Raw genomic sequence first — 57,671 nt, 5'->3', positions numbered from 1 at the left:
GGTCTCCCTGCTGGCCGCGCCGATCGCCTCCTGGTCGTCGTCCACCTCGCTCCTGCGGGTCTACATGGCCTTGCTGTCCGGCCTCGGTCTCTTCCTGGCGCTGCGCGTCTGGCGCGGGCTCTTCCCGCAGCGGGTGGTGGCCCTGGCCGGCGTCCTGTTCGCGACGCTCTGGGTGAGCGTCTTCTACGGACCCGAGGTCATGCCCAACTACTGGGTCGCGATCGGCGCCCTGGCCGTGGTCGGCTGCTTCCTGCGGGCCCAGGCCGACCGCCAGGACCGGGCCGCGCTGTGGGGAGCGGGCGTGAGCGCGGCGCTGCTTGCCTGGATGCGGCCCACCGACGCCGTCTGGGTGGTCCTCCCGCTGTTCGTGCTGCTGCTGTGCGTACGCCGGTGGCGGCGACCGCGGCTCCTCGCGGCGCTCGTCGCGGGTCTCGGGTCGGGCGCCGTCGGATGGGTGGCCGAGGCGTACGTCAGCTTCGGCGGGCTCGACGCGCGCCTGGCCGACGCCTCCCGCATCCAGGGCGGCCTCGGCTGGAACATCGCCGTCCTGGACCAGCTGCGCGGCCTGGGCGGCCAGACCCTGTGCCGCCCGTGCGACAGCCCGGTTCCGGCCCCGGAGCTGATCGCGTGGTGGTTCGCCCTGCCGGTGCTCGCCGCACTGGGCCTCGCCGTCGCGGTCAGGCACCGGCGCACCGCGGGCACGCTGCTGCCGCTGGCCTGCGCCACGACGGCGGGCATCCCGTACCTCTTCATGATCGGATACGCCGCGCCGCGCTTCCTGCTGCCGTTCTACGCACTGCTCGCCCTCCCGGTCGCCGACGCCCTCGTTCACCTGGTCACCACTCCGCGCCGGACATGGCGGCCGGTGGCGGTGACGGTGGTGGCGCTGGCCTTTGCCGGGCATCTGGCCATGCAGTACGTGGTCCTTGAGGACACCGTGGCCCGCTCGACCGCCGGTCGCCAGGAGTGGGCCCGCACGGCGGCCGAGCTGCACCGGCTCGGCGTACGGCCGCCCTGCGTGGTGAACGGTCACGAGGCGCTCCCGATCGGCTTCTACGCCGGGTGCTCCTCCGCCCAGACCCAGGGGCACAACGCGAGCACCACCCAGGCGGACCTCCTCCGGACGGCGCAGCGGACGCCGACGGCCACTCTCGTCCCGGAGAGGGACCGGCCGCCGGGCTACGCACGCGACTGGCCGTCCCGTCGCTTCGGTGACCTGCGCATTCATCTGGGTCCCGCGGTAGGGGCGGACAGCCGGGGATGACACGGGCAGGAAGCCCGCCTCTCACCGCGGGCATATGCGCCGTTTTTGGCATATGAACTGTTTGCGTCTCGTGGTGACGGGTACCCCGGGATGGGGCCGGAACGCGGAGTTCCGCCCCATGCCCTCACTCGTCGCTCTGGAGAGTTCATGTCGGATCAGCGCAAAAGTTCGTTCGCGACCGTGAGCCCGTACACGGGGGAGACCCTCGTGGAGTTCCCGGTCATCGAGGGCGAGGAAGTCGATTCAACGCTGGAGACCGCGGGCCACGCCTTCGACGCGTGGCGCGAGCGCCCCATTGCGGAGCGCGCGGCCGTCGTCGCACGCGCGGCCGACCTGATGAAGGAACGCAAGGAAGAGCTGGCCCAGCTCATCACCCTGGAGATGGGCAAGCTCATCTCCGAGGCGCGCGGAGAGGTCGACCTCGCCGCGTCGATTCTGGAGTACTACGCGCGGCACGGGCCGGACTTCGCCGCCGCGGAGCCGCTGGACTTCGAGGGCGAGGGAGAGGCGTACCTCGTCAGCGAGCCGCTCGGCGTGCTCCTCGGCGTCATGCCGTGGAACTTCCCGCTCTACCAGGTGGTCCGCTTCGCGGGCCCGAACCTGGTGCTCGGCAACACCGTGCTGGTCAAGCACGCCGGCATTTGCCCGCAGTCCGCGCTCGCCCTGGAGGAGCTCTTCCGCGACGCGCAGGCCCCCGAGGGTGTCTACACGAACCTCTTCGTGAGCCACGAGGAGATCTCCCGCATCATCGACAGCCCGGTGGTCCGCGGGGCCTCCCTGACCGGCAGCGAGGGAGCGGGGGCCAAGGTCGCCGAGCGGGCCGGGCGGAACATGAAGCCCAGCCTCCTCGAACTCGGCGGCAGCGACGTCTTCATCGTCCTCGACGGCGAGAACCTCGAGCGCACGATCGGGGCGGCGGTGGCGGGCCGCATGGCGAACACGGGCCAGAGCTGCGTCGCCTCGAAGCGGTTCATCGTCCTTGAGGACGTGTACGACGGCTTCGTCGAGGGGATGCGCCGCAAGTTCGAGGAGCTGCGGCCGGGCGACCCCGCGGACGAGACGACCACCCTGGGCCCGCTCTCCTCCGAGCAGGCGGCCTCGGACCTGGCCGACCAGATCCGCGAGACGGTGGAGCAGGGCGCGGAACTGGTCACCGGCGGCCACCGGATCGACCGTCCGGGTGCCTTCGTCGAACCGACGATCATCACCGGCGTCAAGCCGGGCATGCGCGCCTATGCCGAGGAGCTGTTCGGTCCCGCAGCGGTCATCTACCGCGTCGCCGACGAGGACGAGGCGATCGCCCTCGCCAACGACAGCCAGTACGGCCTCGGTGGTTCCGTGTTCTGTGCGGACGTGGAGCGGGGCCGCAGGGTGGCGGAGCGCGTGGAGACCGGCATGGTCTGGGTGAACCACCCGACCTCGACCCAGCCCGACCTGCCGTTCGGCGGCATCAAGCGCTCCGGCTACGGGCGAGAGCTCTCGAAGCTCGGCATGCGGGAATTCGTGAACCGCAAGCTCGTCCGGGTCCTGCCGCCCGACGCGGAGCTGCACGGCATCGCCGGCTGAGCGAGCCGACCGCCCGTACCGATCGCACCGCCCGCCCATCTTGCGGCGGGACAAAAGCTGACCATACGTGTGTTTTGCGGCCGAGTGAACGGCAAGCCGTTCTGACAGACAGCCCATGGCGTCCTCCGCGCCGCGAAACCAGCACAGCAAGGAGCCACCGTGACCGCAGTACCCGCCATCACCCTCAACAACGCCGTGCAGATCCCCCAGCTCGGCTTCGGCACCTTCCAGATCGAGCCGGAGGAGACCCGGGAGACGACGCTGGCCGCCCTGGAGGCCGGCTACCGCCACATCGACACGGCACAGATGTACGGCAACGAGAAGGAGGTCGGCCAGGCGGTCCGTGACTCCGGCATCGACCGCGCCGACATCTTCGTGACCAGCAAGCTCAACAACGACGCCCACGCGCACGACGACGCGCTCAAGGCGTTCGACCGGACGATGGACGAGCTGGGCCTGGAATACCTGGACCTCTTCCTCATCCACTGGCCGCTGCCCGGCAAGGGCGACTTCGTGGAGACCTGGAAGGCCCTGGAGGAGATCTACCGCTCGGGACGTGCCAAGGCCATCGGGGTCTCCAACTTCCAGCCCCACCACCTGCGTCGGCTCCTTGAGGGCAGCGACGTGGTCCCCGCCGTCAACCAGATCGAGGTGCACCCCTACCTCACCCAGGACGACGTCAGGGCCTTCGGCGCCGAGCACGACATCGCCACCGAGGCCTGGTCGCCGATCGCGCAGGGCAAGGTCCTCGACGACCCGACGATCAACCGCATCGCGCAGCGCGTGGGCAAGACGCCCGCCCAGGTGACCCTGCGCTGGCACCTCCAGCGCGGAGACATCGTCTTCCCCAAGTCGGCCACCCAGAAGCGCATCGAGGAGAACTTCGACCTCTTCGACTTCGAGCTCAGCCAGGGCGACATCGGTGAGATCTCCGCCCTGAACCGCGACGAGCGGATCGGCCCCGACCCGGACCGCTTCAACGGCTAGGACGGGCCGCGCTCACACCGTCGTGGGGAAGGCCTGCTCCGTCCAGATGGTCTTGCCGGAGCGGGTGTAGCGCGTACCCCACCTCTGGACGAGCTGCGCGACGATGAACAGGCCGCGCCCGCCTTCGTCCTCCTCGCCGCTGTGGCGCAGGTGGGGCGAGGTGTGGCCCCGGTCCGCGACCTCGCACAACAGGGTGCGGTCACGGATGAGACGCAGCTGGATCGGGCCCTCGGCGTACCTGACCGCGTTGGTGACCAGCTCGCTGACGACGAGTTCGGTCGCGAACGCCAGTTCCTCGAGGCCCCATTGGTGCAGCTGCCGGGTCGCCAGCTCCCGGGCCTCTCCGGGGGCGACGGGCTCCGCGGGCAACTCCCATTCGGTGACCTGCGCGGTGTCGAGCTCGCGGGTCCGCACGAGCAGCAGGGCGGTGTCGTCGGCCGTCGAGCCACTCGGCAGCAATTCCGCCACGGCGCGGTCGCACAGTTCCTCCAGCGAGGCGTGCCGGTCGCTGAGCACCTGGCCCAGGGTGTCGAACCCGTGATCGATGTCGCGGTCGCGCGCCTCGACCAGGCCGTCGGTGAAGAGAGCGAGGAGGCTGCCCACCGGCAGCTCGATCTCCGCCGACTCGAACGGCAGACCGCCGAGGCCGAGCGGCGGTCCTGCCGGCAGGTCGGGAAAGGTCGGCGGGCCCTCCGGGGTGACCACGGCCGGCGGCAGATGCCCGGCCCTGGCCATCACGCAGCGCCGCGACACCGGGTCGTACACCGCGTACAGACAAGTCGCCCCGGTGGTCACATCGGCGTACGTCCCGTCGGGTGTGCCCAGCTCGCTGCGCTGTTCCTCCGCGGTCTGCGCCACCAGATCGTCGAGCCGCGAAAGCAGCTCGACGGGGTCCATGTCCATCTGGGCGAACGCGCGCACGGTCGTACGGAGCCGGCCCATGGTGGCGGCCGCTTGCAGGCCGTGACCCACCACGTCCCCGACCACGAGCCCCACGCGGGTGCCGGACAGCGGGATGACGTCGAACCAGTCGCCGCCGACGCCCGTCACGTCGTCCGTGGGCAGATAGCGGTGCGCGACCTCGACCGCCGACTGCTCGGGAAGGTGCCGCGGCAGCAACTGGCGCTGCAGGGCGAGAGACGCGGTGCGCTCACGGGTGAACCGGCGGGCGTTGTCGATGGATACCGCCGTACGGGCGACCAGTTCGTCGGCCAGGGCCACTTCGCCGCTGTCGAAGGTGGCCGCTCCGGTGTCGCGGACGAAGGTGACGAGTCCCAGCGTGCTGTTCCCGGCCCGCAGCGGCACGACCAGGACTGTGTCGTCGAGCACGAGCCCGCCCGAGGAGAGGCTGCGGTGCTGCGGCGAGCCGGGCGGGTACTCCACCGGCGGGTGGCTCGCGGGGGGAGCGGCGCGCCCGCGATGGGCGGGACCGCGTTCACTGGGCCCGCAGTGCGAAGGATGACCCCCCGGCTCCAGCCGTTCGGCTTCGTCGGCCGAGCAGCGGGCGACCCGCACCAGGGACGACGCCGCCGCGCCGAAGGTGGCGGGCACCTCGCCGTCGAGGACCGCCCGGGCGAGGTCGACCGTCACCGTGGTGGCGAACTCCGGCACCGCCACCTCGGTGATCTTCTCGGCGGTGACCCGCACGTCGAGGGCGGTCCCGATCCCGCGGCCCGCCTCGACGAGCAGCGCCAGACGCCGCTGGGCCTTGTAGCGGTCGGAGATGTCGAAAGCGTCCTCGCAGACCCCGATGACACGGCCGTCGGCGTCCTGGAGCCGGTAGTAGGCACACGACCAGAGGTGGTCCGTTTCCGGGTCGCTGGGCGGCCTGCCCTTGAAGTGCAGGTCCAGGAACGGCTCCCCGGTGTCCAGGACGTGCCGCATGACCGCTTCGAGAGTGGGCGGATGCCCCTTGCTCACGAATGTTCCGCCGGAGTACAGCTGATCGGCCCGAAGGCCCCGGAACTCGGCGAACGGTCGCCCTATCTCGCGCTCGTACGCCACGTTGCACCAGGTCAGACGCAGATCGGTGTCGTAGATGCCCAGACCGACGGGTGACTGGGTGGCGAGGCCCTGCAGCAGGGCGAGACGGGATTCCCACTGCCGCAGATCCTGCAGCTCCGTCGCGACGAGGACGCGTGCGGCCGGGCCCGCGCCGGGCAGGGGGCACACCGCGGTGGCGACGATCAGGTCGCGCCCGTCCTGATGCCGGGCGACGTGCAACTCGTTCCCCCGGAACTCGGTGGGGAGCGGGAGGAAGGAGGGCGTCGGGCCGGGGGACAGGAACGTGGTCAGGGGTTTGCCGACGATCTCCTGCGGCGGGTAACCGAGGAGCCGCTGCGCCGCCGGGCTCCAGCCGATGACCGTGTCCTGGGCATCGACGACCACCGTGGCCGCCCTGGTGACGTCGAGGGGACCACGAAATTCAGCACCCTGCTCCTCGTTCCATGCCTTCATGGCGCCACATCAGCCCCGTTCATCCCCTACAGAATCCGCTGTCCCCGGGGCGGGCACAACTGCGGTGCACCCGCTCGGCGAAACCGCGGGCTCCGCGCACCCGCAGGTTTGTCCTGTGGTTCGCGCAGGAGAGAGGGATCTTGTCCCGTCGGCAGCCGGGTGATTACCTGCTGCACGTCCCTCGCCCGGACGCCCCCGAACGCGGAAGGTGCCCCCTCCCCATGCCCACCCCCCTGCCGATCGGCCTGGTGCAGGCGCCCGCCTTCCACCACGCCGACGACAGCCTCGACACGTTCGCGGACCAGCTGCGCCGCCTGGCCCGCGCCTACCCCGGAGTGCGCCTTTTCGCGTTCCCGGAGCTGCACGTGTGCGGCCACCGGCCGGACGAGGACCCGGAGCGGGTCATGACCGCGGCCGCACAGGACATCGACGGGCCCAGGGGCAGGACGCTGGCAGGACTGGCCCGTGAACTCGGACTGTGGCTCATCCCCGGAAGCGTGTACGAGCGCGCTGCCGACGGCCAGATCTACAACACGGCACCGGTGTACTCGCCCGACGGGCGGCGCGTCGCCGAATACCGCAAGGTGTTCCCCTGGCTTCCCTACGAGACGACGGCGGCGGGCAGCAGCTTCGTCGTCTTCGACCTGGAGGGCCACGGGCGCGTGGGGCTGTCGATCTGCTACGACGCGTGGTTCCCGGAGGTCACGCGCCACCTGGCGTGGCAGGGCACCGACCTCGTGGTGAATCTGGTGCGCACACCGACCGTCGACCGCGCCCAGGAACTCGTCCTCGCCCGCGCCAACGCGATCGTCAACCAGGTGTTCCTCGCGAGCGTGAACGCGGCGCCCCCGGACGGCATCGGCCGCAGCGTCGTCGTGGACCCCGAGGGCCGGGTCCGCGCCGAGTCGGGTCCCGAACCGGAGATCGTCGTGACGGACGTCCTCGATCTCACCGAGGCCCGCCGGGTCCGCACCTACGGCACGGCGGGCCTCACCCGGGTCTGGGACCCGTTCCCCCACGACCGCCCGCCCCTCGAACTCCCGCTGTACGAGGGCCGGATCGACCCGTCGCGCTGGCGCGACGGGCCGCGGGAGACCTGATCGGACGGGCCGCCTCGGTCGCGCGGTCACCGTGTGCGTGGGCGGCGCGTATCTGCTGGTGCTGCTGGTACGGGAGAGCCGCCGGGGGGCCTAGGCCAGGGCATGGTACTCCGCGGTCCGATGGCCGAATTGACCCCCTGTGAGGACACGGCACCTAAGCGACATGTTTGCATGTGTCCATGATCATTAACGCACAGCAAATATCGGGACCGCAGACGTACGTGGACCGCGTCCTGGAGCAGTGGCACACCGACGAGGACGCCGAGGCGCTCGTCCAGGGTGCCGAGCGGCTGACCCGGGCGCAGGCGCGGCGGCGGCTGTTCCGGTTGGGGCACGCGCTGCGTCGCCAAGGGCTCGTAGCGGGCGACGGGGTGGGGCTGTTCCTGGCCAACCGTGTGGACTCCGTCCTGGTCCAGCTCGCGGTCCATCTCATCGGCTGCCGCGTCGTGTTCCTGCCGCCCGAACCCGGGCCCGGGGAGCTCGCCGCGCTGGTCGAGCAGTCCCGGGCGCGCGCCGTGGTCACCGACCCGCTCTTCTCCGAGCGCGCCGCTGACGCGGCGGAACGCAGCGTCCACGCCCCCGTGCTGCTCAGCCTCGGGCCCTGCGAACAGCGGTGCACGGACCTGCTGGCGGTGGCGGCCGAATGCCCCGCGGAGCGCCCCGAGGGGGTGCCCGCCCCGGGTCCCGACGACGCCGTCACCGTCCTCTACACCGGAGGCACCCTGGGCCGCCCCAAGCTCGCCGCACACAGTCACCGGCTGTACGACGCACTGGTGGACCTGGCGGAGGGCCGAGAGGGAACGAGCCCCGCCGTCTTCCCGTCCGCGAACCCGGGCACGGACCGGGTGCTCGCCTCCACACTGCTCACCCACGGCAGCGGCCACCTCACCTCGGTGCAGGCCCTGGTGACAGGTGCCGCCCTCGTCGTGCTGCCCGAGTTCGAGGCGAGCGCGGCCCTGACGGTGCTGCGCGAGGAGCGGATCACCGCCACCATGTTCGTGCCGCCGATGCTGTACGCGCTGCTCGACCACCCGGAGTGCGTGCCGGGCGCCCTCCCCGCGCTGCAGCGGATCGTCGTGGGCGGCGCGGCCTCCTCGCCCAGCCGTCTGCAGCAGGCGGTCGAGGTCTTCGGGCCGGTCCTCAGCCAGGGCTACGGACAGTCGGAGGCGCTCGGCATCGCCGCGTTCGGCGCCGACGACCTCGCCTCTCAGGCGGCTCGCCGGCCCGAGCTCTGGCGCAGCTGCGGGCGCGCGATATCCGACACCGAGATCGAGATCCGCGGTGAGGACAGCACGGCCGCACTGCCCGCCCGGCAGGTCGGCGAGGTGTGTGTCCGGGGCGAGACGGTGATGCTCGGCTACTACGAGGACCCGGAGCGCACCGCGCAGGCGCTGCACGAAGGCTGGCTGCGCACGGGGGACCTGGGCTACCTCGACGCCGACGGGTACCTCTTTCTCGTCGACCGCGCCAAGGACATCATCGTCACCGGCAGCACCAGCGACAACGTCTACTCCAGGGTCCTCGAGGACTTCCTGCTCACCCTGCCCGGGGTGCGCAACGCGGCGGCTCTCGGCGTACCGGACGAGGAGTTCGGGGAGGCCGTGCAGATCTTCCTGGCCACGGCGGAGGGCGCCGACGTCGACCCGGACGCCGTCGGCGCGGCGGTGACCGCCGAGTTGGGGGAGCTCTACACGCCCCGCAAGACGGTCCTCCTCGACCGGCTGCCGACGACCAAGGTCGGCAAGGTGGACAAGAAGGCGCTGCGCGCCGCGTGGACGGGCGAGGCTCTGGCCACGATGTAGACCCCGCCGTCGCCGGGGGCACGGAACGCCCGAACGCGGTGCGGTGCGGTGCTCCCGGCGACCGGACCCCCTTGACCTCGGTGGCTCCGGCCAACTAGTTTGCGGTGGCCATCGACCTGTACCGGACGAAAGGGGGCGACCCGGCGGATGAACACCAGCTCTGATCTCGGTCGCCTCGCCCAGCGCACTGTCTGGGTTCCGGGTCGGATCGCGCACGGCGCCTGAGTACGCCTTCACGGCGCCCGAGTACGCCCTTCTGATGTGCCCGTCCGTGGCACATGCGTGCCTGCTGTCCGCAGCGCGTCAACGTCGGCCCTCTCGGGCGCCGTTCGCGTACCCCATCACCACCTCATCAGCTCACCCCCGCCTTCCGGCACGTCCCTGCCGCGTGCTGTCGTGCGCCCCTCTTGCGTGGCGCGTCTGAACACAGAAAGCTGCCTGAAATTGGCGAACATGATGAATCGGATGAATCAGATGAAACGGATGGATCAACCGATCACGCATCGAAGTGAAGGCCTGTCATGACAGCGGCGCGGATCACCGTCAACGGGAAAGAAACACCGCTCTCCCCGGCTGCGTCCCACACCTCGGCGCTGGACTTCCTGCGCGAACGTGGGCTCACCGGCGCCAAGGAGGGATGCGCCGAGGGCGAATGCGGTGCCTGTTCGGTCCTGGTGGCCCGTCCCGGGGTGAACAAGCCGACCGACTGGGTGGCGATCAACGCCTGCCTGGTCCCGGCCGCCGCCCTGGACGGGCAGGAGATCGTCACCTCCGAGGGTCTGGCCACCGTCGGCGAACCCGGCACACCGCGCACGCTGCACCCGGTGCAGGAGGAGATGGCGGTCCGCGGCGGCTCCCAATGCGGGTACTGCACACCGGGGTTCATCTGCAGCATGGCCGCCGAGTACTACCGCCCTGACCGGTGCGCGCACGCGGCTTCGACGGACTCGGTCGCGAGCGACGGCTCGTTCGGCGACACCGACACCGACACCGACACCGACGCCGACGCCGAGCACGGTCCGAACGGGTTCGACCTCCACGCGCTGAGCGGAAACCTGTGCCGCTGCACCGGCTATCGCCCGATCCGCGATGCCGCGTTCGCCGTCGGCACGCCCACCGACGAGGACCTGCTTGCGCAGCGCCGTGAGCAGTCCCCGCCCCCGCCGGTCGCCACCGAGTACACCCGTGAGGGCAAGGCGTTTCTGCGGCCGGACACTCTGGCGGACGTACTGCGGCTGCTGCGTGAGCGGCCCGACGCGGTGGTGGTCGCCGGTTCCACCGACTGGGGCGTGGAGGTCAACATCCGCTCCCGCAGGGCGGATTGTGTGGTCGCCGTCGACCGGCTGCCCGAACTGCGGGAACTGCGCGTCGCATCCGACCACGTCGAGATCGGGGCGGCACTGACGCTCACCGAGATCGAGCGCCGCCTCGACGGCCAAGTCCCACTGCTGGGAAAGTTGTTCCCGCAGTTCGCGTCCCGGCTCATCCGCAACAGCGCGACCCTCGGCGGCAACCTGGGCACCGGCTCTCCCATCGGCGACAGCCCGCCGGCGCTGCTCGCGCTGGAGGCCTCCGTGGTCCTCGCCGACGCCGACGGCGAGCGCGAGGTCCCGCTGGCGGACTACTTCACCGGATACCGGCAGAGCGTGCGCCGTCCCGGCGAGCTGATCCGCGCGGTGCGCTTTCCCCTGCCCCTGTCGCCGGTCGTGGGCTTCCACAAGATCGCCAAGCGGCGTTTCGACGACATCTCCAGCGTCGCGGTCGCTTTCGCGCTCGACATCGAGGGCGGGCTCGTACGCAAGGCGCGCATCGGCCTGGGCGGCGTGGCGGCCACGCCGATCCGTTCCCTCGCCACCGAGGCGGCCCTTCAGGGCAAGCCGTGGTCGGCGGAGACCGTCGAAGCCGCCGCCCGCGTCCTGCGGGCGGAGGGCACGCCGATGAACGATCACCGCGCAAGTGCCCTTTACCGTTCCGCGATGCTCGGCCAGAGCCTGCTGAAGCTGTACGCACAAACCACCGAGGGTGTGTCGTCATGAGCCATCTGTCCGAGCGCCCCGAGAAGCCCGTCGTCGGCGTTTCCGTGCCGCACGAGAGTGCCGTCCTGCACGTCACCGGCAGCGCGCTCTACACCGACGACCTGATCCACCGCACCAAGGACGTGCTGCACGCCTACCCGGTCCAGGCCACCAAGGCCCACGGCAGGATCACCGCGCTGCGCACCGCACCCGCACTCGACGTGCCGGGCGTGGTGCGCGTCCTGACCGGCGCGGATGTTCCCGGCGTCAACGACGCCGGAATGAAGCACGACGAACCGCTCTTCCCCGACGTGGTGATGTTCCATGGTCACGCGGTCGCCTGGGTGCTCGCCGAGACGTTGGAGGCGGCCCGGCTGGGCGCGGCGGCCGTCGAGGTGGAACTCGACGAACAGCCCTCCCTGATCACTCTTCAGGACGCGATCGCGGCCGACAGTTTTCACGGTGCCCGGCCCATGATGCTGGCCGGCGACATCGAGGCCGGCTTCGCCGACTCCGCGCACGTGTTCACCGGCGAGTTCCAGTTCTCCGACCAGGAACATTTCTACCTGGAGACGCACGCAGCACTGGCCCACGTCGACGAGGCCGAGCAGGTCTTCGTCCAGAGCAGCACCCAGCACCCCTCGGAGACCCAGGAGATCGTCGCGCACGTACTCGGTCTGCACAGCCACGAGGTGACCGTGCAGTGCCTGCGCATGGGCGGCGGCTTCGGCGGCAAGGAGATGCAGCCGCACGGGTTCGCGGCCATCGCCGCACTCGGCGCCAAGCTCACCGGCCGCCCGGTACGGCTGCGGCTCAACCGGACGCAGGACCTGACCATGTCCGGCAAGCGCCACGGTTTCCACGCCCAGTGGAAGATCGGCTTCGACACCGAGGGCCGCATCCAGGCCCTCGACGCCCAGTTGACCGCCGACGGCGGCTGGAGCCTGGACCTGTCCGAGCCGGTGGTGGCTCGTGCGCTGTGCCACATCGACAACACCTACTGGATTCCCCACGCGCGCGTCACCGGCCGCATCGCCAAGACCAACAAGGCGTCCAACACCGCCTTCCGGGGTTTCGGCGGGCCGCAGGGGATGCTGGTGATCGAGGACATCATGGGCCGGTGCGCGCCGCTGCTGGGCCTGGATCCGACGGAGTTGCGCGAACGCAACTTCTACCGGCCGGGCCAGTTGACGCCGTACGGCCAGCCCGTCGCGCAGCCCGAGCGGATCTCCGACGTCTGGGAGCAGGTCAAGCACACCGGCGATCTCGCCGGGCGCAGGCGCGAGATCGCCGCCTTCAACGCCGCGCACCCCCACACCAAACGGGCACTCGCGATCACCGGCGTGAAGTTCGGGATCTCGTTCAACCTCACCGCCTTCAACCAGGGCGGCGCGCTGGTCCTGATCTACAAGGACGGCTCGGTCCTGATCAACCACGGCGGCACCGAGATGGGGCAGGGCCTGCACACCAAGATGCTGCAGGTGGCGGCGACCACCCTGGGCATCCCCCTGCACAAGGTACGGCTCGCTCCCACACGCACCGACAAGGTCCCCAACACCTCCGCCACGGCGGCGAGTTCCGGAGCGGACCTCAACGGCGCGGCGGTGAAGAACGCCTGCCACCAGTTGCGCGAGCGCCTGTTGCAGGTGGCCGCGACCCAGTTGGGGTCGAGCGCCGCGGACGTACGCATCGTCGACGGGGTCGCCCGCAGTCTGGGCAGCGACAAGGAGCTGGCCTGGGACGACCTGGTACGCACCGCGTACTTCCAGCGGGTTCAGCTCTCGGCGGCCGGTTTCTACCGCACCGAGGGTCTGCACTGGGACGCGAAGTCCTTCAGCGGCTCCCCGTTCAAGTACTTCGCCATCGGCGCCGCCGCGGCCGAGGTGGAGGTGGACGGCTTCACCGGCGCGTACCGCGTCCGACGCGTGGACATCGTGCACGACGTCGGCGACAGCCTGTCCCCGATGATCGACATCGGTCAGGCCGAGGGCGGGTTCGTGCAGGGCGCGGGGTGGCTGACGCTCGAGGACCTGCGCTGGGACACCGGTGACGGGCCGGGTCGTGGCCGACTGCTGACCCAGGCCGCCAGCACCTACAAGCTGCCGAGCTTCTCGGAGATGCCCGAGGAGTTCAACGTGGCGCTCATGGAGAACGCCACCGAAGAGGGCGCGGTGTACGGGTCCAAGGCGGTGGGTGAGCCCCCGCTGATGCTGGCGTTCTGCGTACGGGAAGCGTTGCGGCAGGCCGCCGCCGCGTTCGGGCCGAGCGGGATCAGCGTCGAGCTGGCCTCGCCCGCGACGCCGGAGGCGGTGTACTGGGCGATCGAGGCTGCCCGCCGGGCTCGCCGGGATGACGTTGCCCGCGAAGGGCTCGCCCACGACGGCGAGCTCCGGGCCGACGTAAAAACGTTGAGCGGTGCCTGACATGACGTGGATCGCCGCGGTCGCGCGGTTGCGGGCACGCCGGGAGCCCGGCGTCCTTGTGACCGTCGCGTCCGTGCGCGGACATGCCCCGCGCGATGCCGGTGCGAAGCTCGTGGTGGGGGAGAGGGAGGCGTGGGGCTCGATCGGTGGCGGCAATGTCGAGGCCGTCGCGATCGACCGGGCCCGGGAGATGATCGCCACGTCCCTGTCCACTTCCGCGCCCATGTCCGCGCCGGAGCCGGAGCTGATCGATTTCGCGCTGAACGACAAGGTGACCAACCGGCATGGCGTGCAGTGCTGCGGCGGCACGGTCTCGGTGCTGCTCGAACCGCTGGCGGTGGTACGGGCCGTGGCGATCTTCGGCGTAGGACACGTCGGCCTGGAGCTGGCGCGCATCCTGGCACGTCAGGACCTGGACCTGCATCTGATCGACACCCGCTCCGACATCCTCACCGAGGAGCGCCTCGGTGTGCTGGCGGACGCGGTGGCACAGGTACATGTGCACCACACCCCGCTGCTGCCCGAGGAAGTTCTGGAGGAGTTGCCGCGCGGCACCCACGTCCTGATCATGACCCATGATCACGCCGAGGACGCCGCGCTGTGCGACGCCGCCTTGCGCACCTCCCGCCTCGGCTCCATCGGTTTGATCGGGTCGGCGGCCAAGTGGGTGCGCTTCCGCCACCGCCTCACCACCGAGGGCGGTCATGACGAGGCCACCATCGGCCGGATCAAGACCCCGATCGGCCTCGCGGACGTCACCGGCAAGGAACCCGCGACCATCGCGGTGAGTGTCGCGGCGGATCTGCTGCGGACTTTCGAGTCCGAGGGAACTTGACCTGACCTGGTCCTACGGCGACGGGGGCAGCCCGGGGGAGCGCAGCACGAGCAGGGTGATCTCGCTGGGGGCGAAGACGCGGAAGGGCGGGCCCCAGAATCCGGTGCCACGGCTCGTGTAGAGGAGGGTGCGGCTGCCGTGGCGGCTGAGGCCCGCGAGGGCGGGCTGGTCGAGGCGGACCAGGTGGTGGAAGGGCCAGATCTGGCCGCCGTGGGTGTGGCCGGAGAGCTGGAGATCGATGCCGTCGGCTGCCGCCCGGTCGATGAACTTGGGCTGGTGGGCCAGGAGCAGTACGGGCAGTGCGGGGTCGGCGCCGTCCAGTGCTCCGGCGAGGTGGGCGCGGTGCCCGGCCAGGCCGGAGGACTCGGCGGTGACGTCGTCGACGCCGGCGACCACGAGCGTGTCACCGCCGCGTTCGAACAGCAGATGGCGGTTGCGCAGCGGCTCCCACCCCAGCTCGTCCATCAGGTCGACCCAGCCTTGGGCCTCGCTGTAGTACTCGTGGTTGCCGGTGACGTAGACCTTCGCCCGGGTGGCCCGCACGGTGGCGAGCGGTGCGGCCTGGGCGCGACGGCGTTCGGCCGTGCCGTCCGCGATGTCGCCGGTGTGGCAGACGAGATCGGCCTCCAGGGTGTTCACCGTCTCGCAGACCTTCGCCGACCAGCGTGCGCGGTCGAGCGGGCCGTAGTGGGTGTCGGTGATGAGGGCGACGCGGGTGCCGTCCAATCCGGCCCCCAGCCTGGGCAGTTCCACGTCGAGACGGCGCACCCGAGGCACCCGGCGCGCCTCGGCGTACCCCCAGGCGAGGAGCACGGCGGTGACACCGAGGACCGCCCACGTGACGATCCGGGCCCGGTCCTGGCCCTCGCCGACGCCGGTCACGGTCAGGGCGAGGCGCAGCAGGAGGCCGAGCAGGACGGACCAGGTGAACAGGACCCAGGCGGCGCCCAGCAGGGTGTCCCCGACGATCGCCGCCCGGTCCTGCTGGCGTCGCCCGTGGCCGCGCATCATCGCGATCGGCATACCGACCAGGCCGAGGGCGAACAGGGCGGTGCCGCCCAGAGCGACGGGCAGCGGCCAGCGCTGGCCGGTGTGCAACAGCACCCAGCAGGGCACGGCCCACAGCAGGACGGGTGCGACCAAGGGGATGTAGCGCATCAGGCGGCGCAGCGGACTGTGCTGAGCCGTGTGCGCCGCACTGTCGGCGGGTGGGGTTGGGGCGGGTTGGGTTTCGCTGGTGTCGGTCACGCGTGCCCTTCTCAAGCAACCAGGCTGCCGTCGCGCGCACTGTATCCGGTCGGGTCCGGGCCGCTCAGAGGGGCCGGGTCCGGGCAGTGGTGGAGTCGAGGCGAGGGTGCTGATGCGGTGCATGCGGCAGGGGCGGCATCCGAAACGGATGCCGCCCCTCAAGTGACTGACCGGAAGTTACTTGACGTTGACGCCGGTCCAGGCAGCGGCCACGCGCTTGTACTCGGTGGAAGTCGCGCCGTACAGGTCCTTCGCGGCGCGCAGCGTGCCCTTGCGGGCCGCCTTGTAGTCGGTGGTCGACGTGAAGTACGTCGTCAGGGCCTTGTACCAGATCTTCTCGGCCTTGCCGCGTCCGATGCCCAGCACCTTGGAGCCATCAGCGGTGGGCGAGTTGTACTTGACGCCGTTGATCTCCTTCTTGCCGCTGCCCTCGGACAGCAGGTAGAAGAAGTGGTTGGCGATGCCCGAGGAGTAGTGGACGTCGACATTGCCGGCGTTGGCGCTCCACTTGTCCAGGGAGTCGCCGTCCTTGCTGGGCTTGTCCATGTAACGCAGCGGGGTGCCGTTCCCGTTGATGTCGATCTTCTCGCCGATGAGGTAGTCACCGACGTCCTTGGGGTTCTTGGCCTTGAACTCCACGGCAGTGGCGAAGATGTCCGAGGTGGCCTCGTTCAGGCCGCCGGACTCGCCGTTGTACTCCATGTTGCCGGTGGCCGAGGTGACGCCGTGCGTCATCTCGTGCGCCGCGACGTCGATCGAGGTGAGGGGCTTCTTGTTGCCCTCACCGTCGCCGTACGTCATGCAGAAGCAGCTGTCGTCCCAGAAGGCGTTGACGTAGTTGTTGCTGAAGTGGACCCGCGAGCTCGCGCCCTTGCCGTCGCCGTTGATGCCCTTGCGGCCGTGGACGGACTTGTAGTAGTCCCAGGTGAGCTGGGCGCCGTAGGCGGCGTCGACGGCGGCGGTCTGCGCGCTCGTGGGCTTGCCGTTGCCCCAGACGTCGTTGGCGTCCTTGAAGAGCTTGCCGGTGCCGCTCTCCGCGTGCTTCATGTCGTAGGTGCGGTGGTTGCCGCGGGCCTTGTCGGTCAGCTCGTAGCCGCTCGCCACCTTCTTGGAGCCGACCTTGACCTTGCCGCTGTACTGGCTGTTGCCGGTGCCGTTCTCGATGGCCTGGTACTCGTACAGCTTCTTGCCCGTCGCGGCGTCCGTGATGACGTGGAGCCTGCTGGGGGTGCCGTCCTTCTGCACGCCCGTGACGACGGTTTCGTACGCGAGGACGGGCTTGCCTGAGGCGGCCCAGATCACCTTGCGCGGCGACTGCGCGTCGGCCTTGGCGGTCTTCGCCTTCGCGGCGGTCGACTCGGCCGACTTGGCGACGGAGGACTTGCCGAGCTTCGCGTCCGTCGAGGCGACCTTCACCGTGGCCTCGGTGGCCTTGGTGACGCTCTTCACCTCGCCGCTCTTGGCGGTGTGCACGACGAGGTCGCCGCCGAGGACGGGCAGGCCCTCGTAGGTGCGCTCGTAGCGGGTGTGCGTGGTGCCGTCGGCGTCCTTGACGACGTCGCGCACGACCAGCTTCTCCTTCGCGCCGAGGCCGATCCGCTCGGCGGTCGCCGATCTCTCGTCGCTCGCGTCCTGAAGGAGGTCCGCGCGGGCCGACACCGAGAGGGCGACGGGAGAGCCGGACGGCGCGTCGTCCTTGTCCGGCTGGGCGGAGGCGCCGGTGCTCAGTCCGGCGGTGAGCAGCGCCCCGGCGGCAACGGCGGTGGCGATCGCGAGCGTCGAACGCTTACGGGATATATCAGAGGTCACGCGGGCTCCATCTGTGGGGGCCCGGGAGGCATGGAGGGCCGCCCGGAGCAGAAAATGACGCGGTGCGGGCGTGCAGCATGTTGCTGAACGTGCAGCGTGTTGCGGGGAAGAGTGTCATTTAAACCAGGTACATGTCAGCATTTTGGCTGGATGTTGGCCGGATATGATCCGTTGAGCGGTGGTCGACATACGCAATGCGAACATGTCATGAACGCGTGAGGCATCGGCAACGCGCGCTCCACGCCGCGGAGTTGTTCGCGTCGGTCGTGGGCGCGCACGGCGCCGTGAGTGGGTGAGTGAGCGGGTGAGTGGTCAACGCTGATCCAAAAGAGAGTAGTTGACCGTGCTTTATGCTCCTGAGCATGCGAGATGACGAGGGATCCGGTCGCATCACCCTGGCGCAGGTGGCCCAGGAGGCGGGGGTCTCCCTTTCGACTGTGTCGAAGGTGCTCAACGGGCGGCGCGACGTGGCAGCTCCGACCCGCGTGAAGGTGGAGCGCATCCTGGACGAGAACGCCTACCGACGCACCACGAGGGCCGCCCGCGAGGCCCCGCTCATCGAGCTCGTCTTCCACGAGTTGGAGAGTGTGTGGGCGCTGGAGCTCATCCGCGGGGTGGAGAAGGTGGCGAAGGCCGGCGGTGCGAGTGTGGTGCTCACCGAGAGCGGTACTCGGCAGGCGCCGGGGCCCGAATGGATCGAGGGTGTGCTGCAGCGCAGGCCGCTCGGCGTGGTCCTGGTCTTCTCGACCCTCCCCGGCGAGGTGAAGCAGCAATTGCGTTCACGTTCCATCCCGTTCGTCGTCATCGACCCGGCCGGAGACCCCGACCCGGACGTGCCCTCGGTGGGCTCGGCGAACTGGAGCGGTGGCCTGGCCGCCACCCGGCATCTGGTGCAGCTCGGCCACCGGCGCATCGGCATCATCACGGGTCCCGAGGACATGCTCTGCTCGCTGGCCCGGCTCGACGGCTACCGTTCGGCGCTCAGCATGGCCGGACTGCCGGCGGACCCCGAACTCGTCCGGTACGGCGACTTCCATGTCGAGGGCGGCCGTGAGCGGGCGGCCGAACTGCTCGACCTGGACGATCCGCCGACCGCGATCTTCGCAGGCAGCGACCTTCAGGCCCTGGGTGCCTTGGAGGCGGCCCGGCTGCGGGACCTGCGTGTCCCGCACGACCTGTCCGTGGTTGGCTATGACGACGTGCCCCTGGCCCAGTGGTCGAGTCCCCCGCTCACGACGGTCCACCAACCCCTGCGACAGATGGCCGAGGGAGCAGCGCAGATGCTGATGCGCCTGCGGTCGGAGGAGCCGGTGGCGACCAGACTCGAACTGGCGACGAGCCTGGTCGTGCGCGAGAGCACGGCGGAGTGCCGACGGGGCCGATGACGACCACGTCGTAGAACCGGCGGTGGTGACCTCGCACAGGGAGTCCCATGACGCTCCGAAAAACTTTCGTACGGCTCATCGATCTGATATCCGTCAGGCTGGCTGAATTCCGCTCCGCGTCATCAAATCAGCTTCTCATGCGCCCAGTTGAGCCCGTGAACAGGGGCGATGGCGTGCGGCGAGGACGGTCGCGGATCTGAAGTTTCGCTTCTCATGTCGAAACAGTTGACAGTGTTCAGGCCCAGCATCAACCTATCGACGTCGACACGCACCTCAATGGCTGTGCAGCCTCTCGCTGGCCCCACCAGGAGGAAGCATGAACTTGAGCGAGCCGCCCCCCGCACCCCCAATGAGCCGCCGCGCTTTCATCGGCACCGCGGGCGCCCTGGCACTCGGCGCCTCTGCGCTGACGCTGCCGGGCACCGCGTACGCGGACACGACCATCACGACCAACCAGACCGGCACCAACAACGGTTACTACTACTCGTTCTGGACCGACGCCCCCGGAACGGTCTCCATGACCCTGTCCTCCGGCGGCAGGTACAGCACCTCATGGCGCAACACCGGGAACTTCGTGGCCGGCAAAGGCTGGGCCAACGGCTCCCGGCGGACCGTGAACTACTCGGGCACCTTCGCCCCTTCAGGCAACGCCTATCTGACGCTCTACGGTTGGACGGCGAACCCGCTCGTCGAGTACTACATCGTCGACCACTGGGGCACCTACCGGCCCACCGGCGCGTACAAGGGCACCGTCACCAGTGACGGCGGCACCTATGACATCTACAGGACGACGCGGTACAACGCCCCGTCCGTCGAGGGCACACGCACCTTCGACCAGTACTGGAGCGTTCGGCAGTCGAAGCGCACGGGCGGAAGCATCACCACCGGCAACCACTTCGACGCGTGGAGCCGAGCCGGGATGCCCATGGGCAGCTTCAAGTACTACATGATCATGGCGACCGAGGGCTATCAGAGCAGCGGCAGTTCCAACATCACGGTGTACTGAGCGAGTTGGGAAGCCGCCTCGGTAATGGTTGCGGCGGTCGCGCCGCGAGCCTGGCCAGAGGGCCGGCAGCGCGAGTCCGCCGCACTTTCCTCGGCGGGTGCCGTGAACAGACCCACCTCGCGACGGCGCCGACAGCGTCAGCCGAAGGCGCCAGCAGAAAGAGCAGCAAGAGCAGCAACAGCTCCCGACCCAAGGTCACTGCGCCGCCAGTTGACTGTCTCACCCGCCCAAGCCGGAGGACCCCGTATGAGAATGCGCCCACCATGCTCGTCGCGTTCCCTGGTGGCAGGGCTGGCCGTCGCCACGATGGCCGGCGCATGCTCCCTCACCGTCAACACCTCCGCCTCGGCGCAGGGGTCCGCCTGCGCCGGTTACGTCGGCCTCACCTTCGACGACGGCCCGTCCGGCGACACGTCGGCTCTGCTCGACGTGCTGAAGCGGAACGGGTTACGCGCCACGATGTTCAACGAGGGGCAGCGCGCAGCCGGCAACCCGTCCCAGGTCCGCGCGCAGGTCGCCGCCGGCATGTGGGTCGGCAACCACAGCTACACCCACCCTCACCTGACCCGGCTCAGCCCGTCACAGATCGACTCGGAGATCTCCCGCACCCAGCAGGCCGTCGCCAACAGTGGAGGGGGCACACCCCGGCTGTTCCGTCCGCCGTACGGCGAGACCAACGCGACGGTGCAGACCGTCGCGGCCAAGTACGGCCTGACCCAGATCATCTGGGACGTGGATTCACAGGACTGGAACGGCGCCAGTGCTGATGCGATCGTGCAGGCCGCCGCGCGGCTCACCCACGGCCAGATCATCCTGATGCACGACTGGCCCGCCAACACACGCGCCGCCATCCCGCGTATCGCGCAGGGGCTGGCGGCTCGCGGTCTGTGCGCCGGCATGATCTCCCCGCAGACCGGCCGCGCAACGGCTCCGGTCTGAACCGCCGTAAGCCGGAGGTCCTGAACGACGGCGATACCAACGGCTGATCCGCTCGTCTTTCCGCCATAAAGCGGGGAGCCGACCGGGAACCCTTGACACGCTCTGCCCCCGCCAACACCATGCCGCCCATACCCAAGGGCTCCGGACCCACTTGGGGCTGTTTCCGATTGGGAGCGCTCCCATGATTTTCCGGAATCCAACGGTCTGCGTCCCCGGGTCCGGATCCACCGCCGCCCGGGGCCGTCGCACCTCGTACTTCCTCAGCGCGCCGCACACACACGCTCAGACCGAAGGGCGTGCGGTCCGTCCCCGTCAGGAAGAGGTTTCCCGTGTTCAGATACAGACGTGCGCTCCTCGCGCTGCTGCTCGCCTTCCCGCTCGCGCTGGCAGCCCCCGGGCTTGCTCACGCCGACAGTCCGGTGGCGATGACCAGCGGTTTCTACGTCGACCCCAACTCCACCCCGGCGACGTGGGCCGCCGCCCATCCCGGTGACGGCCGCGCCGCCGCGATCAGGGACAACATCGCGGCCAAGCCGATGGCCCGCTGGTTCGGTAACTGGAGCGGCACCATCGGCACGGCCACGGGCGCGTTCGTCGGCGCTGCCGATGCCGTGGACAAGCTGCCGGTCCTGGTCGCCTACAACATCCCCAACCGCGACATCTGCGGTGGGCACTCGGGCGGCGGCGCGGGCTCGGCGGCCGCATACAACATGTGGATCGCCGCCTTCGCCAGCGGCATCGGCAACCGTCCGGCCGTCGTCATCCTGGAGCCGGACGCCCTTGGGGACACGAGCTGCATGACCGCCGCGCAGATCGCCGAGCGCAACACGCTGCTCAACAACGCCATCGACCAGTTCCGTCAGAAGGCCCCCAACACCTGGGTCTACCTGGACGCCGGAAACCCGGCTTGGCTCCCGGCCGCCACGATGGCGCGGCACCTCGCCGACGCGGGAGTGAGCAAGGCCCACGGCTTCTCGCTGAACGTTTCGAACTACCACACCACCGGCGAGAACACCGCGTACGGCAACGCGATCAACGCGAAGCTGAGCGCGTCCTACGGCTACACCAAGCCGTACGCCATCGACACCAGCCGCAACGGAAACGGCTCCAACGGCGCGTGGTGCAACCCGGCAGGCCGCAAGCTCGGCACCCCGTCCCAACTCGGTGGCGGAGCCGAAATGCTGCTGTGGATCAAGACGCCCGGTGAATCCGACGGCAACTGCGGTGTGGGCGCCGGATCGGTGGCAGGTCAGTTCCTTCCCGAGGTCGCCTACAAGATGATCTACGGCTACTGACGTCCTCGTCCGGGCCTCCATCCCTCGAACTCCCGTGACCTGGCCTTTCTCTTCCCCGCCGCCAGGCCACGGGCTCCATGGCACCGCCGCCGGGGCCGGATGCCTTCTCACCGGTCAACCGGTCCTGGCGGCGTGCCCGTCGAGCGCGTTCCCCGTCCCTCCCGACCAGGAGCACACATGAGATCCGGTATCCGGCTCACCAGACGCATGGCCCTGCTCGCCTCGGCTGCCTTGATGACCTGCGCGGCGGTCCCAGCCGCCCAGGCGCAGGAGGCACCCGCGGAACAGGCCGAACAGGCCGAACAGGCCGAACAGAAGGTCATCACCCCGGCCACGCGCTTCTACGTCGACCCGCACAGCAAGGCGGCCGAGCAGGCGAGGACCGACTTCCGCAAGGGCGATCGGGCCAACGCCCTCAACATGGCCAAGCTGGCCCGCCAGCCCCAGGCCGAGTGGTTCACCGAAGGCACACCCGCCCAGGTCAGAAGAGAGGTGCGCAAGCTCGTCCACGCCTCCGCGGTCACCCGGCGTGTGCCGGTCCTCGTCGCGTACAACGTCCCCGGTCGCGACTGCAGCCTCTACTCCGGCGGTGGAGCCGCCTCATCGGCCGCGTACCGGCAGTGGATCGACGCCTTCGCCGACGGCATCGGCCATCGCAAGGCCGCCGTCATCCTGGAGCCCGACGGTCTCGCGGCCCTTCCCAAGGACTGCGCCGGGGACATCGACCCCACCGGCGAACTCACCGCCCACCGCATGGCCGACCTCGCCTACGCAGTTCGCACCCTGAAGAGCAAGCCGAACGCAGCCGTGTATCTCGACGCGGGCAACAGCCAATGGAAGTCGGTCGGTGACATCACGCAGCGGCTTCTGGACGCCGGCCTCGAGCAGAGCGACGGCTTTGCCCTCAATGTGTCCAACTACCAGCCCACCGACCAGACCTCGCGCTACGGGACATGGATAGCGAAGTGCGCGTGGTACGCCACAAAGGGGCCGCAGTCGGCTCGTGGCCACGCCGACTGGTGTGCCAGTCAGTATTACTCGCCCGCCGCGCCCAACGACGGAGCCCCAGGCAACTCCGTTTCCCCCACTGATCCATCGACCTGGCACTGGACCGATGCCTGGTTCGACCAGAACACGGGCGGCGCGTCCACCGGTGAGCTGCCGCGCTTCGTGGTGGACACCAGCCGGAACGGCCTTGGGGCCTGGTCGCCGCCCCCGGGCAAGTACTCCGGCGATCCGGAGACTTGGTGTAACCCGCCGGGCCGTGGCATGGGCCCGCGCCCCACTGCCGACACCAAAGTCCCGCTCGTCGACGCCTACCTGTATGTGAAGACGATCGGCGAATCCGACGGCAGCTGCACACGCAACACGGGCGGGACCATCGACCCCGAGTACGGCATCGTCGACCCGGCCGCGGGCGTCTGGTGGCCCGAACAGGCCCACACCCTCGCCCGCAACGCCGTACCCGATCTGAAATTCCCCCGGTAACTTCCGGGCAACCGCCACCGAGGCCGGCGTCCGGGGCGCCCCGGATGCGCCCCGGCGCCCGTCAAGTCCGTCGAAGGCGAGAAGTGCTCGGCCTTGCGTGCCGTCGGCGGTGGAGGTGCCCAGCACCTCCACCGCCTAGCTGTGCAAACCCGTCAGGTGCGGGTCCAGCGCTGGTTGCCGCCGTTCGAGCAGGAGTAGAGCTGGATCAGCGTGCCGTTGGCGGTGCCGCTTGCGGCGGCGTCGAGACAGAGGCCGGACTGGACGCCGACGATGGATCCGTCGGAATTGAGGCGCCATTTCTGGTTGTCGCCACCCCAGCAGCTGTAGATCTGGACTTTGGTGCCGTTGCCGGTTCCGGCGGCGTCCAGGCACTTGTTGCCGTAGACCCTGAGCTCTCCGGCGGCACTGTACGTCCACTGCTGGTTGGTGCTGTTGTGGCAGTCCCACAGCTGGAGCTGGGTGCCGTCGGTGGTGCCGGCGCCGGGCACGTCCAGGCAGCGGCCTGAAGCGACGCCCTTGATCTGTCCGGCATCCCCAGGAGGCGTGGGAGAGGTGGAGTTGAGCGCGTTGAGGACGGCGGTGTAGGCGGGCTTCTTGCTGCCGTCGCCGTTGAACAGCAGCGGTGTGTGCTCCGGCCGCCACGAGTCGGTGTCGCGCACCCCCCAGACGGTGATGCCGAGGCAGCGCGAGACGGCCAGGCAGTCCTTGGTCACGGCGGCGTACGTCGTGGCCGGGGCGCCCTGGATGTCGAGTTCCGTGATGGCCACGTCGACGCCGAGGGCCGCGAAGTTCTGCAAGGTGGTACGGAAGTTGCTGTTGTAGGGGCTGCCGCTGTTGAAGTGCGACTGGAAGCCGACGCAGTCGATCGGCACACCGCGTTGCTTGAAGTCTTTGACCATGGCGTACATGGCCTGGGTTTTGGCCCAGTTCCAGTTCTCGACGTTGTAGTCGTTGTAGCAGAGCTTGGCGGCCGGGTCGGCGGCGCGCGCGGTGCGGAAGGCGACCTCGATCCAGTCGTTGCCGGTGCGCTGCAGGTTGGAGTCGCGCCGGGCGCCCGAACTACCGTCGGCAAAGGCCTCGTTCACGACGTCCCATTGAGCGATCTTGCCCTTGTAGTGGCCCATCACGCCGTTGATGTGGCCGATCATGGCCTGGCGCAGGGTGCTGCCGCTGAGGCTCTGCATCCAGCCGGGCTGCTGGGAGTGCCAGGCCAGGGTGTGGCCGCGCACCTGCTTGCCGTTCTGCACGGCCCAGTTGTAGACGCGGTCAGCGGCGGTGAAGTTGAACTGGCCCCGCTGGGGCTCGGTGGCGTCGATCTTCATCTCGTTCTCGGCCGTCACCGAGTTGAACTCGCGGCCCGCGATCGTCGTGTACGTCGCGTCGCCCAGCCGGCCCGAGGCGATGGCGGTGCCGAAGTAGCGGCCGCTCTGCGCCGCCGCGGCGCCGAGCGTGCTCTCGGCCGCACTCTCGGCGGCGTGCGCGGCCGGCGACGTGACCGGTGCCGCGACCGCACCGAAGACGCCAACGATCAGCGCTGTCAGCAGACCGCCGAACCTCCGACGGACGGCGGGTGGAGAGATGGCATGCGAAGCCATGTCTGTGCCTCCAGGGTAGAAATCACGGATGGACTGAAGAGCAGCGAAATGCGTCGTCCGCTCCCATTCGGCGGTCGAACGGACGGACGGCCGGGCCGGCCGGAAGGATGGATGAGGTGCAGGATGCCCGTCGAGCGTGAAGGAAGTGGGGGAGGGGCCGCTCCCGCTGTGCGTCCCCTGGACTCCGAAGCTGCTGCCTTTGTACGAGGAGAAGTCGGCCCCTTGGAGGGGCTGCCCGGAGGGGGCGTCCGAGCCGCGGGGCGAGGCGTCTGGGGTGGCGTGACGAAGGGGTGGGGGGCATGAGCGGCTCCTGGGGCGAGGCTGGTCGGGAGCGGGATGGGGTTTGGGGGAGCAGGCCCGTCCGCCAGGGCAGTCGGCGGCAGTCGCCGCCGGTCCATGACCTGATAGGCGTGGTGCAGTTGGCGCGTATTGACGGTCTCTGGGGTGTTCTCGGTGCTCACGGGGCGCCGTGAGTCGGCGTCAGTTTGGGAGCGCTCCCAGTCGAAATATCGAACAACGGTCGGCGCGTCGAAGATTCGAGGCGGACAGTAGTGAGGTGCAGAGCAGCCGTCAACAGATGCGTGCGCATACGGGAGTTGAGGATGGGTCGGTCGGTAACCGATGCCGCCTGGTCAACAGCTCTTCTCTGGCGCACACCTGGGCTGGCGAACTGAGCCGCAAACTTACGAAACTCTTCCGGTCGGCTCGGTGGACTGGTCAAGCCCAAAGAAGGCGCCGTTTACGGACAGATCGGCGACAGGTCTTGACCCGGCAGCCCCACGTTCCTAGCTTGTGGCGTCAAAGAATCCGAGAAGTTTCCGAAAAGTTTTCGGGATTGAATCGCCGTTCCTCACCCCTGGAGGAGTCCCTTGGCCAACACCCCCTGGACGCGCAGTGGTTCCGCCGATGTGACCTCCCGGCCGGGGCCGTCCCAACCGGCCGCCGACCGGGACAGCTGATGGCCTGGGACCTCTCTCGTCACGGCCACGGCGAAGGGCTCCGGCTGAGCGTCCAGAGCGCCAACTCTTCGGCAGGTGTAGCCGCCTTCCCACCCGCCCCGTCCCTGGCCCCCGAAGCAAAAGCTCCGCGCGGTCCATCGGGGCCACCTCACCCCCACCCTCACCCCCCCCACCCCCGTCCCCGCCCAAGGAGTTCTTCTGATGTGGTTACGCCATCCGTCCCTGGTCCACCTGAGACGCTTGCTCGCCGTCCTTGCGCCGCTGCTGCTCGTGGCGACCTTTCTCGGCGCCCCGCCCGCCGCCGCGGCGACCATCGACACCAACGCCTGGTACGTGCTGGTCAACCGCAACAGCGGGAAAGCCCTGGACGTCCACAACCTGGCGACCAATGACGGCGCCCGCATCACCCAGTGGGCCAGGAACGACCAGAACCAACAGCAGTGGCAGTTCGTCGACTCCGGCGGCGGCAACTACCGCATCAAATCCCGCCATTCCGGCAAGGTGCTGGACGTCCACAACCGGTCTACCGCCAACGGCGGCTCGATCGTTCAGTGGGCCGATCAGAACAGCACCAACCAGCAGTGGCGGCTGGCCGACAGCTCGGACGGCTACGTGAGGTTCATATCGCGCCACAGCGACAAGGCCCTCGAAGTTCAGGGCGGCTCCACCGCCGACAACGCGAACATCGTCCAGTACGACGACTGGGGCGGAACCAACCAGCAGTGGCAGCTCGTCAAGGTCGGCGGCGGCAACCCCAGCCCCTGCGAGCTTCCGTCCACCTACCGCTGGAACTCGACGGGCGCACTGGCGCAGCCCAAACCGGGGTGGGTCTCGCTCAAGGACTTCACCGTCGCCCCCTACAACGGCAAGCAACTCGTCTATGCGACGACGCACGACACGGGGACGAGGTGGGGTTCGATGAACTTCAGCCCGTTCACCAACTGGTCGGAGATGGGCGGGGCCAGCCAGAACACGATGTCGACGTCCACCGTCGCGCCCACACTCTTCTACTTCGCGCCGAAGAACATCTGGGTGCTTGCCTACCAGTGGGGTGGGACCGCCTTCTCCTACCGGACGTCGAGCGATCCCACCAATCCGAATGGCTGGTCATCCGAGCAGGTGCTCTTCTCCGGAAGCATCTCCGGCTCCGGAACCGGTCCCATCGACCAGACACTCATCGCCGACGGGTCGAACATGTACCTGTTCTTCGCCGGTGACAACGGCAAGATCTACCGGGCCAGTATGCCGATCGGGAACTTCCCGGGCAGCTTCGGCTCCAACTCGACCGTGGTCATGAGCGATATGACGAACAACCTGTTCGAGGCCCCGCAGGTCTACAAGCTCCAGGGCCAGAACCGCTATCTCATGATCGTCGAGGCGATCGGTTCACAGGGCCGCTACTTCCGCTCGTTCACGGCCACCAGTCTGAACGGCACATGGACACCCCAGGCCGCGACCGAGAGCAATCCCTTCGCCGGCAAGGCCAACAGTGGCGCCACCTGGACCAACGACATCAGCCATGGCGAACTGCTCCGCACCAACGCCGATCAGACCATGACCGTCGATCCCTGCAATCTGCAGATGCTCTACCAGGGCCGCAGCCCCAACTCCGGTGGCGACTACGGTCTCCTGCCCTACCGTCCGGGTCTGCTGACACTGCAGCGCTGACGGCCTGACGCGGGCCCGGCTCCGCCACAGAGCCGCCGATGCGGGCTCGGCGGACGCCCGGGCCCGCCCGGGTCCCGAGCACCGGGACGGCTTCGGCGGCGAGAGTGCGGAAGGAAGGGCGCCTGACCGGGAAACCCCCCTGGTCAGGCTCCCTCCTTCTGCGGCTAGAAGAAGCCCAGCTTCTTCGGCGAGTACGACACCAGAAGGTTCTTCGTCTGCTGGTAGTGCTCCAGCATCATCTTGTGCGTCTCGCGTCCGATGCCGGACTGCTTGTAGCCGCCGAACGCGGCATGCGCGGGGTACGCGTGATAGCAGTTCGTCCAGACGCGGCCCGCCTGGATCGCGCGGCCCGCGCGGTAGGCGGTGTTCATGTCGCGCGTCCACACTCCGGCACCCAGGCCGTACAGCGTGTCGTTGGCGGTCTTGATGGCGTCGTCGAAGTCGCTGAACGACGCAACCGACACGACCGGGCCGAAGATCTCCTCCTGGAAGATCCGCATGCGGTTGTCGCCCTCGAAGATCGTCGGCTGGACGTAGTAGCCGCCTGCCAACTCGCCGTCGTACGTGACGCGCTGACCGCCCGTCAGGACTTTGGCCCCCTCCTGCTGGCCGATGTCCAGGTAGGACAGGATCTTCTCCAGCTGGTCGTTGGAGGCCTGGGCCCCGATCATCGTGTCGGTGTCCAGGGGGTGACCCGGCACGATCTGCTCGGTGCGGGCGACCGCCGCTTCCATGAACTCGCTGTAGTGACCGCGCTGCACGAGAGCGCGCGACGGACAGGTACACACCTCGCCGTTGTTGAGGGCGAACATCGTGAAGCCCTCGAGCGCCTTGTCGCGGAAGTCGTCGTTGGCGGCCCACACGTCGTCGAAGAAGATGTTCGGTGACTTCCCGCCCAGCTCCAGCGTCACCGGCTTGATGTTCTCCGAGGCGTACTGCATGATCAACCGCCCCGTCGTGGTCTCACCGGTGAAGGCGACCTTCGCGACACGCGGGCTGGAGGCGAGGGGCTTGCCCGCCTCGACGCCGAAGCCGTTGACGATGTTCACGACACCCGGCGGCAGCAGATCGGCGACCAGGCTCATCCAGTAGTGGATCGAGGCGGGGGTCTGCTCCGCGGGCTTGAGGACGACCGCGTTGCCCGCCGCCAGAGCGGGCGCGAGCTTCCATGTCGCCATCAGAATGGGGAAGTTCCACGGGATGATCTGCGCGACGACGCCGAGCGGCTCATGGAAGTGATACGCGACGGTGTCGTCGTCCATCTCGCTCAGCGACCCCTCCTGCGCGCGGATGACCCCCGCGAAGTAGCGGAAGTGGTCGATGGCCAGCGGAATGTCGGCAGTCAGCGTCTCGCGCACCGGTTTGCCGTTCTCCCAGCTCTCGGCCACCGCGAGCTGTTCGAGGTTCGCCTCCATGCGGTCGGCGATCTTCCGCAGTACGTCCGCGCGCTCGGTCACGGAGGTACGGCCCCACGCGGGCGCGGCGGCGTGCGCCGCGTCCAGGGCTCGCTCCACGTCCTCGGCCGTGCCGCGGGCGATCTCGGTGAAGGGCTGTCCGTTGACCGGGCTCGGGTTCTCGAAGTACTGGCCACGGGCCGGCGGGACGTACTCGCCGCCGATGAAATGGTCGTAGCGGGACTCGTAGGAGACAACTGCGCCGTCGGTGCCGGGCGCTGCGTAACGGGTCATCTTGGTGGCCTCCCGGGGAAGGCTGCCCGCCGTTGGGCAGCTCTCGCCCGGAGGCTAGGAGCACGGACGTTGCAGGTACGTTGCGGGAGGCCGGCGTGCGGGAGGCCGGCGTGGTGCTCGGTGGGCGCCATGCCTCGCTATCGGGCCTCGATCAACTCCGCGTCCAACTCCTTCAACCGGGCCAGTACCGGCGGCGTCGACCGTACCTGCGCCAGCGCTCGCCACACCGCCAGGTCGCCCTCGCCCCACGGCGTGTGCACCCAGTCCGCCAAGAGATCCGGGTCGCGGCGCGCGATGAGCGCGGCCCGCAGCTGACTGGCGAGCCTGCGCCGCAACCGGGCCACGGCGGGTGCCTGCGAGGCGGGCAGGAGCGGACCCGCGTACTCGGCGGCGGCCGCCGTGACCGCCCCCGAACCGAGCCGTCGCTCGACGGCGTCGACATCCGACTCGACCGGCACCGAGAGCCGGTAAGGACGTGACCTCAGCAAATCCGGCCCCAGAAGTCGGCGCAGCCGCGCCAACTCGGCCCGCAGCGTCACCGGCGTCACCGACTCGTCCTCGTACAGCGAGCACAGCAGCTCGTCACCGGTGAGCCCCTCCGGATGGCGCGCCAGCAGGACCATGATCTCGCTGTGCCTGCGGCTCAGCCGCACCTTGCGGCCGCCGGTCAGCAACAACGCCTCGTCACGCCCGAGCGCGGTGAGACGCACGGAGTCCCTGCTCTCCACCGGCGGTGCCAGCAGAGCCAGTTGTGACTCCGCGGCCCGAGCGACTGCCTGTACGAAGGCGAGGCTGTGCGGATGTGCGAGCCCGTCGCCCCCGGTGATGTCCACCGCTCCGAGCAGCCGCCCGGTCCGCGGATCGTGCACCGGGGCGGCCGCGCACGTCCATGGCTGGACACGCCGGATGAAGTGCTCGGCCGCGAAGACCTGCACCGGCCGGTCCACTGCCACCGCTGTCCCCGGGGCGTTGGTCCCCATCGCGGACTCCGCCCACCGTGCGCCCGGGACGAAGTTCATCCGCCCCGCCTTCTGCCGGGTCGCGGAATGTCCCTCGACCCAGAGCAGCCTGCCGTGCGCGTCGCACACCGCGAGCAGATGTTCGCCGTCCATAGCGAACGTGCCCATCAGCTCACGGAACAGCGGCATCACCCCGGCCAGCGGATGCTCGGCGCGATATGAACCGAGGTCCCCGTCGGTGAGCTCCACCGCCGCGCCGGTGTCCTCCGGGCTGACCCTGGCCCTGGCCGAGCGCCGCCAGGACTCGGCCACCACGGAACGCACCGGTCGCGTGAGCGTCCCCGCCTCGGTGAACGTCTCGTGCGCGCGCCGCAGCATCCGTACCCGCTCGGCCGGATCGGCGCCGGCTTCCAGGGCCACCCATGGTTCGGACAACTCTGCCTCCCGGGACGGCGATGGATGCAGCCATCGTCGCCCCGCGAGCCTGCCCCGACAAGCGCCGCGGCAACCGCCCCGACAGGCGCATCGACAAGCGCATCGACACCTGCCGGGGCGCGAGCCCGGCAGCGGTCAGGCAGAGTTGACCAGACGGATGTAGCGCGTCCAGTCCCAGTGCGGGCCTGGGTCGGTGTGGTCCGATCCGGGCACTTCCACGTGCCCGATGATGTGCTCGCGGTCCTTGGGGATGTCGTACTTCTCGCAGATGGCCGCGGTCAGCAGTGCGGACTGCTCGTACATCGCGTCGGTGAAGTACTCCGGCTGATCCACCCATCCTTCGTGCTCGATGCCGATGCTCTTGGTGTTGTAGTCCCAGTTGCCCGCGTGCCAGCCGACGTTGCGCTCGCGGACGCACTGGGCGATGTGCCCGTCCTTGGAACGCACCACATAGTGGGCCGACACCTTCTTCGCCGAGTTCTGGAAGATGGCGAGTGTGTCGGCGTACGTCTCCTGGGTGACGTGAACGACCACGTAGTCGACGGGGTAGGTGCTGGGGCGGTTGGCGGCCGTGTAGTTGGAACTGCTGGCCGGAACCCACTCGGCGAGGGGATAGTCGACCGCCCGCGGCCGGGCGGTGGCGCGGGTGGCGGGGAGGAGCGCGGCGGGAACGGCCGCCAGGGCCGCGCCCTGCAACAGCCCGCGCCTGCTGGGGAAGCGTCTTGCTCGATCCATGGCTGGCCTGCCTCTCGGTGGGGGGAACAGCTGGACTTCTCAGTGGGGCAGCAGCGCCGCCGTCTCTCGCAGCCGCGCGTGGAGCCCTCGATGAGTCTCGCGCGCGGGCAGCCACTCCTTGCGGAGCTTCGCCACGCACGTGTAGTTGGTGTCGCAGACATTGGCGAGCGGTGACTCGACTGTCTGGGTCGCGAATTGATAGGCGTCGAGCTCGCTGAAGCCGTAGTCGCGCACCAACCACTGCACCAGGTCGAGTTGGGATATTCGGAAGGCGTCCTCCAGCGGGCGTGCCGAGCCGGTGGAGATGATGTGGGTGTCGGATTCCAGGCGTGGCCAGGGCGTGGCGATCCCCTTCAGGAGTTCGACGATCACGACTGTGTTCATCGCACACTCGACGGCGACTCCGCAGGTTTCTCCCTCGCCCTGCCGGGCGTGTCCGTCGCCCAGGCTCAGGAGCGCGCCCTCCACGTTCACCCCGACGTAGCAGGTGACCCCGGCTCGCATCTCGGGGGTGTCCATGTTGCCGCCGTGCGCGTCGGGCACGAGGGCCGAGCGCACCTCCAGATTGGCCGGTGCGACGCCGACCGTGCCGTGCATCGGATCCATCGGCAGCGCTATCTCGAAGTCGCTGTCCCGCGCGCTGAACTGTGCGGTGCGCCGGCTCCGGTCGAGCTGCCATATCCATACGGTCTCGGGCAGCGGAGGCTGGAGTGACGCGGTGGTGTGGGTGGAGGTGAGCGCTCCGAAAAGGGGGACGGTGGTGGACGCCGCCCAGTCGCGGGCCGGTTCGATGGACACGAAATGCACGGCGACGGTGTCGCCCGGTTCCGCTCCCTCGACATGGAAGGGACCGGTCTGCGGGTTCAGGAACGGGAACTGGCAGACCTCGGAGACCAGATCCTTCTCCGAGCGCACCTTCCCCGCGAAGCAGTCCTCCGTGTAGAGATCGAGCACCGTACCCGGAGCGATCCGCGCCACGGGTGGGGCACCGCCGAATGTCCACGCGTACTCGCCGGGTTCCGGCCGCACGGTCAGGATGCGAGGCTCGTTCATGGCTGGACCGCACTCCTCTGTCGCTCCGTGGGGGACTCGTGGGCCTGGTGCGGCCCGACGGCCCCGCGACACAGCCCGCGACGGCTTGCTCCCGACACCTGAATCCCCCGATCCGCGTGAACACGAAACCGCCGCCCAGGCGATGGTGTCCCACGTCAATTACGTTACGGCGCAGGTCGGTTGAGGCGGAAGGGCCGGATCTGAATCTGTGTACGGCACCGTGATTGTGGATAACTCGGTCACTCTTGAGGGTGCCGAGACAGGCGGGCCGATCTCAGCCCCAAGCAGCCGCACCCTCCGCGGCCTGGTCCTCCGCGCGGGTGCGGGCGGACTCCGCCTGAGCCGTGTCGCCCAGCCGGTCCGCCAGCCGGGCGCGGGCGCGCCAGTTGTAGGGGCAGATGGGTCGCAGGTTGATGCGTTCGCTGAGCAAGGTGCGCGCCAGGTCGTGTCGGCCGGAACGGATGGCCGCTTCCACGAGCGTCCGCTGGATGGCGTCGCGCTGCGCGTGGCTGCCGCCGAAGGAATGGAGGTGGTGGCGGATCGGGGCGAGCAATTCGACGACGCGCGCATACCGGTGCTGCCCGTAGGCGATGAGAGCGCGGCACACCGGGAGGCCGATCTCGCGGGTCATGGCGTGGTTCGACACCACGGGGTCGGTCCGTTCGAGCCAGTGCTCGCGCTCCTTCACCAGCCGCTCGGCGTCGGAGAGCCGCCCTGCCCCCACATACGCCATCACCGCGTGGACGTCGTTGAAGGCGTAGTAGGCACCGTCCTTGCGCCCGGCCCACGCCTGGGCGAGCGTCGCCCAACGGGATTCGACGTCGATGCCGACCAGAAGCAGCCGCCACAACAGCGCCGAAGCGTCCAGGAGTTCCATGGCGATGGCCTGCGACGCCTCGTTGTGGAGGGTGTTGTCGTAGACGCCGAGGACACGATCGATGCTGCCCGCCTCCAGGGCGTACAGGGCGTAGTGCCAGGCGTTGTGGACCGAGAGGTAGTTCCCGTCGGCCCAGTCCTCGGTACGGGCGTCCAGGTAGCGGATACCCTGGGCGAACATTCCGCGCATCTCATAGGTGTGCACGACCGCATGGATGCCCCACACATCTAGTGGGTGACGTTCCACCGCTTGAAGCCCGATCTCCTCGGCCTGTCCGTAGTGCCCGGCCTCTTCGAGCCCGAACGCATACATCCCTTGCAGCGGGCCGAAGTGCGGATCGTCGCTGTCCCACGCGGAAAGCGCGCCACCGATCCGGTCGCGCAGCCGGTGCGCGTCTCCGGTGAAGAAGTCGATCTGGTGACCGACGGCCAGGGCGAGCGCGTCGCGAGGAAACTCGGTGCTGATCTCACCGAGGATCTCCCCGGCTCGCACCATGTTCCCGCCCAGCCACGACTCGGCAGCCGCCGCGTGCATCGTCTCGCGCGGCGAGAGTCCGGAGGGATCGACCGCGGCGCGGAAGGCACTGAAGGAACGCCGGGCATCGGCCGCGTCCTTCTCCTCGGTGCCGAGAAGCCCGAGATAGGCGCCGAAGACGTGCGCCATCGCCGAATCCGGAGAGGCCACCACCATCGCCTGCGCCTCGTCGGCGACTTCGGCACGGAAGAACAGCAGCGCGTCGAGCGCTCGCTGGTAGTGGCGCGCGGCTTCGTCACTGGTGCCACTCAGGACGTGGGCATGCCGGTCCGTCTCCATCGCTGTCCCCTCGTCTGCCGACCCCGTCCGGTCCATCCGGTTTCGACTCACTCTGATCCGTCAGTCCAGTTTCGGGGTTCTGCCCACGGGATACGAGGACGACGCTCGGTTCACCGGAACGACACAGGGCCGTGCCGCTTGACGACGGTCCGGCCTGAGTCCCCGTCACAGCGTCCGCGTACGCATGTTCCGGCCGACCGACCAAGCGACCGCAGCGGCCAGCAAAGCGACCCCAGGGATCAGCATCAGCGCCGTGCGGCCCCCATCCTCCGCTGCGATGAGTGCGAACACCGCCGCGCCCGCCGCGCCGCCGACCATGTCGAAGGTGCTCAGCCAGGACATCGTCTCGGTGATGCTCCCTTCTGGCGCGAGGTCGCCGCCGGTCGTGCGCAGCGCCGCGAACGTGCAGCCGATCACCAGCCCTGCCAAGGGGCAGACCAGGAGCACGGCAAGAGGCGACACCCCGGTGGTGAGCGCCAGCCCGCCCGTCCCGGCCGCGAAGACGCAGAGCAATACGGAGACCTTGGAGCCGTGCGCCAGGAGCTTCGGCACGGCGCCCAGCACGAGGCTGCCCAGCACGCTGCCGACGGAAAGGGCCCCGAGGTACAGGCCGGTGAACCCTGCCGCGTGGTGCTTCCGTGCGTAGATCGGCAGCACCACGTCCACCGCGGTCACCGCCATGACGAAGAGGGCGTCAGCGGCCAGCAGGCGCCGCAGAGGAGCGGATGTCAGGGGGCCGAGCCGGCGTCCGGGCCGGGCGGGGCCTGGCGACGGGCCCGGCGTGTTGGTCAGGAGGCCGATGGAAGCGGCCGTCAGCAGCACCACGACCACGAACGGCGCCACCGGCGAGATCGACAGGCTCAGCCAACTGGCGAGCACAGGTCCGGTGACCAGTGCGGCGCCCATCATCGACGAGTCGAGAGCCATCGCCGTGGCCAGCAGAGCGCCCTCCGGTGGACCGCCAGGTGAACTGCCCCGGGAGCCGCGCGTGGAGCGATGCCAGGCCGGGCGCATCATGACGGCGACGGGGGGCGCGCTCGCCCCCAATGCCGCGGCGAGCGCGAGGATCGCGGCGACGGACCCGCCGGCACGCACCACCACGAGCAGCAGGAGAACGGCCGTCAGGTGAGCGGCCAGAAGACCCAGCAGGACCGGGCGCGGTGCATGGCGGTCGATGAGCCGGCCGCGCGGGGGAGCAGTGGACCCCTGGCCGACTGCCAAGGCGCTCACCGCGAGCCCCGCGGCCCCGTAGGAGTGGTCTCGGCCGACCAGGAGCAGCAGGCTCAGGCCGACCATGCTCGGCGGGAGTTTCGACGTCAGGCCGATCACGGCGAGCCGCCAGGAGCCGGGTACGTCCATCAGATCCCGGTAGCCGGCGAGGAAACGCCGGGGTGTTGCGTCGGCTGCCTCGTGTGGGTCGGTGCGGATCGAGCCCGTCCGGCCCACTACCGGGGGAGTCGGGCACGCAGGGCCCGGATGGTCCAGTCGAGTACGGGCGCCAGGCTTTCGGGCGCGGGCCATCCGTTGATGACCGCGAGCAGCAGCAGGTAGCGATCCCGCCGGGGGTCGTCCATGGTCAGCAGGCGGGACACCAGGCGTCGGCGGAGGGCGGTGTCGTCGGGGAGGCCGAGGATGTGGGCGTAGTGCCCGGCGAGCGCCGTGACGATCGGTTCTGCCTCGGGCGAGGCCGGATCGGTGCCTGCCGCCAGGGCCGGCACGACCTGCGAGCGAGCGGCCTCGGCGAGGATGCGCGGCAGACCGGTGAGGTTGTCCGGGGCCCGGTCGGTCGCCAGATCTCTGGCCATGCCCTGCATCGTGGAACGGAAGCCGGGATCCTGGAACAGCTCGGCCAGCTCCACCCAGGCCTCGACCTGCTCGGCATCGGGGTTGTCGGGCAGCTCGGGCGTGAGGGAGCGGGCGACCGCCGCGAAGGCGGGGTGGTCGTCCAGACCGTCGAAGACGGTGCCCAGGAAGTCGTCGATCAGGCGATTGCGTTCTTCCTCGGAGAGCTTGGCCAGCTTGTGCATGAGATCCAACTCCTCAGGGGTTGAGCCGCGCTTGGCCACCGCTCTCAGGACCGCGCGCCGCAGGCGCAGCACTTTGATCTGCACCTCCAGCGCGTCCGCGTGCGCCGCTGCCACCTCGGGGAGCGAGACCTCCCGGTCGACGACCTTCCTGATGGTGGGCAGGTCGAGGCCCAGCTCGCGCAGGGTGCGTACGAGATCGAGGCGGGCGACGGCGTCGGTGCCGTACAGGCGGTAGCCGGCCGGGCTGCGGTCGGCGGGCGGCACGATCCCGGCGTCGGAGTAGAACCGGACGGTCTTGACCGACAGCCCGGTCCGCCGTGCCAGATCACCGATCGAGTGGAGCGTGTCGCCGTTCATGGCCCCACCTTCATGTCTCCCCCTACTGGAGACTCAAGTCCCGCCATCCTCGGGGGCCGGGCCCAGTACTTACTGCGCACGCGTGGCCTCCAAGGCGTCGAGCAGATGACGCGTCGCGAGGGACAGCGGCCCCGGCCGCACGGCAAGGCCGACGGCTGAGCGCGCGCCGAGCAGCGGCCCGAAGGCGATACGCCGGGCCGGGGGAAGAGCGCCCACGAGGTCGAAGACGGTCCAGGAGGGCGCGCCGCTCGCCGAGTCCGCGGCGATCGCCGCCAGAGTCTCCTGCAAGGTGGTGAACGGCGGGCCGAACGGCACGTCGATGCCCGCACGCCTCATCAGCCCCGTCACCAGATCGTGAAACGCCGGGTTGTGGTCCCGTGGCGCCAACCGCAGCGGCAGGCCCGCGAGATCGGCGGGCTCGAAGCGGGGCAAGGCCGCCAGCGGATGCGTGGCGGGCAGTGCGACGATCAGCGGATCGTCCCAGACCGGCGTCACCGAAAGCCCCGGCAGCGGACCGTCGCCTCGGACGAGCGCGGCATCCACCTCCCCGCTCCGTAGCGCCTCGATACGCCGCTCACGAGCCTCCTGAAGCAGCCGGACCCGCAGCCCCGGGACGCGTTCCGCCAACAGATCGAGGGCCGGATGCACGCGACCCGCGAACGCTCGGGCAGTGCCGAGACGCAACACGCCTTCTCCGCCGGAGACGATCTCGTCGGCCACATGGCTCACGCGGGCTGCGGCGGCGAGCGCGACCCTCGCCTCCGGCAGCAATCGCTCCCCGGCCGCTGTGAGCCCCACGCGGCGGGTGGTCCTGTCGAACAGGCGCAGGCCCAACTCGCGCTCCAGACGCCCGACCTGCTGGCTCACCGAGGCCTGTACGACGTGCAGCCGCACGGCCGCCCGGCCAAAACCGCCCTCGTCCGCGACCGCCACGAAGTACTCCAGCTGCCGAAGCTCCATGCGTCCGCGCTCCTCCCGCATCCGGTCCACGCGAGCACATTCATCGGCTCAAGTGATCACTGCCTTCATGAACAGCTTCTTGGACGCGCCGTGTTCCCGCGGTGGACTGGTGCCTCACGAGCAGGCACAGCGCCCGAAGGAGTACGACATGTCCCACGACCCGCACGCCCTGATCGTCCACGCGCGAGACGCGGAGGAAGTGGCCCTGCCCGGCGGGGGCCGGTTCCGGTTGCTGGAGGACAGCCGTGCGACCGGCGGACTACTGGGGGCCAATCGGCTCGCCCTGCCCGCCGGCGCCGACGGGACCCGCCCGCATCACCACCGTTTGTCCACCGAGCTCTTCCATGTGCTCGACGGCACCATGGAGTTTCTGATCGACGGCGTGCTCACCGCGGTCGGCAAGGGTGGTCTCATCGTGGTGCCACCCGGCACGGTGCACGCCTTCGGAGCGACGGCCGAAGGCCCGGCGGAGTTCTTTGCCGTTCTCACCCCAGGGATCGAACGGTTTGAGTATTTCCGGCAGTTGGGTCGCATCGCGAGAGGCGAGGCGGCCTGGGACAGCATGGACGAGCTGCACGACAAGTACGACGTCCACTTCGTAGGGGGAGCGAAGTGGCGCTGACAGGGAGGCGGCCCGCAACAAACGAGATCTACGTAGAGGGGGGTTAGCGGACGGGCGCCCCTACGGTGTCACCCCCGCCGGGTCATCCAGGACCGCACGTACCACCGAGTGCGCCGCCCCCAGCAACGGACCGTCGGAGCCAAGCCCGGAAACCGTGACAGCGCAGGCCGTGCCCGCCGTACGGCGCCCCAACTCACCCTCCAAGGAGGGCAGCAGCCACGGCGCGAGCCGGGACAGGGCACCGCCGAGCACCACCGAACGCGGATCCAGCAGATTCACCGCACCGGTGAGCGCGATGCCCAGTGCGGCCCCCGCACCTCGCAGCGCCTTTCGTACGTTCTCGTCACCCTGCGCGGCGCGCTCCGCCAGCAGGCCGACGCGGTCCGTGCCCGGATCAAGACCCGCCGCACGCCACACCGCTTCCTCGCCCGCGTACTGCTCCAGGCAGCCGCGCCCGCCGCACGGGCACGGCGGGCCGTCCGGCCAGACCGGCACGTGTCCCAACTCACCCGCGAAGCCGCGCGTCCCGCGCAGCAGTCCCCCGTCGACGACCAACGCGGCTCCGATGCCGATCTCCGCCGACACGTGCAGGAAGTCCTGGGGCGCCTCGTCGCCGAGCCACAGCTCGGCCAGCGCTCCGAAGTTGGCCTCGTTGTCCACCGTCAGCGGCAGCCCGCCCGGCAGTAGGGCGCCGAGGTCGACGTCGTGCCAGTCGAGGTTGGGGGCGCGCACCGCCACCCCTGTGCCGCGGGCGACCAGGCCAGGGACGGCGAGGGCCAGTCCCGCAGGGCGCAGCCCTGCCTCACCCGCCTCCTCGGTCACCTGCCGTACCAGCGCGACGAGTTCGTTGATGACGGGTTGCGGGGCGCGTCCCCGATTGTCTCCCTGTCGCACGGCACGCGCGCGTACCTCTCCGCGCAGGTCGACCGCGCACACGGCGAGGTGGTCGACGCCCACCTCGGCGCCGATGCCGGCGGGGCCGCTTCGGCTCACCGCGAGCGCGGAGCCGGGGCGCCCCACCTTCCCGGGGCGCTCGGGGCCCAGCTCGTCCAGGAGCCCGGAGCGGATCAACTCGTCCACCAGGGTGGAGACGGCGGCCCGCGTCAGACCGATCCGGGTGGCCACGGCGGCACGGGACAGCGGCCCGTGCGCCGCGACGGCGTGCAGGACGCGCGAGAGGTTGCGGCGGCGCATCCCCTGCTGGGTGTCGGGCAGCGGAGTTCCGGACGTGCCCCGGCGCGCGTCGTGTGGTGGTGCGGTCATGCCCCCGTCAGTCCCTGTTCTTCCGTCCTCATGGCCGTGCGTCCTGGTGGCCCCCGGCGCCGAGCAGCGGCGCCGCGTCGGAGACTACCCCGGCGATCCGCGCGAGCGCCGATTCGTCCCGCTCCACGGGCGGCAGCACGGGCCCCTCGGCCGTGCCCCATCGGCGGGCGACGGCCGCCGGGTCCTCGCCCGTGAGGAGGCCCGCTGCCTGGGCGGCGGCACCGAGCGCGACCAGCTCCTTGGCCTCGGGCACCTGAACGGCCCGTCCGGACAGTCGCCGCACGGTGTCCTGCCAGGCCCTGCCCCGCGCCCCGCCGCCGATGAGCAGCAACGGAGCCGAGCGGTCCGCGGCCGCGTCCAGGACCAGATCGAGGGCGCCGAGCAGCGAGTGCACGGCCCCGTCGTAGGCGGCCTGCAGCAGCTGTCCCGGAGTCGTGTCGTGGCGAAGGCCGTGCAGCAGCCCCGAGGCGTGCGGCAGGTCGGGGGTGCGCTCGCCGTCGAGATAGGGCAGCAGGGTGACGGCGCCGCCGGGCTCCACCGCCTCACGGTCGAGGCTCAGCAGCGCGGCCACCCGGTCCACGGCCAGGGTGCAGTTGAGGGTGCAGGCCAGCGGCAGCCAGTCGCCGCGCGCGTCGGCGAAGCCGGCCACCGTGCCGGTCGGATCCACCTGGCGGCGCGTGGAGACCGCGTACACGGTGCCCGAGGTCCCCAGGCTCAGCACCGGGGTGCCGGGGCGCAGGCCGAGCCCGAGCGCCGCCGCCGCGTTGTCGCCGGTCCCGGGGGCGACCAGCGTGCCCTTGGAGAAGGGAAGTTCGCCGCTCCCGCGCACGGTGCCCGCGACCTCGCCGGGCCGGACCACGCGCGGCAGCAGCTGGGGATCAAGGCCCACGAGCCCCAGGATCTCCTCGTCGTACGCCTCCGTCGCCGATGCCCACCACCCCGTACCGGAGACGTCGCCGCGGTCGGTCGTGCCGCTCCCCGTGAGGCGTTCGGTGAGGTAGTCGTGGGGGAGCCGCACGGCTGCGGTGGCGCGGGCGGCCTCGGGTTCGTGCTCGGCGAGCCAGGCCCACTTGGTCACCGTGAAGGAGGGCCCCGGCACGCTGCCCACGCGCTCGGCCCACGTCTTGGGGCCGCCCAGGCGGTCGACCAGAGTGCGGGCCTGCGCCGCCGAGCGCACGTCGTTCCACAGCAGTGCCGGCCGTACCGGCCTGGACCGTGCGTCCAGCGTGACGAGTCCGTGCTGCTGGCCGCCGACCGACACCGCGGCGGCTTCGCGTGCCGCGGCGCCGCACTGGTCGAGGGCCGCGCACAGGGCGTTCCACCAGTCCTCGGGGTCGCTCTCGCGGGCGGCGCCGGAGCTGACGCTGTGCGGTGCCTGACCGCTTGCCACCACCCTGCCCGTGGCGGCGTCGACGACCAGGACCTTGGTGGACTGCGTGGAGCTGTCCACGCCGACGACGAGGGGTCCGTCGGCTGCTGGCGCTGATGACATCGGGGGTCTCCGTTCCCGCGGCTCTTTCCGGGTGCGCCCGGACTTCTTTCCGTCCGACCTTCCCAGGGATGCCTTCGGATACTAATTTGTTAAGTGCCATGACGAAATAGTCGCGGCAGCCGCACATGAGCGGGCGCGCAGCCGTGCCCGAATCGGCCTCACCGCCGTGCACCAGTCATCAAGGGAGCCGCACATGACGTACCAGCCCACTCCTGAGGACAAGTTCACCTTCGGCCTGTGGACCGTCGGCTGGCAGGGGAGGGACCCGTTCGGCGACGCGACGAGGGCGGCCATCGACCCGGCCGACTCCGTGCGGCAACTGGCCGAACTGGGCGCCTACGGAGTGACCTTCCACGACGACGACCTGATCCCCTTCGGAGCGTCGGACACCGAGCGCGAGTCGCACATCAAGCGCTTCCAGCAGGCGCTCGACGCGACCGGCCTCGTGGTGCCGATGGCGACCACGAACCTGTTCACGCACCCCGTCTTCAAGGACGGGGGCTTCACCGCCAACGACCGCGACGTACGCCGCTTCGCGCTGCGCAAGACCATCCGCAACATCGACCTCGCGGTGGAACTGGGCGCCCACACCTACGTCGCGTGGGGCGGCCGGGAAGGCGCGGAATCCGGTGGGGCGAAGGACGTGCGCGTCGCTCTCGACCGCATGAAGGAGGCCTTCGACCTGCTCGGCGACTATGTGACGGAGCAGGGGTACGACCTGCGCTTCGCGATCGAGCCCAAGCCGAACGAGCCGCGCGGCGACATCCTGCTGCCCACCGTCGGGCACGCCCTCGCCTTCATCGAGCGCCTGGAGCGTTCCGAACTGTTCGGCGTCAACCCCGAAGTGGGCCACGAGCAGATGGCGGGCCTCAACTTCCCGCACTCCATCGCCCAGGCATTGTGGGCGGGCAAGCTCTTCCACATCGACCTCAACGGCCAGACCGGCATCAAGTACGACCAGGACCTGCGCTTCGGGGCGGGCGACGTGCGCAGCGCCTTCTGGCTGGTCGACCTCCTGGAGAGGGGCGGTTACGAAGGGCCGCGGCACTTCGACTTCAAGCCGCCGCGCACGGAGGACTACAGCGGCGTGTGGGCGTCGGCTGCGGGCTGCATGCGCAACTACCTGATCCTTCGTGAGCGTGCGGCCGCGTTCCGCGCCGACCCGGAGGTCCAGGATGCCTTGCGGGCGTCCCGCCTGGACGAGCTGTCCCTGCCGACCGCCGAGGACGGTCTGGCCGGGCTGCTCGCCGACCGTGGTGCTTTCGAGGACTTCGACGTGACGGCGGCGGCAGACCGTGGCATGGCCTTCGAGTACCTCGACCAGCTGGCCATGGATCACCTGCTGGGGGCGCGGGGCTGAGCGGAGGCTCCAGCTCCGTTCTCACTCGGCAGGTATCAACTCGCGCGCAGGGGTCGCGTCTTGACCCTTTCGAGGCGACTCTTGACGGTATGGCCATGCCGCCCGTACCGCCGCCGCCTCCCCCTCCGCCGGGTGACCCGCCCCCTCCGGGAGATGGGGGCTTCGGACCGCCCGGGGGAGGGTACGGGCCGCCGCCGGGTGCCGGATTCGGCCCGCCCCCGGACGGCGGAGGGTGGCCTCCCGCGGGCGGCGGCGGTGTGCCTCCTGGAGGGGACGGGTGGCCGCCGGCTCCGCCGCCGGGCGGGCCGTCCGGCCGAAGGGGCGGGATGCTCATCCTGCTCGTGGTGATCGTCGCGATCGGAGCCGTCGTGGCGGTGGTCCTGATGGTCACCGGCGGTGACGGCTCGAGCGACAAGAAGGGCCCCTCCGAGAGCAGCGAGAGCTCGGGCGGCAAGCCCAAGCCATCACTGAGCATCCCGTCACAGATCCCCTCGGAGCTGCCGTCGGGAGTGCCGACAGAGGTGCCGACGGAGGCCCCGTCGAACCTGCCGAGCGGCCTGCCGTCGGAGTTGCCCAGCGAACTGCCGAGCGGCCTGGACTCCCTGGTGCCCTCACGCGCGGATCACGAAGTGCCCTACTACTTCCTGAAGGTGAGCGTCATCGAACCGGCGTCCTGAGCAATGCGTCGCACATGAGGCCGGAGCCTCAGATGCCCTTCGGCAGCCGCACGTACGTCACCGTGGTCTCCACACCGCTGTCCACGAGCCGGCCCTCCTCGTCGAACGCCTGCGCCCCGTCCGTCATCCCGAAGTCGTTGTCATTGATCAGGGCGAGCGTGTGGCCGTTCACGCGGGCCACACCTTCGATCTTGTCGGGTACGCCGTCGACGCGGCCCAGGTCGACCAGCAGACGCTTCTTCAGGACGGGCACTCCGGAGGCCGCCGGATCATCGAGCTGCTCCAGGGAGGGCTTCGTGGTGTCGTCGTCCCACCGCTCGCGGAGGATGTCGGACTCGCGGTCGAGCGTCACCGTGTGCAGTCGCGCGGCCTTGTCGGTGCGCTCCTCCACCATGAGCCGGTCACGGCCGACGGCCACCACGGAGGAGATCTTCAGCTCGGACGTGTCGTCCTCGCCCGGGTCGACGACACCCACCGCGTCGAAGCGGTAGGCGTACTCCGCGGTGACCGCCTGCTTCTTCGGCGAGAAGCGCAGCAGCCGCGTCGTCCGCGACGCGTCGCCCGCGTCCTCGTCCGGCAGGGACAGGGGGCTCTGGACCGCCATCACCAGGTCACCGCCCGGGAGTTGCGCGAGCCCCTCGAAGCCACGGTTGCCCTTGCGGTGCAGCAAAATGCCCGGAAGCGCCTCGGCGACCGGGTAATCGGCGCCCGACAACTTGAGACCCTCGGGGACATAGCGCTTGAGCACCTTCCCGCGCGCGGAGACGTGGACCAGCGAAGGGCCGTACTCGTCGACCAGCCAGAAGCTGCCGTCGTGCGCCCGCACGATCCCCTCGGTGTCGAGGCCGTTCGGGTCGTAGGTCAGTGCCGTCTTCGCGTCGTAGGTGTACGGCGCCTCATCGCGGCCCTCCTGGTTGGGCAGGCCGGTGACGGGCTTCCCGGAGGAGGTCGTCAGCGGGAGCGCGTCGATGACCTTCACGGTGTCACCGGAGACGCGGATCTTCACGATCGCCGGATCGAAGCCGGGCACTGGGAAAGTGCGACGCTTCTTGCCGTCCACCTTGATCTGTCCGTTGGGCCCGCGATCGGTGACCGTCCAGAACTCGCCCTTGCGGCCCGCCGGATAGATGTCGCTGCCTATGCCGCCGAGCTTCACACCGCGGTCGTCGCTGACCGTGCCGGGCATCAGGGAGTTGCTGAACGTCTTCAGGGGAACCTCCCCGAGAGTCGCCGTCGAGGTGGTCCGAGGCGCCTTCTCCTTGCCGCCGGTCTGGGCGCCCGTTGCCGTCCCGGTCACCGCGATCGCGGCGAGCACGGCTATCGGCACACCCGCGGCGACGGAACGGTGGACGCGACGCTTTCGGGCGGAGTGCGGGGACATGGGTGCCTCCTGGGGCGCAAGTGTTCGGTGACAGCGATCAGACTTCGCCGTCGCCGCGAACACAGGGAGGCAGAGAGGTGAACGTGAGGGGGCACACTGACGGCGCCTCCCGCGAGGGGCGGGAAGCGCCGTCGTCCTGCACGGGCCGGTCAGCGGCAGTTGGGCACCTGGCCCTGGTCGCCCCCCTTCGCCTGGATCGCGCTGACGTGTTCCGGCACTCCGGGGCCCTGCGGAACGGGGGAGTCCAGTCGCGGTCAGCACCCCCTGAACCGATGTGATTCACCGTCGCGGATGTCATGCCCGCGCTCAATCGCTGGCCAGGGGGAGTGCTCGCGCCGGTGTTCCCGGCGCGCACGCGAGCGGCGTGAATACGCCGGTGGACGCCGCGGTTCATGACGTGGTGGACCGGCGTGCACGCTCGGGTCCGGTGCGGGGTTGCGAAAGGAACGCCCGGTGCGGGCCCGTGAAAGACCCGCACCGAACCTGCCCGGCCTATTCGCCGCCGGTCACCACGGCCAGGGCCGTCGCCGGATCGTGGGCCGCGGGGCCCGCCGGGGTCCAGCGGCCGCGCTCCTTGCGGTAGGGCCACCAGCGGCCGTCGGCGCCGTGCCGCAGCTGGGCATCGCTGCCGACCACCGTCCAGCGATTGCGGGCGGCGCGCAGCTGCGGGCGCTCCTCGTCGTCCCAGGCCGCCTCCAGCGCCGCACGCGCGCGTGCCAGCGCGTCCGCCGCCGGAGTCCACTCCTCCTCCAGAACGGCCAGCGCTGCCGGGCCGCCGTACTCCCAGGCCCGTACGGCCAGCGCGAGGCCGTCCTTGCCGCGGCCGGCGGCGGTCGCGAGGCGCGCGGCCACCGGCGCGGGTGCCGAGAGGGCGAGATGGACGGCGTCCTCGTCCGGCGTCAACTCCTCCTCGACCGGATGGCTCTGGTGACCGGGGGAGAGCGCTTCGGCCAGCATCCGGTGCGCCTCCACGGCCGCCTGCGCCGCCAGGAATTCGAGCGCGGCCACATCGAGGCCGGGCGCGGGCTCCTCCTCGGTGTCGAGCGAAGGCGGCAGGCCCGGCTCAGGCGGCAGCGGAGGCAGTTCGGGCAGCGGGGGCAGGATGGCTCCCTCCGCGTACGCCTCATCGGCGTCCACGCCCTCCTGGGCCCCCTTCTGCTCCTCGCCGGACGCCTCCTCGACCTCCGCGTGCGCCACGCTGCGTACCTGCAACTCGTCCAGCAGCTCGCGTTCGGCACGGCCGCGCATCAGGAAGAGCACGAACGGATCCTGGTCGAGCAGCCGGGCCACCTGGTAGCAGAGCGCGGCGGTGTGCCCGCAGTGGTCCCACGCGTCGCAGTCGCACTCGGGCTCCAGGTCGCCGATGCCGGGCAGGAGTTCGACCCCGGCTGCCGCGGCGTCCTCCACCAGGTGCGGCGGCATCTCACGGTCGAGCAGTGCCGCGATGTGCCCGGCCCGCTCGACGGCCATGCCCAGGAAGCGGTCCCACTCGTCCTCGCTCAGCCGCTGCAGCAGCACGTCGGAGCGGCGCGGGGTGCCGTCGCGGTCCTGGACGACGGCGGTGATCCGGCCGGGGCGCACCGAGACCGCGCCCACGGCCCCCGCGCGCGCGAACCGGCGTCCGGCCTTCAACTGCTGCAGGTCCAGGGCCGTGTCCTCAAGGGACTTGAGCCAGGCCTGACCCCACCAGCTCTGCGCGAACCCCCGGCCGTGTGTGGCCGGCAGGGCGGCGAAGGTGCGCTCGTGTCCGGACGCGCCCTCCCCGTGACCGCTGCCCCCGCGCGTTTCGTCGTTCTGCTCGTCGTACATGTCGTCGCTCATCGAGTCCCCCCTCGCAGCTCCACCAGATCCGACAGCTCGGCGTCGGTGAGTTCCGTCAGCGCCGCCTCGCCGGAACCGAGCACCGCGTCCGCCAACTCCCGCTTGCGCAGCAGCATGTCGGCGATGCGGTCCTCGATCGTCCCCTCCGCGATCAGCCGGTGCACCTGCACCGGCTGCGTCTGCCCGATGCGGTACGCCCGGTCGGTGGCCTGCGCCTCGACGGCGGGGTTCCACCAGCGGTCGTAGTGCACGACATGCTCGGCCCGCGTCAGGTTCAGACCGGTCCCCGCCGCCTTCAACGACAGCAGGAAGACCGGGACTTCACCGCCCTGGAAGCGCTCCACCATCGCCTCGCGTGCCGCGATGGGTGTGCCGCCGTGCAGGAACTGCGACGGGGTGCCCCGGGCAGCCAGGTGCTGCTCGATGAGGCGCGCCATCTGGACGTACTGCGTGAAGATGAGCACGCTCGCGTCTTCGGAGAGGATCGTGTCGAGCAGTTCGTCGAGGAGTTCCAGCTTTCCGGAACGGCCCTCGATCCGCGGCTTGTCCTCCTTGAGGTACTGCGCGGGGTGGTTGCAGATCTGCTTGAGACCGGTGAGCAGCTTGACGATCAGGCCGCGTCGGGTGAAGCCGTCGGCGCCGGAGATCTCGGCGAGAGTCTCGCGCACCACGGCTTCGTAGAGCCCCGTCTGCTCCGTGGTGAGGGACACGGCGCGGTCGGTCTCCGTCTTGGGCGGCAGTTCGGGTGCGATGCCCGGGTCGGACTTGCGCCTGCGCAGCAGGAAGGGGCGTACGAGCTGGCCGAGCCGCTCGGCGGCTGCCGGATCCGTGCCGCTCTCGACGGCCTGGGCGTAGCGGGTGCGGAAGGTGCCGAGCTTGCCGAGCAGGCCCGGTGTCGTCCAGTCGAGGATGGCCCATAGTTCGGAGAGGTTGTTCTCCACGGGCGTGCCGGTGAGCGCCACGCGCGCGCGTGCGCCGATGGTGCGCAGCTGCTTGGCGGTGGCCGAGTAGGGATTCTTGACGTGCTGGGCCTCGTCGGCGACGACCATGCCCCAGGAGGTGTGCGCCAGGCTGTCCGCGTCGAGCCGCATCGTGCCGTACGTGGTGAGCACGAACTCCCCGTCGGCCAGGCCCTCCAGGCTGCGCCGGGAGCCGTGGAAGCGGCGGACGGGAGTACCGGGGGCGAACTTCTCGATCTCGCGCTGCCAGTTGCCCATGAGGGAGGTGGGGCACACGACAAGGGTGGGCCCCGCAGTCTCGTCGTGGGTCTGCCGGTGCAGATGCAGGGAGATGAGTGTGATCGTCTTGCCGAGGCCCATGTCGTCCGCGAGGCAGCCGCCCAGGCCCAGGGACGTCATCCGGGCCAGCCAGTTCAGGCCGCGCAGCTGGTAGTCGCGCAGGTTCGCGGCGAGCGCTTCGGGCTGGCCGACGGGCTCCATGCCCTCGGGGTCCGCGAGGCGTTCGCGCAGCGTGGCGAGCCAGCCGGTCGGCTGGACGTCCACCCGCTGCCCGGCCAGTTCGGTGGTGCCCGTCAGGACGGCGCTCAGGGCGTCGATCGGGGTGACCTTGTGGTCCTGGTGCGCGCGAGCGCGCCGGGCCTCTTCGGGGTCGATGAGCACCCACTGGTCGCGCAGGCGCACCACGGGGCGGTTGGATTCGGCGAGTTGGTCGAGTTCAGCGCGGGAGAGCTGCTGGTCACCCAGCGCGAACCGCCAGTTGAAGGCGAGCAACGCGTCGGCGGAGAGGTACGACGGCGTGTCCGACGAGGGCTTGTCGGGGTCCTTGGCGTCGTCGTCGGGCGGGCCGATGACCGCACGGGCGGTCAGATTGCGCGCCAGCTCCCTGGGCCAGTGCACCTCGACACCCGCGGTGGCGAGCATGCGGGAGCCCTCGCCCAGGAGCGAGGTGACTTCTTCGTCGGCGAGCTCGATCGCATCGGGGACGGTGGCCGAGAGCAGCGGGGCCAGCGGCGGCCACGCGCGCGTGGCGCGTCGCAGCGCGAGCAGGGCGTCCATCCGTGACCGAGCCCCGAAAGCCTGCCCCGACGCGCCGGAGCCGGCCCATGCCTCGGCGGCGTCCGCGACGAGCGAGGGGTCGCTGACACTGTGCAGTTGCAGTACGGCGCGGAAGGGCAACCGGGTTCCGTCGGGGGTGTCGGACATTAGGCCCGGCACTTCGACGCGCAGGGAGATCCGTACGCCGGCGTCGTGCCCGGCGGCGACATCGGCGGCCCAGGGACGCTGTTCGGGGATGTGTTGGGGCTGTGGCGAGGCGAAGGGGGCGGCGCCCGCTGCCAGCGACGCGGCGGGGGTGCGGGGCAGTGTGTCGGCCACCGCGTCCAGGAACTGGCGCAGCAGCCGCTCGGGTTCGGGCAGCCGCAAAGGTTCGGAGCCGCCCTCCAGCGGAAGGGCGTGCGCTTCGGGGGGCATGGCCGCGGCGAGGTCGCGCAGGCGTCGCAGGTCGTCGGCGCCCAGGGGGCCTGAGCGCCATGCGTCGTGATCGCTCGGCGTCAGTCCGGGCAGCAGCAGTCCGCGCGCGGCGAGTTGCAGCGCGAGCAGGCCCGCTGTGCCCCAGAACGCGGCCGTCGGGTGCACGCCCGCCGAGGCACGCGCGCGTGTCAGGACGGGCAGCGCCGCGCGCATCGGAAGCACGGTCGCCGATACGTCGCTGAGCTGGGCTCCCTCATCACCGGGTACCGCGATGGCCAGTTCCTCGACGGTGCCCGCGGAGCAGGCGGGGGGCGCACCCCCCGCGGGGTGCCAGAACGCGACCCGGCCGGCGCGTGCCGGGTCGGCGGAGACGAACAGGACGGAACAGCGGGACAGTTCAGAGATCTCGGAAGGTGACGCGGCAGAGGGCCTGGGCACGGCGATGGCGCATTCCTCAAACTTGACTACTGGGAGTGGAGCGGCCGAGAGTACAACACGTCGGACCTCGCACGTGAGTGATCGCGGGGTGATCCACGTCACGGAGTGTCAAAGGTGTAGCTAGCCCCCCTTCCGGGCGGTGCTGTCCCCCTCCCGAGACGGGTGAAAGCGCCATGGTTGTCGCAGGTCACGGGCTCATACGTTGGGTCACGCCAGCCCGATCCAGTCAGAGACCGGAGACCTCACCATGTCCCAGGCCGCCGCAGCAGTCGCGGAACGTTCCCCAGGCACCACCACGAGGCAGCCCGCCGGGAGCGATTTCGCGCCTCTCCTGCGCACCGTCAAGGAGCAGGGGCTCCTGGGTCGCCGCACCGGCTGGTACGCCCGCACCATCGCGATCAACGCCGGGGCCCTGGCCGCCGTGGCGACGGGCATGTTCCTCGTCGGCGGGTCCTGGTGGGTGCTGCTCCTCGCGCCCGTCCTCGCCGCACTGTGTGCCCGTACAGCGTTCATAGGCCATGACGCCGGGCACTCCCAGATCACCGGCGACCGCGGCGTGAGCCGCGCCATCGGACTCATCCACGGCAACCTCCTTCTCGGCATGAGCTCGGCCTGGTGGAACGACAAACACAACCGCCATCACGCCAACCCCAACCACATCGAGAAGGACCCCGACGTCGCCGCGGACGTCCTCGTCTGGACGAGCAAACAGGCCAAGGTCCGCGTGGGATTCCGGCGCTGGCTCACCCGCAACCAGGCCTGGCTGTTCTTCCCGCTGACGCTGCTCCAGGGCATCGCCATGAAGATCTACGGCTTCCAGGACCTGCGCCGCCAGGCCCCTCGCGAAAGGCTGCTCGAAGGCTTTCTCCTGGTGGCCCACCTCATCGGCTACGTGACGCTGCTGCTCGTCACCATGCCGTTGGGGCACGCCCTCGCCTTCGCCGCCATCCATCAGGCGCTCTTCGGCCTGCACCTCGGTCTGGCCTTCGCGCCCAACCACAAGGGCATGGAGATGCCCGACCCCGACGGGGAACGCTGGGGTCACCTCAGCCGCCAAGTCCTCACCTCGCGCAACATCCGGGGCAGCGCGCTGACCGACTGGTTCCTGGGCGGACTCAACTACCAGATCGAGCACCACCTGTTCCCGAGCATGCCCCGACCCAGCCTGCGGCGCGCCCAGCCCCTGGTCCGAGCCCACTGCGCCGAGCTGGGCATGCCGTACACGGAGGCCGGATTCATCGACTCCTACCGGCAGGTGCTGCGCCACATGTACGAGGTCGGCGAGCCGCTGCGGGTGGAGTAGCCACGCGACACGGCTCAGGGTTACGTCAGGGTCGCTCCTCAGGGGTCTATCAGGGGAGCGGTCTGGAACCGTGAACGGCCCGAGCCCGTTTCTCAAGACAGAGAGCGGCAGCAGCCGCGAAGGAGGCGACACACATGTCGAAGAACGCGAAGATCGCCGCAGGAGGCGTGGCGGCCGGACTCATCCTGCTGATCTGGCTGCCCTGGTGGGCCGCCTTCCTGATCGTGCTCGGAGTCCCGGCCGCGGCCTATCTGACCCTCGACCCCGGACAGCGGCGCAGGCTGCGCCGTGTCTCGCGCAAGGAACTCGGGCGCTGATCCGGCACCCCTCTGCGGGCGACGCACCGGTGAGAAGTCGCCCGGCGAGCAGCGGCTGACGGCTTCTCCGCTCGCGGCCCCGCCCAGCGCGGCACCGCGAGCGGAAAACCCCTTGCGTCCCCGGCAGCCGCCCGGTGATCATGGCGCACATGACTTCCCGAAAGGAGGCCCAGCGATCCCACGGTGATCGCTGATGGCCGCACACGAGGCGTCGCAGACGCCGTTCCTCCCGCCGCAGCCCACTCCCGCGCCGCTGACATCGGCCTGGCTGACGGCTCACTTCGACCCACTGCCCTTCCCGGCCCGCATGAGCGCCCTCGCCCGTTACGCCCGGGCGCTCACCGAAGACGCGTACGCCACACTCCGCGCGGCCCTCGCCGCCGGCACCCCTGACGAACGGCACACCGCCCTCTTCCTGGCCGTGGCCAGGCGCGACCTCACCACCATCGCCGAAGCACTCGCCGATCCCCTTCTGCGCCGCCGTGCACTCTCGGCGTCCATCCGGCTTCCCGTGCCGGAAACGGCCCTGGAACAGCTCGCGTTGAGTGACATCGCGGCGGCACGCCGCGAGACCTACCGCGTCCTGCGCCTGAGCCGCCGGAGCGCCCTCGCCGCACGCCTGCTGCCCGCGGTCCAAGAACGGTTCGGCGCACAGGACGCCGCTCACCTGCTGCCCGCATGCCCCGCCGAGACGGTCGCAGCATGGCTGACCCGCCTCGATCCACCTGTCGGCGTCCTGAGCGCGCTGACCCGCACCGCGCCACTCGCCGTGGCCCAGCTGCTCGTCACCCGTGGCGAGAGCCGCGCCCATCGCGACCGCCATCGCTTCGTGGGCCGCAGCCGAGCGATCGCGAGCGTGGCCGCGCAACGCGATCCGGAGGCCGGACTGCTGCTCCTGGCACACGCCCCCGATCTCCTGACCCCGCGAGCGGCCCGAACGCTGCTGCGTTACCCCTCCAGAGTCCTTGAGATCCTGCGCGCAGCCCCGCCCGAACAGGACGGCTCTCCCCGTGAACTGCGGATCTCCGCCGGAGCACTGCCGCCCGCCACCCGACGAGCCCTGCACGCGCTCCCGCCCGGGGAATTGCTGGAACTCGCCCGCCGCTGCCCCGTAACGCAGCCACGACACCGATGGCCGGAACGCCACGGCACCGAGCCCGACGGCCTGGTGGCCATGCTGCCCGCACCGGAACGCCGCCGCCTCGTCGAGGAACGCACCGCCCGGCCCCGCTCGCTGCGGAGCCTGCCCATGGCCACACTCGCGGCCCTGGAGCCGGCCGACAGGGCGGAGCTCGTCATGCCCTTGGTGGAACGCTTCTCACGTCGCGAGTGGACAGTGAGCCGCCTTGCCGTCGGCCTCCCGCTCGCCCTGGGAGAACCGGTGCTGCGCGAGATGGCCGGGCAGCACCGCGCCCACCAGCGCCAGATGGCCTGGCCCGCGCTGCTCGCCTGCGCGGAACTCCAAGGCGAACCGGAGCAGTTCGCGCGGATCGCGGAAGACTGCGAGCGGGCCTGGCACGACCAAGACGAGGTACGCGGGGCCGCTCTGCGGCAACTCGCCGGGGCGCCCCCACGTCTGCTCGCGGCGCTGCCCGACCGGGTCCTGCGTGACGCGGCACTGACCACCGTCCAGTCCCGCGACTCGACCACCCCCACCCTGGCCGCGGCGGAACAACTGCTCCGCCGCGCCGCCGAGAGCGCCGCGGCGACCGGCAGGTTCCCTCGCGCGGCCTACGCGGTGGAACTGCTCTGCCACGTCGTGTCCGACCCGCGCTCCCGCAACACCGTCTCGCCGCTACGCATCAGCGAGGAAGCGGCGCGTGCCGTCTGGTCCGCCACCTCGCAGGGCACACCGGCGCCTCCCGGCCTTCGCACCGCCCTCGCGGAACTCCTCGCGCCGCACCTCACCGCGCTGCCGCAACTCGACGCTCTGGTGCGTGCCACGGCGCTGGAGTCCGACGACCCGGAGATCGCCGCCCGCGCGGCGGCCGCCTGGGCGGGCCCGGTGGAACTGCGGGAGCGGCGCAGTGCCGAACTGATCGGCCATGACGCATCGTTCGCGTCGGTGCCGCTCATCCTGCGCACGGTCGTCACCCGACGCACCGACCTGCTGGACTCGGTGCTGCTCGCCGCCCGGGACGGGCTCACAGGCCGCGTGCGCCCCCGCGCCGCCGCCTGGGCCGCCGGGCTGCACACAGGCGTCACCGGCCGCTGGCTGCCGGCGCAACGGCGCGCGTGGGACCAGCACCACGCGCGCGTGGCGGCCGACGAGCTGGCTCCTATGCGCACCCGTGCCGACGCGGCAGCTCAGGTACGCGAGACCGCGCTGCTGACCGCACTCGCGGAATCAGCGCCGCAACCCGTCGCCGCGGCGGCGCTCGGCGCGTTGGGTGAGGTCCTTGGTACGGCCTGCGAGGGCGCACCGCCCGCCGACGAGCCTCTGCTGGGCACCCTGTTGCGGCACGCCGCGACGGGCGGCGTGCGGGGACGGGCCGCCATGGCATCCGTACGCCGGCTCCTGGCGGTGGTTCCGGACCCGGAGGCGGTCACCCTGCTCGGCCCGGTGGCCTGCGCGGCGGACACCCCTGTCGGCTCCCGCAAGGAAGCCGTCCGCGCCCTTGGCGCGCTGACCGGGGACGCGGCGTTCGACGCTCTGGTGGCGGCCTGGGACGCGCCGCGGCAACACCGCGACGTACGCGCCGTGGTGGCCCGCCATCTCCTTGCCGCGATCGACCGCCCCGCCATCGCGGACCGCCTGGCCCGGGCGGCGGACCAACCCGCCGTACGGGAAGCGGTGATCCACGCGGGCGTGGGGCTCGTGAACGAATCCGCCGGAGAGGCCTACGCGGACTTCCTGGCCCGCTTGGTGAGGGACGGCGACGAAGAGACCGTGGTCGCCGCGTGCCGCGCCCTTCCCGCCTGGTTCACACCCCGATCGGCCGACGCCATGAGGGCCGTCGCCGACATCGCCGCGGACCCGGGGCGCAGTCGACGGGAGTGGGACGCGGCCGCACAGCAGTTGGCCTGGTTCCCTCCGGGCCCGGTCGGCGAGCCCATCCTGAAGAGCGTCATCCAGCGGCTGCAGGACCTTGCAGGCACGTCGGACCCGCAGACGCGCGCTGACGCGCTCCGCCGACTGTCCGGCCTCGCCGAGGCCGTGCGCGTACGTCGAGGCTCTGGACAGGCGCTCCTCGTCGCCGACACCTTGGCCCTGTCGCTGCGTGATGTCGGCCTCTACCCCGAAGCGGCGGCTTTGACCTGGGACACGGCCCTGGCCGCCGTGCGCCACGGCCGACTTGGCGCGGCGCGCTGGGAGCGTCTGCTGGAGCTGGTGGAGGAACGTCCCGAACGGCTGCCCCTTGCGAGCGCGTTGCATCTCGACGTCCCGACGCCACGCGCGCGTGCGGGCCTGCTCGCGGCCGCCCGTCTGCTGCGCGAGCGAGGGACCCCGGTGGCCGGGGTGATGGCCCTCGCGCTGGTGCGGACCGGCGGCCGGGCGACCTCGTGGGACGAGGCCTGGCGCGCCGAACTGGTGGCGCTGCGCGAACACGCGGACCACGACACCGCGATGGGCGCGTTCGTCCTCGCCACCGAGCAGAACCGCTGACGAAGCGCGCGCCCCGGAGGTTCACCCCGGTCAGAGGACCGGGGTGAACAGGAGGCTCGGGGTGAACAGAGGCTCGGGGCGATCAGGTGGGGCGCACGGCCATCTTGTCGAGTGCGTCGAGCAGCGCGGGAAGCTCGGGACCGCGGCCCACCGGCAGCACCTCGCCCGGCTCCTCGTCGAGAAGCACGAACGCGATGTCGTCGGTCCTGGCGACCATCGACCAGCCAGGACCGTCGGCACGAAGAATGCGCGCCTCGCCGGAGGCGAACGAGGAGCGCACGCGACCCAGCGGCGGCGGGGTGCTCACATACGCCCGCGCTTCGGCCAGCACGCGACGCACACCGGTGAGGGGAGCCTGAGCGGCCTCAGCCTCGCCGGCAGCATCGGTACCGGTATCGGCCGCGGGGCCTTCGCCGCTCCCGGGGGCGGCGTCGTCATCGGCGCTGTCGGCCAGGAAGTCGGCGTCGTCGATCTGCTCGCGCCACGCCGCCCACTGGAGCGCGATCTCGTCGGCGCCCAGCCGGCGCTGAGCAGGACCCCAGGTGTCGGACTGCGGAGGTGAGAGCGGCTTCTGGTCCCCGTCCTCGGGCTCGGGATCGGGATCGTGCGGAGCGGGCACGTGGGGCGCCGCTACGGCGACCGCCAGCGGCCAGCCGGGCAGTGCGGCGACCACCGTACGCTCGTCGGGCGACAGGTCGTACTCCATGCCGCAGTCCCAGGAGGCGATGGCGACGGCCACGAGAGAGACGTCGTCGACGACGACGGTCCACCGGGCGCCCGCACCATCCTGACCGAGCACCAGACCGTAGCCGGTGGCGAGGGGCGCGAGTCCCAGGGCCGCGCATGCCTCCGGATAGTCGTCACCGAGCACACTCGGGAACTTCGCGGGTGTCAGCAGCACCGCGGTCAGCACGTACAGCGCGTCGTCCTCGGCGGCGACAGCGTCGTCCGTTCCGGCCATGCCAGCCTCCCCATCGCTTCATCTGTCGGCGCACCCTAACCACAGGTCCGGTTGATCGTCGAGGGGCGCGTGACCAGGAAGGGTGCTCGCGGGCGCCGCGAAACTCACTCGTGTGCGCCCGCGCCGGTCGCCTAGGGTGCGTGTCATGCCCGGAGCCAGTACGCACTACATCTGTCTGCCGTGCCGTGCTTCTTTCAAGAAGTCGGCCGACTACGGCCGCGTGCGCGCCGACATCTGCCCGCGATGCGGGGGCCAGATGCTCAACGCGGGATCGGCGCTCGCCGTGCCCAAGCGCCGCGACACAGCGGCCTGGCGTGCCTTGGGCGCGGTCCTGCTGTCCGGACTCCGCTTCCGGCAGGGCTGCTGCGGCGACGGCCCCGGCTATCGCCCTCGCACCCCGCGCGAGGTCCGAGAGCGCCTCGCGCACGCGGCCGAGACAGGCACCCCCTTCCATGAGGCACTGGCCTGCCCCGATCCCACGCACACGGACGTCAGGCGGCAGGCAGGCCGAGGAGCGTACGCGCCACGACCGCCGGCGACTCGTCGCGTTCCCGGGCGAGCGCGATGACCGCTCGGCAGGCGAGTTCACTGACCCCGAAGGACAAGGCCTCCGGCGACACCCAGCCCGCGGCTTCGTCCGCCCGGTCCTGATCGTCGTCGGCGGACGCGGCCACGTAGACGGCAGCCGCCTCGAAGAGGTTGTGCGGGCGGCGCCGCTCCTCCTTGCCGCGCACAGCTTCGTCCGTGCGCCACAGCTTGCGGAGTTTGTCGAACATGTGGGCCACCTTCCCCCGGTTGTGGTTGCCGCTGATGATCACTCATCTGTTGTACCCCAACGTAGAGTTGGAGCTCCGACGACAGAAGGGGGGCCGTGCGGTGAAGCGTTACGACCGGCTCAAGGAGATTCGGCGTCTCGATCCGGAGAAGGACGCCCTGACGATCTACCGGCTCACCGCGACGTACGAGTTCCCCTGGGACTACACCCGCGCTCTGGAGCTCGCGCTCTACCGCACCTACGCCGTTCCCGGCATCGGACGGCTGCTCGCCGAGACCGCCGAACTGACGGACCGTACGCAGAAGCGGTACGACGACACGGCCCTGCTCCTGGACACCGTCGTGGAGCACGGCTTCGGCACGGAAGAGGGCCGCACTGCGATCCGCCGCATCAACCAGATGCACCGTAGCTACGACATCAGCAATGAAGACATGCGCTATGTGCTGTGCACGTTCGTGGTGATGCCCAAGCGCTGGATCGACGCCTACGGCTGGCGCAAGCTGTCGCGCCACGAGATGACCGCGGCGGCCGTCTACTACCGCACCTTGGGGCGGCACATGGGGATCCAGGACATCCCGGACTCCTACGAAGCCTTCGAGAAGTGTCTCGACGCCTACGAAGAGGCGCACTTCGCGTGGGACGAGGGTGCGCGCAAGGTCTCCGACGCGACCCTCGACCTCATGGCCTCCTGGTACCCGCGCCCGCTGGCGCCCTTGTTGCGCGCCTCGACCATCGCCCTGCTCGACGAGCCCCTCCTGCGTGCCTTCCGCTATGAACCGCCGAGCGCCGCCACCCGCACGCTGGTCAGGCGCGTGGTGCGCTTGCGTGGCCGGGCCGTGCGCCTGATGTCGCCTCGCACCGCACCGCATTACGCCCGGCAGAACTGGGAGATCAAGGGTTACCCGCAGGGGTACCGGGTCGGCGAGCTCGGTACCTTCCCCATGCCCGGCGTCCGAGGCTGTCCGGTGCCGCACGGTGGCGGGTCGGAGGCCACCTCAGCGCAGTGAGCTCAACGTCGCGTGCAACCAGGCGAGTTCGGCACGGCTCGTCGCGCGGGCGATGGTGAGGATTCCGCGGCGGAACGGATCGTCCAGTTCCTCGGCGCGCAGCGGGCGCTCGCCGTCGTAGAAGAAGCTGGCCGGCTCCTCGAGGAAGGCCAGACGGCGTTCGAGGACCGCCGCCTGTGCCGCTTTGTCGTCGACGTGGCGGAGAAAGGCGAGGACCGTGAACCAGCGGTTCTCGTCGGTGATGTCGCCTTGCTGCGGCTGCGTGAGCCTGCGACGCAGCTCGCTCCTGCCTTCCGCGGTGAGGTCCAGGACATGGCGGGGGGCCGCCACGGAGCCGGGCTGTGTCTCACGGGCCAGCAGTCCGGCCTTCTCCAGCCGTTTGATGGCGGGATACAGGGTGCTCTCCGCGACGGGGCGCACGTGGCCGGTCAGGGCGGTGATGCGCTTGCGCAGCTCATAGCCGTGCAGGGGCG

Annotated in this window: 41 protein-coding genes (2 of these 41 cut by a window edge); 21 read left to right on the top strand and 20 right to left on the bottom strand. The window is 70.3% G+C overall.

What is annotated here, in order from left to right:
- From ACWFRU_RS07435 to ACWFRU_RS07425, 3 genes are all read left to right on the top strand, one after another.
- Positions 1-1,264: the 3' portion of a hypothetical protein gene (locus tag ACWFRU_RS07435; protein WP_453685148.1), read on the top strand. Its footprint begins 242 nt before the window's first position; the window shows 1,264 of its 1,506 coding nt (coding positions 243-1,506); its start codon lies beyond the left edge, outside the window; the stop codon is at positions 1,262-1,264.
- Positions 1,265-1,411: 147 nt separating this feature from the next.
- Positions 1,412-2,830 carry an NAD-dependent succinate-semialdehyde dehydrogenase gene (locus ACWFRU_RS07430; RefSeq protein ID WP_453685147.1) on the top strand — a complete coding sequence of 473 codons (1,419 nt, stop codon included), beginning with the start codon at positions 1,412-1,414 and terminating at the stop codon, positions 2,828-2,830.
- 159 nt (positions 2,831-2,989) lie between these two features.
- Positions 2,990-3,817, top strand: a complete 828-nt coding sequence (locus tag ACWFRU_RS07425; protein WP_453685146.1) for an aldo/keto reductase — start codon at positions 2,990-2,992, stop codon at positions 3,815-3,817.
- Between the two features lie 12 nt (positions 3,818-3,829).
- Here ACWFRU_RS07425 and ACWFRU_RS07420 read toward each other — a convergent pair whose 3' ends face one another.
- Positions 3,830-6,274: a SpoIIE family protein phosphatase gene (locus ACWFRU_RS07420; protein ID WP_453685145.1), complete on the bottom strand. Its 2,445-nt coding sequence runs from the start codon at positions 6,272-6,274 to the stop codon at positions 3,830-3,832.
- A 221-nt stretch (positions 6,275-6,495) separates the two neighbouring features.
- Between ACWFRU_RS07420 and ACWFRU_RS07415 the strand changes: the two genes are divergently transcribed.
- The 5 genes from ACWFRU_RS07415 (at position 6,496) to xdhC (ending at position 14,449) form a co-directional block, all read left to right on the top strand.
- Positions 6,496-7,374, top strand: a complete 879-nt coding sequence (locus tag ACWFRU_RS07415) for a carbon-nitrogen hydrolase family protein (protein WP_453685144.1) — start codon at positions 6,496-6,498, stop codon at positions 7,372-7,374.
- Positions 7,375-7,553: 179 nt separating this feature from the next.
- Positions 7,554-9,176 carry a class I adenylate-forming enzyme family protein gene (locus ACWFRU_RS07410; protein ID WP_453685143.1) on the top strand — a complete coding sequence of 541 codons (1,623 nt, stop codon included), beginning with the start codon at positions 7,554-7,556 and terminating at the stop codon, positions 9,174-9,176.
- Positions 9,177-9,697: 521 nt separating this feature from the next.
- Entirely contained in the window at positions 9,698-11,212 is a 1,515-nt protein-coding gene (locus tag ACWFRU_RS07405; protein WP_453685142.1) for a xanthine dehydrogenase small subunit, read from the top strand.
- On the top strand, positions 11,209-13,614 hold the full coding sequence (gene xdhB / locus ACWFRU_RS07400) for a xanthine dehydrogenase molybdopterin binding subunit (RefSeq protein WP_453685141.1): 2,406 nt from the start codon (positions 11,209-11,211) through the stop codon (positions 13,612-13,614). The genes ACWFRU_RS07405 and xdhB overlap by 4 nt, the downstream gene beginning before the upstream one ends.
- A gap of 1 nt (position 13,615) precedes the next feature.
- Positions 13,616-14,449: a xanthine dehydrogenase accessory protein XdhC gene (gene xdhC / locus ACWFRU_RS07395; protein WP_453685285.1), complete on the top strand. Its 834-nt coding sequence runs from the start codon at positions 13,616-13,618 to the stop codon at positions 14,447-14,449.
- Positions 14,450-14,461: 12 nt separating this feature from the next.
- Here the strand turns inward: xdhC and ACWFRU_RS07390 are convergent, their stop codons facing one another.
- Both ACWFRU_RS07390 and ACWFRU_RS07385 read right to left on the bottom strand, forming a co-directional pair.
- On the bottom strand, positions 14,462-15,697 hold the full coding sequence (locus tag ACWFRU_RS07390; RefSeq protein ID WP_453685140.1) for a metallophosphoesterase: 1,236 nt from the start codon (positions 15,695-15,697) through the stop codon (positions 14,462-14,464).
- Between the two features lie 177 nt (positions 15,698-15,874).
- Complete coding sequence (locus tag ACWFRU_RS07385) at positions 15,875-17,506, bottom strand: M4 family metallopeptidase (protein WP_453685139.1); 1,632 nt, start codon at positions 17,504-17,506, stop codon at positions 15,875-15,877.
- 350 nt (positions 17,507-17,856) lie between these two features.
- On the opposite strand from ACWFRU_RS07385, the gene ACWFRU_RS07380 reads away from it, so the two are divergent.
- From ACWFRU_RS07380 to ACWFRU_RS07360, 5 genes are all read left to right on the top strand, one after another.
- The gene (locus tag ACWFRU_RS07380; RefSeq protein ID WP_453685138.1) at positions 17,857-18,891 is read left to right on the top strand and encodes a LacI family DNA-binding transcriptional regulator; all 1,035 of its coding nucleotides are present in this window, start codon (positions 17,857-17,859) and stop codon (positions 18,889-18,891) included.
- Between the two features lie 349 nt (positions 18,892-19,240).
- Positions 19,241-19,897, top strand: coding sequence for a glycoside hydrolase family 11 protein (locus ACWFRU_RS07375; RefSeq protein WP_453685284.1), 657 nt, complete (start codon positions 19,241-19,243; stop codon positions 19,895-19,897).
- A 252-nt stretch (positions 19,898-20,149) separates the two neighbouring features.
- The gene (locus ACWFRU_RS07370) at positions 20,150-20,836 is read left to right on the top strand and encodes a polysaccharide deacetylase family protein (protein WP_453685137.1); all 687 of its coding nucleotides are present in this window, start codon (positions 20,150-20,152) and stop codon (positions 20,834-20,836) included.
- A 329-nt stretch (positions 20,837-21,165) separates the two neighbouring features.
- Positions 21,166-22,131 (top strand): glycoside hydrolase family 6 protein, encoded by a 966-nt coding sequence (locus tag ACWFRU_RS07365; RefSeq protein ID WP_453685136.1) that lies wholly within the window; start codon positions 21,166-21,168, stop codon positions 22,129-22,131.
- Positions 22,132-22,308: 177 nt separating this feature from the next.
- Positions 22,309-23,619 (top strand): glycoside hydrolase family 6 protein, encoded by a 1,311-nt coding sequence (locus ACWFRU_RS07360; protein WP_453685135.1) that lies wholly within the window; start codon positions 22,309-22,311, stop codon positions 23,617-23,619.
- Between the two features lie 152 nt (positions 23,620-23,771).
- Here ACWFRU_RS07360 and ACWFRU_RS07355 read toward each other — a convergent pair whose 3' ends face one another.
- Positions 23,772-25,214, bottom strand: coding sequence for an endo-1,4-beta-xylanase (locus ACWFRU_RS07355; protein ID WP_453685134.1), 1,443 nt, complete (start codon positions 25,212-25,214; stop codon positions 23,772-23,774).
- A 1,160-nt stretch (positions 25,215-26,374) separates the two neighbouring features.
- On the opposite strand from ACWFRU_RS07355, the gene ACWFRU_RS07350 reads away from it, so the two are divergent.
- A complete protein-coding gene (locus ACWFRU_RS07350) occupies positions 26,375-27,841 on the top strand; it encodes a non-reducing end alpha-L-arabinofuranosidase family hydrolase (protein ID WP_453685133.1) in 1,467 nt (488 codons plus the stop codon).
- A gap of 164 nt (positions 27,842-28,005) precedes the next feature.
- Here the strand turns inward: ACWFRU_RS07350 and exaC are convergent, their stop codons facing one another.
- The 8 genes from exaC to ACWFRU_RS07310 form a co-directional block, all read right to left on the bottom strand.
- Positions 28,006-29,529, bottom strand: a complete 1,524-nt coding sequence (exaC, locus tag ACWFRU_RS07345; protein ID WP_453685132.1) for an acetaldehyde dehydrogenase ExaC — start codon at positions 29,527-29,529, stop codon at positions 28,006-28,008.
- A gap of 137 nt (positions 29,530-29,666) precedes the next feature.
- Positions 29,667-30,923, bottom strand: a complete 1,257-nt coding sequence (locus ACWFRU_RS07340; RefSeq protein WP_453685131.1) for a GAF domain-containing protein — start codon at positions 30,921-30,923, stop codon at positions 29,667-29,669.
- Positions 30,924-31,058: 135 nt separating this feature from the next.
- The gene (locus tag ACWFRU_RS07335) at positions 31,059-31,658 is read right to left on the bottom strand and encodes an N-acetylmuramoyl-L-alanine amidase (RefSeq protein ID WP_453685130.1); all 600 of its coding nucleotides are present in this window, start codon (positions 31,656-31,658) and stop codon (positions 31,059-31,061) included.
- A 39-nt stretch (positions 31,659-31,697) separates the two neighbouring features.
- On the bottom strand, positions 31,698-32,711 hold the full coding sequence (locus ACWFRU_RS07330; RefSeq protein ID WP_453685129.1) for an acetamidase/formamidase family protein: 1,014 nt from the start codon (positions 32,709-32,711) through the stop codon (positions 31,698-31,700).
- A 274-nt stretch (positions 32,712-32,985) separates the two neighbouring features.
- Positions 32,986-34,401 (bottom strand): tetratricopeptide repeat protein, encoded by a 1,416-nt coding sequence (locus ACWFRU_RS07325; RefSeq protein ID WP_453685128.1) that lies wholly within the window; start codon positions 34,399-34,401, stop codon positions 32,986-32,988.
- Positions 34,402-34,566: 165 nt separating this feature from the next.
- Positions 34,567-35,760, bottom strand: coding sequence for an MFS transporter (locus ACWFRU_RS07320; RefSeq protein ID WP_453685127.1), 1,194 nt, complete (start codon positions 35,758-35,760; stop codon positions 34,567-34,569).
- Between the two features lie 86 nt (positions 35,761-35,846).
- Positions 35,847-36,785, bottom strand: coding sequence for a MerR family transcriptional regulator (locus ACWFRU_RS07315; RefSeq protein WP_453685126.1), 939 nt, complete (start codon positions 36,783-36,785; stop codon positions 35,847-35,849).
- Between the two features lie 69 nt (positions 36,786-36,854).
- Entirely contained in the window at positions 36,855-37,745 is an 891-nt protein-coding gene (locus ACWFRU_RS07310; RefSeq protein ID WP_453685125.1) for a LysR substrate-binding domain-containing protein, read from the bottom strand.
- A gap of 148 nt (positions 37,746-37,893) precedes the next feature.
- Here ACWFRU_RS07310 and ACWFRU_RS07305 point away from each other — a divergent pair, with 148 nt between their 5' ends.
- Positions 37,894-38,367 carry a cupin domain-containing protein gene (locus tag ACWFRU_RS07305; protein WP_453685124.1) on the top strand — a complete coding sequence of 158 codons (474 nt, stop codon included), beginning with the start codon at positions 37,894-37,896 and terminating at the stop codon, positions 38,365-38,367.
- Positions 38,368-38,427: 60 nt separating this feature from the next.
- Here ACWFRU_RS07305 and ACWFRU_RS07300 read toward each other — a convergent pair whose 3' ends face one another.
- Both ACWFRU_RS07300 and xylB read right to left on the bottom strand, forming a co-directional pair.
- Complete coding sequence (locus ACWFRU_RS07300; RefSeq protein WP_453685123.1) at positions 38,428-39,630, bottom strand: ROK family protein; 1,203 nt, start codon at positions 39,628-39,630, stop codon at positions 38,428-38,430.
- Positions 39,631-39,658: 28 nt separating this feature from the next.
- On the bottom strand, positions 39,659-41,122 hold the full coding sequence (gene xylB, locus ACWFRU_RS07295) for a xylulokinase (RefSeq protein WP_453685122.1): 1,464 nt from the start codon (positions 41,120-41,122) through the stop codon (positions 39,659-39,661).
- Positions 41,123-41,315: 193 nt separating this feature from the next.
- On the opposite strand from xylB, the gene xylA reads away from it, so the two are divergent.
- Positions 41,316-42,482 carry a xylose isomerase gene (gene xylA / locus ACWFRU_RS07290; RefSeq protein ID WP_453685121.1) on the top strand — a complete coding sequence of 389 codons (1,167 nt, stop codon included), beginning with the start codon at positions 41,316-41,318 and terminating at the stop codon, positions 42,480-42,482.
- Positions 42,483-42,808: 326 nt separating this feature from the next.
- A complete protein-coding gene (locus tag ACWFRU_RS07285; protein ID WP_453685120.1) occupies positions 42,809-43,159 on the top strand; it encodes a hypothetical protein in 351 nt (116 codons plus the stop codon).
- A gap of 28 nt (positions 43,160-43,187) precedes the next feature.
- On the opposite strand, the gene ACWFRU_RS07280 is transcribed toward ACWFRU_RS07285, so the two are convergent.
- From ACWFRU_RS07280 to ACWFRU_RS07270, 3 genes are all read right to left on the bottom strand, one after another.
- A complete protein-coding gene (locus ACWFRU_RS07280) occupies positions 43,188-44,540 on the bottom strand; it encodes an esterase-like activity of phytase family protein (RefSeq protein ID WP_453685119.1) in 1,353 nt (450 codons plus the stop codon).
- A 492-nt stretch (positions 44,541-45,032) separates the two neighbouring features.
- Positions 45,033-46,361 (bottom strand): SWIM zinc finger family protein, encoded by a 1,329-nt coding sequence (locus tag ACWFRU_RS07275; protein ID WP_453685118.1) that lies wholly within the window; start codon positions 46,359-46,361, stop codon positions 45,033-45,035.
- Positions 46,358-49,228 carry an SNF2-related protein gene (locus tag ACWFRU_RS07270; RefSeq protein ID WP_453685117.1) on the bottom strand — a complete coding sequence of 957 codons (2,871 nt, stop codon included), beginning with the start codon at positions 49,226-49,228 and terminating at the stop codon, positions 46,358-46,360. Before ACWFRU_RS07270 ends, ACWFRU_RS07275 begins: the two co-directional genes overlap by 4 nt.
- Positions 49,229-49,475: 247 nt before the next feature.
- Between ACWFRU_RS07270 and ACWFRU_RS07265 the strand changes: the two genes are divergently transcribed.
- The 3 genes from ACWFRU_RS07265 to ACWFRU_RS07255 all read left to right on the top strand — a co-directional run bounded on the left by ACWFRU_RS07265 (position 49,476) and on the right by ACWFRU_RS07255 (position 54,455).
- Entirely contained in the window at positions 49,476-50,531 is a 1,056-nt protein-coding gene (locus ACWFRU_RS07265) for a fatty acid desaturase family protein (RefSeq protein WP_453685116.1), read from the top strand.
- Between the two features lie 134 nt (positions 50,532-50,665).
- Complete coding sequence (locus ACWFRU_RS07260; protein WP_453685115.1) at positions 50,666-50,848, top strand: hypothetical protein; 183 nt, start codon at positions 50,666-50,668, stop codon at positions 50,846-50,848.
- A 193-nt stretch (positions 50,849-51,041) separates the two neighbouring features.
- Positions 51,042-54,455 (top strand): hypothetical protein, encoded by a 3,414-nt coding sequence (locus ACWFRU_RS07255; RefSeq protein WP_453685114.1) that lies wholly within the window; start codon positions 51,042-51,044, stop codon positions 54,453-54,455.
- An 82-nt stretch (positions 54,456-54,537) separates the two neighbouring features.
- Here the strand turns inward: ACWFRU_RS07255 and ACWFRU_RS07250 are convergent, their stop codons facing one another.
- Entirely contained in the window at positions 54,538-55,416 is an 879-nt protein-coding gene (locus ACWFRU_RS07250; protein ID WP_453685113.1) for a hypothetical protein, read from the bottom strand.
- A 491-nt stretch (positions 55,417-55,907) separates the two neighbouring features.
- Positions 55,908-56,192, bottom strand: coding sequence for a hypothetical protein (locus ACWFRU_RS07245; protein ID WP_453685112.1), 285 nt, complete (start codon positions 56,190-56,192; stop codon positions 55,908-55,910).
- A gap of 100 nt (positions 56,193-56,292) precedes the next feature.
- Between ACWFRU_RS07245 and ACWFRU_RS07240 the strand changes: the two genes are divergently transcribed.
- Positions 56,293-57,198 carry an oxygenase MpaB family protein gene (locus tag ACWFRU_RS07240; RefSeq protein ID WP_453685111.1) on the top strand — a complete coding sequence of 302 codons (906 nt, stop codon included), beginning with the start codon at positions 56,293-56,295 and terminating at the stop codon, positions 57,196-57,198.
- Here the strand turns inward: ACWFRU_RS07240 and ACWFRU_RS07235 are convergent.
- Positions 57,187-57,671 carry the 3' portion of a PadR family transcriptional regulator gene (locus ACWFRU_RS07235; protein WP_453685110.1) on the bottom strand. It continues 37 nt past the right edge of the window, so 485 of the gene's 522 nt are visible here — the last part of the coding sequence; its start codon lies beyond the right edge, outside the window; the stop codon is at positions 57,187-57,189. The two genes, ACWFRU_RS07240 and ACWFRU_RS07235, sit on opposite strands and share 12 nt — an antisense overlap.

The organism is Streptomyces sp. NPDC055099 (assembly GCF_053607685.1).
The sequence above is the reverse complement of the archived record's forward strand: the minus strand, read 5'-3'. Positions and strand labels throughout refer to the sequence as shown.

Excerpts from the sequence above, each read along its gene's own strand:
- ACWFRU_RS07375 (WP_453685284.1), top strand. The coding sequence starts at position 19,241 with ATGAGCCGCCGCGCTTTCATCGGCACCGCGGGCGCCCTGGCACTCGGC.
- ACWFRU_RS07310 (WP_453685125.1), bottom strand. The coding sequence starts at position 37,745 with ATGGAGCTTCGGCAGCTGGAGTACTTCGTGGCGGTCGCGGACGAGGGC.
- ACWFRU_RS07405 (WP_453685142.1), top strand. The coding sequence starts at position 9,698 with ATGACAGCGGCGCGGATCACCGTCAACGGGAAAGAAACACCGCTCTCC.
- ACWFRU_RS07350 (WP_453685133.1), top strand. The coding sequence starts at position 26,375 with ATGTGGTTACGCCATCCGTCCCTGGTCCACCTGAGACGCTTGCTCGCC.
- ACWFRU_RS07380 (WP_453685138.1), top strand. The coding sequence starts at position 17,857 with ATGCTCCTGAGCATGCGAGATGACGAGGGATCCGGTCGCATCACCCTG.
- ACWFRU_RS07360 (WP_453685135.1), top strand. The coding sequence starts at position 22,309 with ATGAGATCCGGTATCCGGCTCACCAGACGCATGGCCCTGCTCGCCTCG.
- ACWFRU_RS07280 (WP_453685119.1), bottom strand. The coding sequence starts at position 44,540 with ATGTCCCCGCACTCCGCCCGAAAGCGTCGCGTCCACCGTTCCGTCGCC.
- ACWFRU_RS07275 (WP_453685118.1), bottom strand. The coding sequence starts at position 46,361 with ATGAGCGACGACATGTACGACGAGCAGAACGACGAAACGCGCGGGGGC.
- ACWFRU_RS07420 (WP_453685145.1), bottom strand. The coding sequence starts at position 6,274 with ATGAAGGCATGGAACGAGGAGCAGGGTGCTGAATTTCGTGGTCCCCTC.
- ACWFRU_RS07245 (WP_453685112.1), bottom strand. The coding sequence starts at position 56,192 with ATGTTCGACAAACTCCGCAAGCTGTGGCGCACGGACGAAGCTGTGCGC.
- xylB (WP_453685122.1), bottom strand. The coding sequence starts at position 41,122 with ATGTCATCAGCGCCAGCAGCCGACGGACCCCTCGTCGTCGGCGTGGAC.
- ACWFRU_RS07335 (WP_453685130.1), bottom strand. The coding sequence starts at position 31,658 with ATGGATCGAGCAAGACGCTTCCCCAGCAGGCGCGGGCTGTTGCAGGGC.
- ACWFRU_RS07325 (WP_453685128.1), bottom strand. The coding sequence starts at position 34,401 with ATGGAGACGGACCGGCATGCCCACGTCCTGAGTGGCACCAGTGACGAA.
- exaC (WP_453685132.1), bottom strand. The coding sequence starts at position 29,529 with ATGACCCGTTACGCAGCGCCCGGCACCGACGGCGCAGTTGTCTCCTAC.
- ACWFRU_RS07260 (WP_453685115.1), top strand. The coding sequence starts at position 50,666 with ATGTCGAAGAACGCGAAGATCGCCGCAGGAGGCGTGGCGGCCGGACTC.
- ACWFRU_RS07315 (WP_453685126.1), bottom strand. The coding sequence starts at position 36,785 with ATGAACGGCGACACGCTCCACTCGATCGGTGATCTGGCACGGCGGACC.
- ACWFRU_RS07410 (WP_453685143.1), top strand. The coding sequence starts at position 7,554 with ATGATCATTAACGCACAGCAAATATCGGGACCGCAGACGTACGTGGAC.
- ACWFRU_RS07250 (WP_453685113.1), bottom strand. The coding sequence starts at position 55,416 with ATGGCCGGAACGGACGACGCTGTCGCCGCCGAGGACGACGCGCTGTAC.
- ACWFRU_RS07265 (WP_453685116.1), top strand. The coding sequence starts at position 49,476 with ATGTCCCAGGCCGCCGCAGCAGTCGCGGAACGTTCCCCAGGCACCACC.
- ACWFRU_RS07330 (WP_453685129.1), bottom strand. The coding sequence starts at position 32,711 with ATGAACGAGCCTCGCATCCTGACCGTGCGGCCGGAACCCGGCGAGTAC.
- ACWFRU_RS07355 (WP_453685134.1), bottom strand. The coding sequence starts at position 25,214 with ATGGCTTCGCATGCCATCTCTCCACCCGCCGTCCGTCGGAGGTTCGGC.
- ACWFRU_RS07305 (WP_453685124.1), top strand. The coding sequence starts at position 37,894 with ATGTCCCACGACCCGCACGCCCTGATCGTCCACGCGCGAGACGCGGAG.
- ACWFRU_RS07320 (WP_453685127.1), bottom strand. The coding sequence starts at position 35,760 with ATGGACGTACCCGGCTCCTGGCGGCTCGCCGTGATCGGCCTGACGTCG.
- ACWFRU_RS07370 (WP_453685137.1), top strand. The coding sequence starts at position 20,150 with ATGCGCCCACCATGCTCGTCGCGTTCCCTGGTGGCAGGGCTGGCCGTC.
- xylA (WP_453685121.1), top strand. The coding sequence starts at position 41,316 with ATGACGTACCAGCCCACTCCTGAGGACAAGTTCACCTTCGGCCTGTGG.
- ACWFRU_RS07285 (WP_453685120.1), top strand. The coding sequence starts at position 42,809 with ATGCTCATCCTGCTCGTGGTGATCGTCGCGATCGGAGCCGTCGTGGCG.
- ACWFRU_RS07255 (WP_453685114.1), top strand. The coding sequence starts at position 51,042 with ATGGCCGCACACGAGGCGTCGCAGACGCCGTTCCTCCCGCCGCAGCCC.
- ACWFRU_RS07300 (WP_453685123.1), bottom strand. The coding sequence starts at position 39,630 with ATGACCGCACCACCACACGACGCGCGCCGGGGCACGTCCGGAACTCCG.
- xdhB (WP_453685141.1), top strand. The coding sequence starts at position 11,209 with ATGAGCCATCTGTCCGAGCGCCCCGAGAAGCCCGTCGTCGGCGTTTCC.
- xdhC (WP_453685285.1), top strand. The coding sequence starts at position 13,616 with ATGACGTGGATCGCCGCGGTCGCGCGGTTGCGGGCACGCCGGGAGCCC.
- ACWFRU_RS07430 (WP_453685147.1), top strand. The coding sequence starts at position 1,412 with ATGTCGGATCAGCGCAAAAGTTCGTTCGCGACCGTGAGCCCGTACACG.
- ACWFRU_RS07415 (WP_453685144.1), top strand. The coding sequence starts at position 6,496 with ATGCCCACCCCCCTGCCGATCGGCCTGGTGCAGGCGCCCGCCTTCCAC.